Source organism: Chlamydia suis, assembly GCF_900169085.1.
GTDB lineage: Bacteria > Chlamydiota > Chlamydiia > Chlamydiales > Chlamydiaceae > Chlamydia > Chlamydia suis.
Window position 1 is genome coordinate 979,592 of the sequence record NZ_LT821323.1, and the last position, 57,671, is coordinate 1,037,262.

Here is a 57,671-nt window from a genome sequence, read left to right on the forward strand (position 1 = left end):
TCTGCTTTTTCAACAGAACATTTTTTAGTTGCCGCCTCGACGTATGTTTGATGGCAAATTTGAAACTTTTGGTACAAAGGCTCCGGTAAACAGTGATCTTCAAAAGCCTGATATAAGTAGTTCGAAAAATGCATCAATACACCTATTATAACTCAATTTCTTCTCCTGTGATTAAAGAGAAAAATTGATAATGGTTAAGATGGATAGAATCTGACGTATTGATCTGTAACTTAGCTTTCAATTGTTTTGCTAAGCGGATTAATTCAGCATCGTCGTGCTCTTGCTTCATATAATGAGCGATCTCTGGGTGAACAACTAAACATAAATGCGAATGTTCTTTGTGTTTAATAATTTTTTTCAAGTTGCGCTCTATCTCTATAAGGATGCTTTCTGCGGTTTTGATAATGGCGTTCCCATTACAATAGGGGCAAGTGGTAAACAGCGTTTGCATCAACGATTCTCGGTTTCTTTGTCGAGTCATCTCTACCAAACCAAATTCGCTCATGCTCAAAATGGTGCAGCGCGCAGCGTCGTATTTCATGTGTTCTTTTAATCTTTCTAGAACACGACGCTGATTTTTTCGGGATTTCATGTCGATAAAATCTATTATGACAAGTCCTCCGATGTTTCGTAAGCGCAGCTGTCTAGCAATCTCTTCTGCAGCTTCTAAATTAATTTGAACAAGAGTTTCTTCCACTCCGCTTTCGAGTTGTGTGCTACGGCCTGAATTCACATCGATGGTGTGCATAGCTTCTGTTTTATCAAAAAAGAGATATCCTCCACTAGAAAGCCATATTTTTCGTTTTGTAGCGCGATCGATTTCTTTTTCGATGTTGAAGCGCTCAAACATAGGGATCGAGTCGCGATAGTATTCAATTTTGACTGCGGTGTCCGGGGAATATTTACTCAGTAAACGTTTACATTTTTGATAAGTAGCATAATCATCAATTAATAAACGTTTATAGCTTTTATCCACACAAGTCATTACTGCTTTCTTAAGAAGGTCTGTTTCTTCGTAAAGAAGAGCGGGGTGATCGGGAGAATAAAATTTTTCTAAAATGCCTTGCCACGTATTCAGCAAATCTTGCGCCTCATTAATAAGAGCTTCTGTTGAAGCAGAAACGCTTGCGGTTCGGCAGATGAGACCCATATTTTGGGGCATTTCGAACGAGCGAATTAATTGTTTAAGTTGGTCTCGCATCAAAGGGTCTTCGATTTTACGCGAAACTCCGCGGTGAGGGGAGTTAGGTAAAAGGACTAAGTAACGTCCTGGGATCGAAATGTTAGAAGTTAATCGAGCCCCTTTCGATCCTATAGGTTCTTTCACTACTTGCACAAGTACGGGGCTGTCGAGCTCAAGAAGTTCCTCAATAGGCGCTTCTGATGCTTCTTCTGACTGAGTTTCCGATTGATCAGCATCTGCATCTATATCGAACATCTGTTCGAATTTCTTAGAATTTTCTAAGACATCTGAAATGTGAATAAAACCATTCTCTCTTTCATCTATGTTGATGAAGGCGGATTGAATGTTTCGTAAAATATTAGTTACGCGACCTCTATATATATTCCCTTTCAATTGGCGAATTTTTTTTCTTTCAATGATGAGATCAAACAATTGGCCATTCTTCAAATGTGCGTAACGAATCTCTTTAGACTCTATATTTAGTAAGATATCGTTTTCCATGGCGTTCCTAAATGCTCTGCGCTCTAACGGGAGCCCTCTCCTAATCCAGAGGATGGGGAGTTATTTTAAAAATTATTAGGTAGAAGGCGGATTATATGTCGACTAGGTAAAAAATTCTACAAAAATGCTTGTTGTTGAATAGTTTAATTTAGAAACAGAATAGTTTCTTTTATTGTGATTTCTATAGCGACAAACGCCAAATTTTTTCTTTTATTGGCGATCCACATTCTGAGTATTTTATTAGCGACAGGATAAGAAGGTGGCTTCTTATGCTGCAAATACTTTTTTAAAATTGTTTTACTCTTCCGCTATTTTTGCGAAAAGTTTTGCTCCATTATGAAGGGAAAGGGAAAACCTTTTGTTTCGATAAAAGCTTCTTTGTAAAATGATTGGCAAGATTTGTGATGGGGCATTCAGATTAAGAAAAGGGAAGGTTAATTGAAACAAGACGACAATACAAAATTTTATCTTTATCGATTAAAATTTCCTGGAGATAGAGAAGAAATTCATGCGTCGATTGCTCCTCAGGTATTTGGCGATTCTGTGGGGGAGGGATTGTGTTCTTCCTTTGTAGAAATTCAAGGAAGCATAGAAAGGATAGATGGGGAACAGTGGTTTTTGTCTTTAGAAATCTCGACAACACTGTCTCTTCATTGTTGTATTTGTGATGCTCCCTTCGAATGTCCAGTGCGAGGTATTGTGGTGCAGCAATTAATTCACGCTTCCGAAGAAAAATCTGGGATATTTGACTGTCGCGATTTGATTCGGGACGAGTTATTGCTAGAGGGGGATCGTTTCCAGGAGTGTGAAAAGGGGGGCTGTCCAGAAAGAGAGTTTGTCAAAAGTTTTTTAAAGAAGGGAAGCTCCTAATCTCTTAAAAGAGAAAAGCAACCTTCAGCTTCCCAAAAACCTTTGTCTCTAATATACTCTTGTGTTCGCTGAGAGAAGAGGAGAAAGGTCTTCCTTGCATGGAAGCTTCTGGAGAAGAAACACTTTTTCTTTTCTGTCGCGGTATGGTTTAAGGAGTTGTTTCAAAAATTTTGTCGCTCTTTTAAATCCTGGAGATCCCTAACTAGACTTCTTTATCGGGAAGGATACTTATCTGCAGTCTATAGGAGAAATTAGGAATGGCAGTACCACGTAATCGTCATAGTAATGCTAGAAAAAATATTCGCAGAAGCCATCATGCAAAGAAGGCATGCTCTGCTGCGGTATGTAATAATTGTAAGCAAGCTTTTATTCCTCATACAGTTTGCGCTTCTTGTGGTTTTTATAAGGGCAAAGCTGTTTTAACAGTGGAAAAATAATCTAGTAGCATTAAGGCATAGAAGAAATTCATGAAGGTGCGTCTAGGTATAGATATGATGGGAGGAGATCATGATCCTCTTGTTGTTTGGGATGCACTGGAGGAGGTTCTTCTTTCGTTAGAAGGTGGGCAGTCGGTAGAATTTTCCGTTTTTGCTACTCCGGATGTTCACCACCAAATAACTCGTTCTCCGTTGTCTCATTCTGTTCGGATTGTTGCCGCGGAAAGTTTCGTATCTATGGAAGATTCGCTGCTTGCAGCGGTTCGCAAGAAAAGCTCCTCTATGGCGTTAGGGCTGGATGCTCTACAAAGAGGAGAGCTGGATGGTTTTGTCTCTTCAGGAAATACGGCTGCGTTGGTGACGCTTGCCCGTTCCAAGATCCCTATGATTCCAGCAGTTCCTCGACCGGCTTTGCTGGTTTCTTTTCCTACTCTTTCGGGCTTTGCTGTAATTTTAGATGTTGGTGCAACTGTTGCTGTCAAACCTGAAGAGATGGTTGGATTTGCTCGTATGGGGCTCGCTTATCGCCGGTCGCTAGCTTGCAGCGATAGCTCTTTCACTCTTGGGTTGCTCAATATCGGTTCAGAAGAGCGTAAAGGAACCGATTCTCATAAACAGACCTTTCGTATGCTTCGAGATGTTTTTGGCCCCGCTTTCTTAGGAAATATCGAAAGCGGAGATGTTTTCAGTGGTAAAGTAGATGTCGTGGTTACGGATGGGTTTACAGGAAACGTATTCTTAAAAACTGCTGAAGGGTTATTTGATTTTTTGCGGCATATCTTGGGAGATCGTTTGGAAAAAGCGATCAAGACTCAGTTTGATTATACTATCTATCCAGGCTCTATTATCAGCGGTTTATCTAGGCTGGTTATCAAATGTCATGGGAAATCTTGTGAGAAAGCTCTGTTTGGAGGAATCTCCGGAGCCATTGATTTAGCTCGCGCTAATGTCTGTGAGCGTATTGCAGCTAAGTTCTGTCCCAGCAAGGATTAGAGAAGAAACTTTTCTTAGTTTCTAGAGCCTGCTCTTAACAAAAATCTTTTTTAAAAAGTTGTCAGCGTTGTACATTCCAAGGTTTAAAGCTCTAATGCCATCTCTGGAGCTTGTCTATAAATCGTTTTGTCTTGCGTGATCAACCGGAGACAAAATGTAGTGTTGGACCGATTGGATTCGGTAAGCAAGTTTGTCAAAAAGCGCTTTTAGCAGGTTTACAATGAGTTCCGAGAAAGATATAAAAGGCTCTTGTTCTAATTTTTCCTTATCGGTAGTAGCGGCTATCCTCGCTTCTATAAGCGGGTTAGCGAGTTGTTCGGATCTTTGTGCCGGAGTACGGTCGGCAGATTACCCTACTTACACGAGTCCTCAAGCCGCGGTATTATTGGATCATATTAAAGATCTATTTATTGTCTCCAAAGAAAGTTTGGATGAGGGGCAATATAAATTGATTGTTGGCGAGCCGGGCTCTTTTCAAGAAAGGGCTGCTGAGACTCTTCCTGGTAAAGTAGAGCGTAGTACTTTGTTTTCTGTAACAACGCCTATAGAGATCCAGGGAATAGATCAACAACACCAATCCTTTTCTCAGGGGTTGGTCTGTAATTTTTCAGGAACCGGTTCCGATACCACTCGTGATAAAGAGGCTTTTTTAGGAATTGCCTTCCTAGGGGATGGTGGTAAAGCGGGGATCACATTAACAGATATAAAGTCGTCTTTATCGGGCGCTGCTTTCTATTCTTCAGAAGATCTTATTTTTGAAAAAATTAAAGGAGGCATCGAACTCTCTTCCTGTGCATCTCTAGAACAGGGGGGAGCTTGTGCAGCTAAAAGTATTCTAATCCATGATTGTCAGGGGTTAACCGCAAAACATTGTACGACAGAAGTGCATGCCGAAGGAGCTAGCGCTGTTAGTCATCTAGGGACGGGAGGGGGAGCTTTCCTAGCGAATAGTTCTCTTTCCGGAGAAAAAAACTTGTATATGCCTGCAGGCGATATCGTTGTGGCTAACTGCGATGGCCCCATCTTATTTGAAGACAATAAGGCGTTATTCGCTAATGGGGGAGCTATTGCTGCTTCTAAAAGTGTTGTTTTCTTTGCTAATAACAAAAAAACTTCTTTTCTCGATAACCAAGCTTTATCAGGAGGAGCAATTTCCGCTTCTTCCGGCATTTTGTTCCAAAATTGTGCAGAACTGGTGTTCAAGGGCAATCTTGCAAAAGGAACGCAAGATACGGGGGCTTTGGGAGGAGGTGCTTTAGCTTCTTCAGAATCTGTAATTTTGAAAGATAATCTCGGGATTTCCTGTGACAAAAACCAGTCCTCTTCAGGAGGAGGAGCTATTTTTGGTAAAAATTGTCAGATTTCAGGGACCCAGGGTGCTGTACTGTTTAGGGATAATACAGCTGCCTTAGGAGGCGGAGTTATTTCAGCACAGGAAACTGTATCTCTTTGTGACAATAAAGCAGGAATGTCTTTTGAAGGAAGCAAGGCTAGTTTTGGAGGAATTATTGCTTGCGGAGACTTCTCTTTTGAGAGAGGTTCTTCGGCTTTAGGAGCTATTGAGATTGCTCATAACTTGGGGGACATCTCTTTTCTTCGAACTCTATGTACAACCTCTGATTTGGGGCAGATAGCTTATCAAGGAGGGGGGGCTTTATTAGCCGAAAATATTTCTCTTTTTGAGAATGCTGGGGCAGTGACTTTCAAAGATAATATTGTACAAACCTTTGCCTCTAGCGGAAAAATGTTAGGGGGAGGAGCGATCTTAGCATCAGGAAAGGTTTCCATCATTCAGAACTCTGGAGGGGTTTCTTTTATAGGAAATGCTCGGGCTCCACAGGCTGCGCCGACACGCGATCCTGAAGAGGTTGTCTCTCTTAGTGCAGAATCTTTAAATGGATGTTCTGGAGGAGGAGCTCTTTTGGGGAAAGAGATCGAGATTGTCCAGAATGCTGATGTAGTGTTTGAGCAAAACCGTTTACAATGCGACGAGCAAGAGGCGAAATCTTTGGCGTGTTGTGGAGGAGGAGCTGTTCACGGAGTGGAGAGTGCTTTTATTATTGGAAACTCTTCGGTGAGATTCGGCAATAACTATGCAATAGGAGCAGGAGTTTCTGGAGGAGCTCTTTTATCCAAAAATGTACGTCTAGCAGAAAATACCAAAGTGGATTTTTCTCGAAATATCGCAAGCCTGTACGGGGGCGCAATTCATGTTTTTGACGGGAATTGCGAACTCTTAGATAACGGATGCGTGTGGTTTAGAGATAATAGAGGACAAACCTTTGGAGGAGCCATTTCTTGCTTCAAAGGAGATGTGATCATTTCTGGAAACCGAGGTAGTATTGAGTTTAAAGATAATGTAGTGGCTCGCCCCTATATTGAAGAATCTGCGGAGACAGAGGGAGCTCCGGATTCTGGTTCAGAAAATCAAAAAGCTGAAGAGCGTTCTTTCTTAGAAAACATTGAACAGAGTTTTATTACCGCAGCTAGCCAGACTTTGCTTGTTGAGGAAGAAGGTCAACCAGCAGTCGCTCCAATCTCTTCTGAAGAGCTTTTAAAAAGAAAAGAGTGTGCAGGAGGAGCTATTTGTGCGAAACGTGTCTATATTACGAATAACGAAGAACCTGTTGTGTTTGTAAATAATTTTTCGGATGTTTACGGCGGTGCTATTTTCGCTGGATCTCTCCGAGAGACAGATAAACAGCCAGAGATAACTCCAGAGGTTTTGATATCAGGAAATGCTGGGGATGTGATCTTTGCAGGAAATTCGGCTAAGCGTGATGAGCGTTTGCCAGATACTGGAGGCGGAGCCATTTGTACACAGAATTTAACGATTTCTAAAAATTCCGGTACAGTCTTGTTTCAGAACAACTCTGCTTGTTCTGGGGGAGCTATCCGCATAGAAGATGGTGGAGAAGTCTTGTTAGAGGCCTTTGGAGGAGATGTTATTTTCAGGGGGAATTCTTCTTTTAGGGCTCAGGGATCAGATGCTATCTATTTTGCTGGTAAGGAATCACAGATTAAAGCTCTGAATGCCATGGAAGGTCGGGCGATTGTTTTTCATGATGCCTTAGTTTTTGAAAGCTTAGAAGAGAGAAAAGGTTCGGGACCGTTGGTCATGAACAGCCAAGAAAGTGAGGGCTACACGGGAACGATTCGTTTTTTAGAAGCTGAAAGTAAAATTCCTCAGCGTATTCATTTACAACAAGGAAGCCTAGAGCTGTTGAAAGGAGCCGTTCTTTGTAGTTATGGGTTTAAGCAGGATACAGGATCGAAGTTGATATTAGCTGCGGGATCGAAATTGAAGATTTTGGATTCAGAGACCCTGGAGAAAGAGAGCTTGACTGTGGAAGATTATGTTAATCCAGACGACAGCCGCTCTCTTTGGATTGGGAAGAACGCCCAAGCAACCGTTCCTATGTTGGATATTCATACCATTTCCATTGATTTAGCTTCATTTTCTTCTGGAGACCAAGAGGTTACTGTGGAAGCTCCGCAAGTAATTGTCCCTAAAGGAAGTTGTGTTCAGTCTGGAGCGTTAAGTCTGGAATTAGTCAACACAACAGGATGTGGTTACGAAAATCATGCGTTGTTAAAGAATGCAGCTCAGGTACCACTAATGTCTTTCGTAGAGTCTTATGGTGAATCTGAAGAAGATTTGAGTAAATTGTCTGTTGCTGATTTGCGGATAAAAGTTGCTACTCCAGAGATAGGGGAAGAGACTTATGGGCATATGGGAGTTTGGTCTGAAGCACAAATTCAAGAAGGCACTTTGGTCATCAATTGGCAGCCTACAGGGTATAAACTGGACCCGCAGAAGGCTGGGGCTTTAGTCTTTAATTCATTATGGGAGGAGGGAGCAGTATTGTCCACGTTAAAAAATGCTCGCTTTGCTCATAACCTTACGACTCAGCGAATGGAATTTGATTATTCTACAAACGTTTGGGGACAGGCTTTCAGTGGTTTTAGAAATTTTTCTTCAGAACCGATTCTTGCTTTGGATGGGTACAGAGGGACCTATGTAGGAGCTTCCGCAGGAATCGATACTCTGTTGATGGAAGATTTCATTTTAGGGGTTAATGTAGCCTCTTTCCTGGGTAAAATGCGTAGTCAGAATTTCCAGGCAGAAATTTCCAGACAGGGTTTCGTGGGCTCGGTTTATACAGGATTTTTAGCTGGGTCCTGGTTCTTTAAAGGACAGTACTGTCTTGGAGAAACGCATAATGATATGAAAACTCATTATGGGGTTTTAGGAGAATCTAGTGCTACTTGGACATCACGAGGAGTATTAGCAGATGCTCTGGTTGAATATCGTAGTTTAGTCGGTCCCGCACGACCTACCTTCTATGCTTTTCATTTTAATCCTTATGTCGAAGTTTCTTACGCGTCTGTGAAGCTTCCAGGCTTTGTAGAATTAGGAAGAGAGGCTCGTTCTTTTGAAGAAACTTCTCTGACGAATATTACGATTCCTTTCGGTCTGAAGTTTGAAATGGCGTTTACAAAAGGACAATTTTCCGAAGTAAATTCCCTTGCAGTAGGCTATGCTTGGGAAGCATATCGAAAAGTAGAGGGAGGCTCTGTAAAGCTGTTAGAGGCTGGATTTGATTGGGAGGGGGCTCCTATGAATCTTTCCAAGCAAGAACTTCGACTGGCTTTAGAAAATAATACTGAATGGAGTTCCTATTTTAGCACGTCCTTAGGGTTCACTGCATTCTGTGGAGGATTGTCTTCTATGGATGGTAAGCTTGGGTATGAGGCAAATGCAGGAATGCGCCTTATCTTTTAGTCTCTGAGCAATGCTAAGTAAGAAACTTGGTCCCTAATTTTTTTGCCAAAAATTAGGGATTTTTTTTTGCGCGAAACTAGTTTCAAAAAAACATTACATATTTCTGGTCAATAAGTTGTTGGGAGAGTAGAATTTCGCTCTTTTTTATTAAAAAAATGAAATTTGTGCAGAGAGTGGTCTGAGCTAGTTTTTTCCATCTGCATGATGATTCTTTAAAGGAGATCTGATGACTGTTATTTTCCCCAATAATCGTTCCCCCGAGTCTATAACTTCCTTTACTAAAGAAATCGAAACAGTTAAATCAGAGCAAAGCTCTAGGGTCGAGCGTGTTGCTAAAGCACTTTGGGCTGTGGGATTGGTCAGCATTATAGCTGGAGTTGCAGGACTCCTGACCTTGGGGATTGGCGGGTGTGCTATGGCTGCCGGCTTTGGATTGATTGGAACTGTGGTTGCCGCTGTTGTTGTTGCCGTTGGTTTATGTTGTTTAGTCGCAAAAGGTTGCTTATCGCTTAAAAGAAGTAACTGGTTCGCCAAGGAACAGCGTCTTTGGATAGAGTCAAAATCGAGATACGAAGCCTTGCTAGCAGTGACTCTAGAAACTAATCGACTTTTGCAGCAAAAAGTTGAAGATCTTTCTCTAGAAAACGAGGAAAATCTTGAGTTGCACAAAGAGGATGTTGCTCAATACGAGCAAGTTTTGCAGGGTCAGTATGAGCACATTGGAAAGTTGCTTGAGCTGCAAAGAACAATTTCTGACGAAAAAAAATCTCTGGCGAAAATGCTAGAAGAGAATTCGCGTCTTCTTGAGAAGCGAGAAACGGAGATGCTATCTTTAAAAGAACAACTGCTTATGTCGGAAGAAGAGAAGGATGGGATGGCGGACGAAGTCTTAGAACTCGAAAAGGCGCAGCGGGGTATTGAATCAGGGCGCCGCGCCTCGATATAAAAAGCTTCCTCAAAAACGTTTTTAGAAGAAAAAATAGCCTAAACCTAACTAAAACATGTCGGTTGAGGCTATTTTTTTTTGATATACGAAAACTAATCGCGGCGGCTTTCGTCGATGATGGATTGTGTGAAATCCTGAATTTCCTTAGAAATATTTTTCGCTAGAATTTTTGTTTGTTCAGCAAATTCACGTGTGTGGTGTTTAGAATTTCGGAGTAGTGCTCTTCCCTTTTTCGTGCCAGATGTTTTGACGCGGAGGAGCTTTTTTCTGATCTGCATACCACTTTTAGGGATAAAAAGGCTTGTGAGCAGGGTGGCCAGAATGCCTCCGAATAGGACGCCTCGTAACCACATACAGCATTTGTTTTTTTTAGGTTTTTGGCTTTTGAACATCCTTTTCTCTCCCAACAAAGTTAGTCTTTTTTTCTTATCAAGAGCCATGCACATAAGGCGATGGCTGCCAGTTTCACTCCGCAAAATAAGCGGCTGCTGCGAGTATCATCGGAGTCCTCGTCATTGGTGAGTTCTTCTGCTAGCTGAGAGAAGTGTCGCTGTTTGTATTTCTTGCGTAGCCAATTCAGAATCCATTTTTTCCCGATAAACAGGGGAGGGAGCCATCGAGCTTCGAACTGGAATAAAGAGGTAATTCGGTGGATATGTTTCGTGATTTTATGGAGCTTAAGCAGTAGGCCAAGTGCAAAAGCAAAAATCAAGACCATCCCTAAAGAAAGCAGAATGCAGCAGGCGACTAAAGCTTCTATTAGATAGGGGGTCATAAAAACGAAAAAATAAATAGTTTAGTTTTCGATAATTATTTTCGTACTTCTAGTTAAAAAAGGGAACGTTACGAAGCAGTTTTTTTTGATTTTAAATAGTAAGTTGTTGACGGCTAGTTTGATGGCGCGGCTCTTGTTTAAAGAGGTGAAATACAAAGATTTTAATAAAAAGAGGAATCTTTATCTCTGAAAATCAAGGATCGGGTAGTTTTGAGCCAAAAGATATTCTCAAGGATAGGGCAATGACGCGAGAGGTGAGACAGCTATTTGGTACAGATGGAGTAAGAGGAAGAGCGAACTTTGAGCCTATGACGGTAGAAACTTCTGTTCTTCTTGGTAAAGCCGTCGCAGGAGTTCTACTGGAGAGGCATGCTGGGAAGCATCGCGTCGTTGTGGGGAAGGATACCCGGCTTTCTGGATATATGTTTGAAAATGCTCTCATAGCAGGTCTTACCTCTATGGGGATAGAGACTCTTATGTTGGGGCCTATTCCCACCCCAGGGGTAGCTTTTATTACGCGAGCCTATCGTGCGGATGCTGGGATCATGATCTCGGCATCACATAATCCGTATCGAGATAATGGTATTAAGATTTTTTCTTCTGATGGATTCAAAATTGGACAGGCTGTAGAAGAGCGTATAGAAGCTATGATCGTCTCAAAATCTTTTGGAAAGCTTCCTGATGATCATGCGGTCGGCAAAAATAAACATGTTAGAGATGCTACGGGAAGGTATATCGAGTATGCAAAAGCTACCTTCCCTAAAGGAAGGACCTTAAAGGGATTACGCATCGTTTTGGATTGTGCTCATGGTGCCACTTATAGAGTGGCGCCTTCAGTTTTTGAAGAATTAGATGCAGAAGTCATTTGTTATGGTTGTGAGCCCTCAGGATGTAATATCAATGAAGGGTGTGGAGCTTTATGGCCTTCTACTATTCAAAAAGCCGTTATTGAGCATGAAGCGGATGTCGGAATTGCGTTAGACGGGGATGGAGACCGCTTGATTATGGTTGATGAAAAGGGGCATATAGTGGATGGAGATATGCTCCTGAGTATCTGTGCGAGCGATTTGAAGAAACGACAAGCGCTGCCTGAGAATCGTGTTGTGGCAACTGTGATGACAAATTTTGGAGTGCTGCGCTATCTAGAAAGCCAGGGAATACAAGTAACGATTTCTCCTGTGGGAGATCGACATGTATTGCAGCATATGTTGGAAACACAAGCTGTTTTAGGCGGAGAACAAAGCGGGCATATGATCTTTCTTGATTACAATACGACAGGAGATGGGATCGTTTCTGCTCTTCAGGTATTGCGTATTATGATTGAAAGCGAATCTACTTTGTCAGATCTTACTGCTTGCATCGTGAAAAGTCCTCAAGCGCTGATCAATGTTCCTGTGACTAAAAAAGTGCCTCTAGAGACTTTAACGAATGTACAAGGAGTTCTCCAGGAAGTAAAAGAGATTCTCGGGGATTCTGGGCGGATTCTGTTAAGATATTCTGGCACGGAAAATATTTGTAGGGTTATGGTCGAGGGGACCAAAAAGCATCAAGTAGACTCCCTTGCAAAAACAATTGTGGATGTTGTAGAAGCCGAGATTGGAGCCGAGATTTCTGAATAATAGGAATCGATATGTGTGGAATATTTGGATATTTAGGAAAACGAAATGCTGTGCCGTTAGTTTTGGAAGGGCTAGCTAAACTGGAATATCGTGGGTATGATTCTGCGGGAATAGCGACTTTTGTTTCTGGACGCTTGTTTGTGGAGAAAGCTGTAGGGCCTGTTAGCCGGCTATGCTCGATGATTTCTTCCAGTAGCCATTCTCAAGTAGCAATAGGGCATACTAGGTGGGCCACACATGGGGAGCCTTTACGATGCAATGCACATCCTCATATGGATATGTATGAGAGTTGTGCGCTTGTTCATAACGGAATTATCGAGAATTTTCAGGAGCTTCGAGAAGATCTGAGTAGCAAAGGGATTGTCTTTTCATCGGAAACCGATACCGAGGTTATTGTGCAACTTTTTGCTTTCCGTTATCAAGAGACAGGAGATCTCGTTCAGAGCTTTTCTTGGACTTTGAAGCAGCTACAGGGCAGTTTTGCCTGTGCTTTAGTACACAAAGACCATCCTGGAGTCATGTTGTGCGCTACTCATGAAAGCCCTCTTATTCTAGGATTAGGAGAAGAAGAAGTTTTCATCTCTTCTGATGTCCATGCTTTTTTAAAATATACGTATCAGACACAAGCCTTGGCTTCTGGAGAATTGGCTGTTTTACGTATAGGACAGCCTATTGAAATGTATAATTTTGAATTGGCTCGCATTCAAAAAGAGGTGCGCTACATAGATCATGCTGAAGATTCTTTAGATAAAAAAGGTTTCGATTATTACATGCTTAAAGAGATTTATGAGCAGCCGGAGGTTTTTGAGCGCATTTTGTCTCTTTCTTGCGAGGATGAGAAGTTTACAGAATCTTTTATTAAAGAATTTTCTTTGGATGGCATTGAGAGTTTACATATCGTAGCTTGTGGGTCTTCTTATCATGCAGGATGTTTAGCCAAATATGTCATCGAATCCATCGCTTCGATTCCTGTGTATGTCGAAACAGCTTCAGAGTTTCGTTATCGTCAGCCCCATATAGCGAAACAGTCTTTAGGAATTTTGATTAGTCAATCGGGAGAAACTGCAGATACTTTAGCCGCTTTAAGCGAGTTTCGTAAGTTGGATGGCGTGCGAGTGCTGGGCATTTGTAATGTACGAGAGTCGGCATTAGCTTCCCGAGTAGATCATTGTTTATTTATCGAGGCTGGGTTGGAGGTAGGGGTTGCTTCAACAAAGGCGTTTACAGCACAACTATTGATGTTGATTTTGTTGGGGTTGAGACTGGCTGTCCAGCGTCGAACAATCTCGCAAGAAGATTTTATACAGGCGATACAGGGGATAAGAGATTTGCCTCGGCTGACAAGACTTTTATTGGATAGTTCGATTCATGATTGGCGTTGTCGGCAAAGTGGTGAAACTAGCTTTATCTTCTTAGGGCGGCGTTTTATGTATCCGATTTGCATGGAAGCTGCTTTAAAATTAAAAGAAATTGCTTATGTGGAAGCTAATGCCTATCCTGCAGGCGAGATGAAACATGGGCCGATTGCCCTTATTCGAGAAGGGACTCCAGTTATTGTATATTGTGGGGACCGCCTTGTATACACCAAAACTATCGGAGCTATTATGGAAGTAAAGGCGAGAAAAGCCTATGTTATTGCCATTGCTCCGGAATCCAACACAGATATCGAAGCTGTCTCTGATGAGCAAATCTACATTCCAGATAGCCATGATCTGGCTGCTCCTGTTTTGTTTGCTATAGCGGGACAGATCATGGCCTACACAATGGCCTTGCAACGAGGGACTGAGGTAGATAGACCTAGGAACTTGGCCAAATCTGTCACTGTAGAGTAAGAAGCCTTTTTCTCTGTTGATGAATACCATAAGCGTCTGTATGTTAGATGGAATGAGGGATCGCAAATGAATGCGTCCCTCTTATAAAAGGTATTCTCATGATGAACAAAATGTTTGGTGGAGCCTTGATTGTTGCAGGAACAACCATTGGCGCCGGAGTATTAGCTGTCCCCGTTTCCACTTCAGAGGGGGGATTCTTGCCTACAACACTTTTGTATATTGTTTCTTGGTTAATAGCAGTCGCTTCTGGCTATTGTTTTTTAGAAATATTGACTTGGCTGCATGCAAGAAAGAATGTCAATATGGTCTCTATGGCAGAACATACTTTGGGGCATAAAGGGAAGATAATCATGTGGTTGGTTTATCTGCTGCTCTTCTATTCTCTCTTAGTTGCCTACTTTTGTGATGGAGGGAACATCCTTATGCGAGTCTTGGGATGCCGGGATTGGGATGCGCCTTGGATTAGACACGCAATGCCAATAGTGTTTTTCGCCTTGTTTTCTCCGCTTTTAATGGCAAAAACATCGATAGTCGATTGGTGTAATAGGTTTTTTGTTTTGGGATTAGGGATAGCTTTCGCCATGTTTTGTTTTTTTGGCTTCCCTTTGATGAAGTCGGAACTATTAGTGCGATCTTCTTGGGGGGCTACCTTAAAAGGATTTCCTATTTTGTTTTTAGCTTTTGGCTTTCAAAACGTTGTTCCCACACTATACCATTACATGGATAAGAACGTAGAGGATGTAAAAAAGTCTATTGTCATTGGAAGCTTTATTCCGTTAGTTCTTTATGTAATTTGGGAAGCAATTGTATTGGGAGCCGTTCCAGAAACATTTTTGGGGCAAGCTAAGATGGAAGGATGGACCGCCATTGGGGCTTTACAAGCAGCTTTGAAATGTTCTGCTTTTTATGTTGCTGGGGAATTTTTTGGATTTTTTGCGTTGATTTCCTCTTTCATTGGGGTGGCATTAGGTCTGAAAGATTTCTTTGTCGACGCTTTTCAATGGGATGAAAGGAAACGTAAAATGGAAATCTTTTTCCTCGTTTTCGTCTTTCCTTTAGTGTGGGCCGTTTTTTACCCAGGAATTGTTTTAAAATGTTTGGAATGTACAGGAGCCCTAGGAGAAACGATCGTTTTAGGGATTTTCCCCGTGCTTATGATTTGGAAAGGGCGTTATGGGAAGAAACGTTACTATGGTAAGAGGATTCTTCCTGGCGGGAAAGGAGCCCTTGTGGCGATGTCAGGACTGGTACTTGTAAATTTGGTCTTGATTGCCCAGAAGTTTTTGAATTACTAATTTTTTTTGAATCATTGTTTGGGCTCGCATTGAAAATCTTTCAGTGCGAGCCTTTTTTTTGAGCAAGGATTCCGGACTGGGCAACAATAGGATTTACTAGTCAGCGTCCCCGCCCCGCATATATTTATTTTTATATTTCCATTGATAGGGGCAGTTTTTATCCCGAGATTGTTTTGTCTTGTTTACGCTATGCTGGGGGAATCGGGGGAGCTTGCATGATCGTGTTGTTTCCAGTAACCATGTTATGGAATGGCCGGTATGGAAAACGACGTTGCTCTGGCAAACACGTGTTGCCTGGGGGAGGGCGGTTCTATGGATTTTAACAGGATATACTGTGTTAAATCTTGCAACCCTGTATTATACGGTTTAGCAAGAAGTCGTGTAAAAACTTTTTAAATAGGAGATCTCCATGGGATTGTATGATCGCGATTATGCGCAGGATTCTCGTTTGCCTGGGACCTTCTCTTCCAGAGTGTATGGGTGGATGACTGCGGGGCTAGCAGTAACTACGTTGACGTCCTTAGGGCTATATGCAACAGGGGCTTACAGAACCCTTTTTTCTTTGTGGTGGGTTTGGTGTTTTGCAACGTTAGGAGTGTCTTTTTATATTCAAGCTCAGATTCAAAAACTTTCTGTCCCAGCTGTAATGGGGCTGTTTTTAGCCTACTCAGTTTTGGAAGGGATGTTCTTTGGAACGATGGTTCCTGTGTATGCTGCTCAGTTCGGAGGAGGTATTGTTTGGGCCGCATTTGGGTCCGCAGCTGTTATCTTTGGATTGTCGGCCGCTTATGGAGCTTTCACAAAAAATGATCTAACGCAAATTCACAGAATTTTGATGTTGGCTCTTGTAGGCCTTATGGTTATATCCCTAGTATTTCTAATAGTATCTCTTTTCACGCCGATGCCATTATTGTATCTGTTGATTTGCTATTTAGGGTTGGCGATTTTTGTCGGGCTCACGGTGGTTGACGCGCAATCTATCCGTCGCGTAGCTCGCAGCGTAGGAGATCATGGAGATTTAAGCTACAAACTGTCCTTGATCATGGCGTTGCAGATGTATTGCAATGTGATTATGATATTTTGGTACTTGTTACAAATTTTTGCTTCTTCAGACAAAAGACGTTAAAAGCAAAGAGGCATTCTTTCGAAAGAGGATTTTTAGGGTTCTAAAAATCCTCTTTCTTATTTAAGGAAAAAGTTCAACTTTCCAGTAATTTGTCTAAAAAACGATCGATAGAAAAAGGCTCAAAATCAGAAACCGTTTCTCCATACCCAACAAATCGTGTAGGAATTTTAAGTTCATCGGCGATGCGAAATAGGGAGCCTCCCTTAGCAGAGCCTTCCACTTTTGTGAAAATTAACCCATCGATAGGTACTGCCTCATGGAACATGCTCACCTGACTTAATGTGTTGCTTCCTAAGGTTGCATCGATAGTCATGAGCGTTTCATGAGGAGCTCCGGGAAAAGCCTTGTTACATACAGAAACAATCTTTTGCAATTCTTTAAGGAGGTTCGTGTGAGTATTCAGCCTTCCAGAGGTGTCGATGATCACTTGGTCGTAGTCTCTAGCGATTGCAGCAGAGATGCCATCAAAAGCTATAGCCGCAGGATCTCCTCCAGGTTTGCCGGAGATAAAACCGCAGTTTAAAGAATTTGCCCAACAACGCATTTGATCCATTCCTGCAGAGCGAAAGGTGTCTGTAGCCACGATCAAAACTGTTTGGTTTTGAGAAAGATAGTAGTGGGCCAGTTTCGCTACTGTAGTTGTTTTCCCGGAGCCGTTAGTTCCTAAAACAAGAGTCGCGTGTGGACGAACAGAAGAGAGCTCTCTTTGGGGTAATTTAGCAATAATCTCAGAAAGAAAAGAACGAATAAGCCCCTTAAGCGTGTGTTCATCAGGATGCTTATGTTTGCGTAACTCTTTACAAAAAGCTTCGGTTAGTTTGGGGCCAAAATCTCCTTCATACAGGAGAACCTCAGCATGTTCCAGTAAATCTGAAGGAAGAGTTTTTTTAAAAAGAGAGCGAAGTTTGTTCCCGAAAAACTTGAACACAGACAGGGTAAAGTTGATTGAAGTAAAAAGAATAATAAAAGATAAGGAGGAAAAATTAAAGGGTTATTTATGCATCTTCATGAGTATCAAGCTAAGGACCTTTTAACTTCTTATCAACTTCCTATTCCCTCTTATCGTGTAGCAGCTTCTGTGCCTGAAGCGGAAGCGGCCATTCAGGCTGAGCAATGGAGGTCTGGGGTTGTTAAAGCACAGGTTCATTCTGGGGGAAGAGGGAAAAATGGAGGAGTGATTATTGCTCGTTCTCCAGAGGATTTATTAGCAGCGACAGATCAATTGCTGCATATGCAGTTTTCTAGTAATCAGACGGCAGGGCGCTCTCTACCGGTCAATAAAGTGCTAATTTCTCCTCTGATAGAGATAGTTGCGGAGTATTATCTTGCGATCGTAGTAGATAGAAAGCATCGTTGCCCTGTAATGATGCTTTCCAAGGCGGGAGGTATGGATATCGAAGAGGTAGCAGAAAAACAGCCCGAGCTCTTGTTAACAATAAAGCTGCCTTCTTCAAAAAAAATCTATAACTATCAGTTACGCCAAATCGCTAAATTTATGGAGTGGGATAAATCGATTGCTGATCAAGGGAACCGCATTATCTGTCAGTTATTACAATGTTTTTATGACAACGATATCTCTTTATTGGAAATCAACCCACTCGTGCTGACTGCAGATCGATCTCTTGCCATTCTGGATGCTAAAATCACTATCGATGATAACGCTCTTTATCGGCACCCACAGTTAGCAAATTGTTACGACCCCTCTCAGGAAAACATTCGTGATGTGCTCGCTAAGCAGCTGGGACTTTCCTATATTGCTCTAGAGGGGACCATCGGCTGCTTAGTGAATGGAGCCGGGTTAGCAATGAGTACTTTGGATATTCTTAAGCTATATGGAGGCTCGGCAGCGAATTTCTTAGATGTTGGAGGAAGTGCCTCAGAAAAGCAAATCCAAGAGGCGATCTCTTTGGTTTTATCGGACAAAAGCGTTCGTGTGTTGTTCATTCATATTTTTGGCGGAATCATGGATTGCTCCGTAGTAGCTGCTGGACTAGTATCTGCCATGCAAGGACAACAAGAACATGTTCCTACGGTAATCCGTTTGGAAGGAACGAATGTAGATAAAGGGAGAGACATTATTCTCAAGGCAGGAATTCCTTGTGAATTTGTTGCCTCTATGAGTGAAGGGGCTGAGCTCGCTGTGAAATTAAGTCGTTAGCTTGGAGAGAGATTGTGTTAGAATTATTAAGCAAAGATCTACCGATTATTACTCAAGGTATTACGGGGAAAGCAGGGGCTTTTCATACTGCGCAATGTGTCTCTTATGGATCTAACTTTGTGGGTGGGGTGACTCCAGGGAAGGGAGGAACTCGATTTTTAGATTTACCCGTTTTCGACTCGGTTTTAGAGGCGAAACGGGTAACTGGATGTCGAGCTTCGATGATTTTTGTTCCTCCAGCTTTCGCTGCAGAAGCAATTTTTGAGGCTGAAGATGCAGGAATGGATTTGATCGTATGTATAACAGAAGGGATTCCTGTACAAGATATGCTGGAAGTTGCTTCTCTTATGGAAAAAAGCTCCTGCCGTTTAGTTGGACCTAATTGTCCTGGAGTCATTAAGCCAGGGATTTGTAAAATTGGCATTATGCCTGGATATATTCACCTACCAGGGAATGTAGGCGTGGTTTCTAGATCTGGTACGCTAACATATGAAGCTGTGTGGCAATTAACACAGCGAAAAATTGGACAAAGTGTTTGCGTTGGAATCGGAGGGGATCCTTTGAATGGAACCTCCTTTATTGATGCGCTTCGGGAATTTGAGAATGATAAGCAGACAGAAGCTATTCTTATGATTGGTGAGATAGGCGGAAGTGCAGAAGAAGAAGCGGCAGATTGGATAAGCCAGTATTGTAGTAAACCCGTGGTAGCTTTTATTGCAGGAGCTACAGCTCCCAAGGGGAAACGTATGGGGCATGCGGGTGCAATTATTTCAGGAAACAGTGGAGATGCTTTGAGTAAACAACGGGCTTTAAGAGAAGCGGGGGTTATCGTTATAGAATCTCCTGCACAGATTGGAGAGACTGTTGCTGCCGTTCTAAATCCTCGTTAGTTACAGGGTATTGGAGCACTCTACAGAGTCGTGTCCTTGATTTGCATCATCAGATTTTGTATGCTGCAAACCTGTTCTTTATGATGCATAAAATACAAAAAGGCCTAGAAGCCTGGATCGCTTATCAAGGAAAAGATGATGAAAAAATTATTATGTGTGTTGCTATCGACATCGGTTTTCTCGTCGCCAATGCTGGGCTACGGTGCGTCTAAAAAAGATGCTCAGAATGATATTTGTTTGGCAGGATCTTTGAGTGAACGGGATCTTTCCCAAGAAGAGTTGCTAAAAGAAGTTTCTCGAGGATTTTCGAAAGTCGCCGCTCAGGCGACTCCTGGTGTGGTCTATATAGAAAATTTTCCTAAAACAGGAGGGGCGGCGATTGCCTCTTCAGGAAATAAACGGGGGATGCAAGAAAATCCTTTCGATTATTTCAATGATGAATTTTTTAATCGTTTTTTTGGTTTGCCATCGCATAGAGAACAACCTCGTCCTCAGCAGCGTGATGCGGTGAGAGGGACAGGTTTTATTGTGTCGGAGGATGGATATGTTGTGACCAACCATCACGTAGTAGAGGATGCTGGGAAAATTCATGTGACTCTACACGATGGACAAAAATACACAGCAAAAATTGTGGGGTTAGATCCTAAAACGGATCTTGCAGTTATCAAGATTCAAGCAGAAAAGTTACCCTTTTTAACTTTCGGGAATTCTGATCAACTTCAGATAGGCGATTGGGCCATAGCGATAGGAAATCCTTTCGGATTACAGGCGACGGTAACCGTCGGGGTGATTAGTGCTAAGGGAAGAAATCAACTGCATATAGTTGATTTTGAAGATTTTATTCAGACGGATGCAGCAATTAATCCTGGAAATTCTGGTGGTCCACTGTTAAATATTGACGGACAAGTTATCGGAGTGAATACAGCGATTGTTAGCGGTAGCGGGGGGTACATTGGCATTGGATTTGCTATTCCAAGCTTAATGGCCAAGCGCGTCATCGATCAACTGATTAGTGATGGCCAGGTGACAAGGGGCTTTTTAGGAGTGACCTTACAACCTATTGATTCCGAACTTGCTGCTTGTTACAAATTAGAAAAGGTGTATGGAGCTCTGGTTACGGATGTTGTTAAAGGGTCTCCGGCAGAAAAGGCAGGTTTGCGTCAGGAAGATGTGATTGTTGCTTATAATGGGAAAGAAGTGGAGTCTTTGAGTGCTTTGCGTAATGCCATTTCTTTAATGATGCCAGGAACTCGTGTAGTTTTGAAAGTAGTTCGTGAAGGCAAAATCATCGATATACCTGTAACGGTGACGCAGATTCCTGCGGAGGATGGGGTGTCTGCTCTTCAGAAAATGGGTGTTCGGGTACAAAATATTACGCCAGAGCTATGTAAGAAACTGGGATTAGCAGCGGATACTAAAGGGATTCTTGTTATGTCCGTAGAAGCAGGTTCTCCTGCGGCTTCCGCAGGGGTAGTGCCAGGACAGCTTATCTTGGCTGTGAATAGACAAAGGGTTTCTTCTGTCGAAGAATTGAATCAAGTTTTGAAAAATGCAAAAGGGGAAAATATTCTTCTTATGGTCTCTCAGGGAGAAGTAATTCGATTTATCGTTTTAAAATCCGATGAATAATTTTGGCTTTTTGTTTTGAAAAACTGAATGTAAGGGGGCTCTACGGAGCTCCTTTTCTTTTTATGGGAGAATGCTTCGGAAAGAATATTTGTGTGGATATAAGAGATCTAACCATGTAGGCTGTCTTTCTTGTTGTTAGTTAGAAAAAAGTAGAGGAGAAAGGAATTCTCTCCTCTGTTGTAGAAGATTGAGTGGGATATGAAAATTGGGGATACCTATAGAAATTTTGTAGTCAAGTTGAGTCAGGATCTTCCCGAGATTGAAAGTAAGCTTATCGAAGTGGAGCATACCCCGACAGGGGCAACCATTATGATGATCGTCAACAACGACGATGAAAATGTGTTCAATATTTCTATTCGTACCTGCCCTCAGGATTCTAGTGGAGTGGCTCATGTGCTGGAGCATATGGCCTTATGTGGGTCCGAAAATTATCCGGTACGAGATCCCTTCTTCTCAATGACAAGACGTAGTTTGAATACATTTATGAATGCATTCACTGGGGCGGATTTCACCTGTTATCCGGCAGCGTCTCAGATACCGGAAGATTTTTATCATTTGCTCAGTGTTTATATTGATGCAGTATTCCATCCGTTGTTAACAGAGAATAGTTTTTTACAAGAGGCTTGGCGATATGAGCGGGCGGAAGATGGCTCCCTTGGTTACACAGGGATCGTGTTTAATGAGATGAAGGGAGCTCTGTTGTCAGGAGAGTCTCGACTCAGCGAAGCTATGAATGCTGCGTTATTTCCATCAGTAACCTATGGAGTGAATTCCGGAGGAGATCCCAAAGCAATTGTCTCTCTAAATCTAGAGACCGTGAGAGCCTTTCATGAGAGCCAATATACTTTGGGTCGATGTCTTTTTTATTTTTATGGGAATATCCGTCCCACCCGTCATTTAGATTTTTTAGAAGAGAAATTATTAAGACGTGTAGGAAAGATAGAAAAACAAAGCATTACTCTTCCTCTGCAGAAGCGTTTCAAAGAGCCTGTGCGAGTAATGGAAAAATATCCTTCCGATGGGGCTGATGAAGATAAGGTACTTTTTGGATTAGCTTGGTTGACCTGTTCGATTTTTGATCAACAGGATCTACTTGCTTTACACGTGCTGGAGTTGGTGTTGATGGGTACGGACGCGGCTCCTCTGAAATCTCGATTGCTAAAATCCGGGCTGTGCAAGCAGGCCGATATGAGTATTGACAGTGAGCTGCATGAGATTCCTGTATATCTTGTTTGTAAAGGATGCTCTCACTCGGGAAGTCAGAAGTTAGAAAGTATGATTTTAGCGAGTTTAGAAGAGATTTTACAGGAAGGGATTCCATTCAATCTGGTGGAAGGAGCTGTTCACCAGCTAGAATTAGCACGGAAAGAAATTACAGGGTACTCGCTCCCTTATGGATTATCTTTATTTTTCCGAGCTGGGTTGCTTAGACAGCATGGAGGGAAAGCAGAGGACGGATTAAGGATTCATACGTTGTTTGCTAATTTGAGAGAAAATATTCAAAACCCGGAATATTTACCTCGATTGGTGCGGAAGTATTTTCTAGACAATCCGCATTATGCTCGCGTCATTTCCCTCCCAGATTCTCAGTTAATCGCTCAAGAGAATAAAGAAGAGCGCAGTGCTCTACAGGCGATTCAGATGCAAATGAGTGCGGAAGATTTAGAAAGAGTAGAGGCAAATTCTAAGCGTTTAGAGGCATACCAGGCTCAGGAAGAAGATTTAAATAAAGTGTTACCGCTTTTTTCCTTGGATAAGGTTCCCTCTTTAGGCAAAGAGTTTGTTTTGGATAAAGAGACGTTCGGTGAAGGAGAGGTCTTACACCATGATTGCTTTACGAACGATATTATTTTCTTGGAATTAGTTTTTGATCTACCAGCTCTTTCTGTAGAAGAGCTCCCTTGGTTACGGCTTCTTGTTTTTGTGCTGCTTCAGCTAGGAAGTGGGGGGCGTTCTTATAAGGAACAGTTAGAATTTCTTTTGGAGAATACCGGAGGAGTAGACGTCCTTTATGACTTTTCTTCGCAGGCTACGGATTCCAGTCGACTCTCTCCCTCTATAAGCATTCGTGGTAAGGCCTTAATTTCTAAGGCAAAGTATGTGTGTCAAGTAATGAAGGAGACACTAACTTCTGTGGATTTCTCCGACACAGCACGTCTTAAAGAACTTTTGATGCAGCATGCTGAGGCTTTAACGAATAGCGTGAGAAACAGTCCTATGGGATATGCTATTGGTCTAGCTTGTTGTAACAAGTCCATTGCTGGAGGGTTGGCGTATCGTATGTCGGGACTTCCCTATGTCAAGCATGTTTGTGAGCTTCTGAGCCATTTTGATCAGCGAGCACCAGAAATTATTGATCGTTTACAACAGCTTTATAAGAAATGCTTTGTTGGGAGACGCCAGCTTATTATCAGCAGTAGTCGGGCAAATTATCAAGTTCTCCATGAACAGCGTTTCTTTGGTTTATTAGATGAGCGATTAGGGGTAGCAGAGTTGTGGAAAAATCCCTCTCTGGATCATGTTGAGGACTCTCGAGGTCTTGTGATTCCTGCACGAGGAGCCTATAATGTACTTGCGATTCCTCTAGGTTCTCTCTCTTATGATCACCCAGATGCCGCGGTTCTCTCTGTTGCTGCAGAGGTTTTAGGAAATGTCATTTTGCATACCAAGATTCGAGAGCAAGGTGGTGCTTATGGGTCTGGAGCTAATGCGAATCTGGGCCGGGGGGCCTTCTATTGCTATAGTTATCGAGATCCTGAAGTGTCTGCTACGTATCAGGTATTTTTGCAGGGGATTCGAGATATGGCAGCAGGAAAATTCTCAGAGGAAGATGTTCATGAAGGAATTCTTGGAGTCATTCAAAATTTAGATGATCCGATATCCCCAGGGAGCCGTGGGTCTACGTCTTACTATCGATCCAGAAGCGGTAAGGTGCCTTTCGTTCGTCAAGCCTTTCGCCAAGCTGTTTTAGCAACAACGAAAGAGCAGATTTGTGAGGTTGTCCGTAAGCGGCTTGAGACATGTCTTTCAGAAGCCTCTTTCGTTTCTTTTGCTGGAGAGGAGATGTTGCAAAAAAGCGCAGAAGAACTTGATAGACCTTTTCAAGTGGAAAGCGCTTTGTGAGCTAAACGTTTGCATTTAGAGAAGCTTCAAAAACCCTCTCAATGAGAGGGTTGCTTTTCTAAATCAGGATCTTGACTGGGCTCTTTCAGGGCATGAGGTAAGGTGCTTACCTGGGAAAGCTCTTCGATTGTATTATGAGAAGAGGAGACTTCGAGCTTGTCAAAAGTTCTCAAGATAGGAAGCACTCTAGCAGAAAGACTGGAAGACATATCGTTATAGCTGTGAACGGCTTGCCCTAAATGCTTGCCAACCTTATGAAAATGATCAAATAGCTTGTGCATTCTTTGATAGAGATCTTTCCCCAACCGGCCAATTTCTTGAATTTGCTTATGTATATTTTCTTGTTTCCAAACATAAGTAACTGTTTTTAATAAAGCCATTAAAGTGATGGGGCTAGATAGAATGACATTAGATTGTCCTGCATAATCTAAGAGGTCTGGTGCGCAGCGGATAGCATCATTGAATAGACTCTCTCCTGGGAGAAATAAAATCACGAATTCAGGAGATTGCTCAAATTTATCCCAATAACTTTTTGTTTTTAGCGTTTTAATGTGGTCTTTAATTTTTTTTACTAAATCAGAGGGATCTGCTTGATTATCAGTAAGGTACTCTTCGGAGAATGGAGTTTTAGCATCAATAACAAGACTACGATTCTGCGGTAAACGAATGACAATGTCTGCTCGAGAAGATGAGGTCTGGGCATCTACGGTCTGGGCACTATAATCGCAATATTTCAGCATGCCAGAAATTTCCAGGATTCTTTCTAGTTGAATTTCTCCCCATCTCCCGCGCGATCCTGGATGCTTCAGAATATTCGTGAGAGCTTGGGTTTCTCGTTCTAGCTTTTTTTCTGCTGTAAGCAACTGAGATAGTTGCTCTTTGAGAGCTCCTCGGTCTTCAGCTTGTTTCGTCTCAAACATTTCTAAATTTTGTTTGAAAGCAGATAATGTGTTGTGGACCGGAGTAAGAACAGAGGTAATCGCTTGAGTTTTTTCTGAGAAAAATTCTTGTGATTCCGCTTTGATGTCTCGAGCAAAGGCTTGGGATGCTGAAGATAACTTGTGCGAAAACTCTTCGATAAGTTGCTCTTGACTGCGGCGAGTGTCTAAAGACATTTGTAAAATGGACTTGCTATGCTCAAGATCTCGGATGGTCTCTTTTTGCAGAGAAAACTTTTTCGTAAAAATTTTAAAAGAACCGGCTATTCCTAACGAAAGCCCAAACAAAAAGAACACACCATGCGTCCAAAATGGGAGTATATGCGAAGTGTCCATATGCTAAGAAGAAGGTCTCCTATTGATAAAGCAAAAAAGAGGGGATATCACCAACACGTACAGCCAGGAAACCAGGAAAAAGACCTGGTTGAAATGATCCACTAATCCAGAAAAGAAGAGACAAGCTCCTAATCCGATGCCTAGAACCAAAAGCGAAGAGGAAACTCGAAAACGAAAGTGTTTGAGTCCAGGGAATCGCCAGGTAGAAATCATCAGGCAGCCACTCAGAAGTAACCCAAGAGAAAGAAGAAGAACACGAGCCTTTTCGGGTAGATTATTCAAGGTATCCGAAGCAAGCAAGACTCCTAGAGAGACTACGCATGCTGCTGCTGCAGGAATAGGAAGTCCTGTAAACGTGGTTGCTTTTTCTCCTGTCGCCGCGAAGAGATTATAGCGTACTAAACGAAGCACTCCACACAAAGAGTAGATAATGCAAGTAACCAGAAGGAAAGAAGAACAGAGGGTACCACCATATTCCCCGTTTAAACTTTTGATCGCGATTAAAGGAGGGGCAATGCCAAAAGTAATAGCATCTGATAAAGAATCAAAATGTGCTCCAAAAGCACTTTCTGCTTTCATGATTCGTGCAACAGCGCCATCGGAAAAATCGGCAATCATGGCGCTAATGAGAAGGAGAGAGAGTCCTTGTAAGCGGTGCATAAGTTCCAAAGAAGAGGAAGTTTTTAACACGCTTTTGAAAATAATAAAGAGCCCGCAGCAAAGACCAAAAGCCGTAATAGCATTAGGGGTCACAACTCGGCGCTTACCACGAAAATCTATTTCAATTGGATTCATATGTTTCCTGGGAATAGCGGAATTTTACTACATAACCAGAGGAGCTCTTTCTGTCTTCCTGTGAACAGACTTCTCTTCACAGTCCAAAATCTAATCTATATGAATGAAAAAGAGAGAATCTCTACTCGACATAAAACCTTCTAAAACCAAGGAGGTTGTGTGCCGCATATTTTTATGCCTTTCTTTGTAAAGCCTAAGGCCATGTTACACAAAACTTGTTTTCGGCACTACACAGAAAACCTGCAGATGGTTATGGTTATTGCGTGTTTTTCCTAAGTAAGAGAAATAGGCAAAGAGGTGAGAGGTTTCTTTTCGCAAGAAAAAAATCACCGAAAGGCGTGATTTTTTATATGGGGCATCATGCGCAAACGTTTGCTCTCGAAAAGAATTTTTTCATCATAGTTTGTGCTATTTTTCAATTGCAGGAAACGATGCTAGCTTCTATATATGGTATACAAGAGCCGAGACATTCACAATATCTTGGGTTTTTAGGGGCTCGCATACTCAAAGGATAATACTCTGATTTTAAGTGTAAGATGAAGGTTCTCTCTGCCGTTTTTTTTGTAACGGATAGGGACTATAGGCTTCTTTGCTTCAAAATAGAATAGATAATGCGTATTCAACGTTTACAAGGATAATTATGGTTGATCTACAAGAAAAGCAATGCACGATTGTTAAGCGCAATGGAATGTTTGTTCCTTTTGATCGGAACCGTATTATTCAGGCTTTAGAGGCTGCTTTTCGGGATACTCGCAGAATCGATGATCACACGCCCTTGCCAGAGGATTTAGAAAGTTCTATACGTTCCATTACACAGCAAGTCGTCAAAGAGGTGGTGCAAAAAATCTCAGATGGACAGGTCGTTACTGTGGAGCGTATCCAAGATATGGTCGAAAATCAGCTCTACATTAACGGTTTGCAAGATGTCGCTCGTGATTACATTGTGTATCGTGGTGATCGTAAAGCCCACCGGGAAAAATCTTGGCAAAGTCTTTCCGTGATTCGCCGGTGTGGAACGGTTGTTCATTTTAATCCTATGAAAATTTCTGCCGCTTTGGAAAAAGCATTTCGTGCGACGGAGCGGATCGAGGGCGTGACTCCAGATTTTGTACGAGAAGAAATCAATACGTTAACGCAAAAGATCGTCTCGGAGATCGAAGAACGCTGTGCTCAACAAGACAGTCGTATAGATATTGAGCAAATTCAGGATATTGTTGAGCAACAACTCATGGTTGTCGGGCATTATGCTATTGCTAAGAACTACATTCTTTATCGAGAAGCTCGGGCTCGAGTTCGTGATAATAGAGGAGGGGAGGACCAGACCATAGAAAAAGCTTCTTCGGAAGAGGCTTTTGACGTTCTGGGCAAAGACGGTTCTACGTATAAGATTACACACCCACAATTGTTGGCTCGGTTAGCTCGTGCTTGTAGCCGTTTCCCAGAAACAACGGATGCCGCTCTTCTTACCGATATGGCTTTCGCGAACTTCTATTCTGGTATTAAAGAGTCTGAGGTTGTGTTGGCTTGTATTATGGCGGCTCGGGCTAATATCGAAAAAGAACCAGATTACGCCTTTGTTGCTGCAGAGCTATTGCTCGATGTCGTGTACCAGGAGGCTTTAGGGCGTTCGAGAGATGCTGAAGATCTAGAACAAGCCCATCGCGAGCATTTTAAGCGGTATATTGCGGAAGGGGATGCCTATCGTCTGAATGCGGAGTTGAAAAATCTTTTTGATTTAGATGCGTTAGCTAATGCTATGGATCTATCTCGAGATCTCCAGTTTTCATACATGGGAATCCAAAATCTTTATGATCGCTATTTTAATCATCATGAAGGCCGCCGTTTAGAGACCCCACAAATTTTTTGGATGCGCGTGGCTATGGGGTTAGCATTAAATGAACAAGATAAGACTTCTTGGGCCATTACTTTTTATAATCTCCTCTCTACGTTCCGGTATACACCTGCTACGCCAACATTATTTAATTCGGGGATGAAGCACTCGCAATTAAGCTCTTGCTACCTTTCCACGGTTCAAGACGATTTGGTTAATATCTATAAAGTCATCTCCGATAATGCGATGCTCTCCAAATGGGCTGGCGGTATAGGTAATGATTGGACGGCTATTCGCGCGACGGGAGCGTTGATTAAAGGTACGAACGGAAAAAGCCAAGGAGTCATTCCTTTTATTAAGGTGACTAACGATACTGCCGTTGCAGTTAACCAAGGTGGTAAGCGTAAAGGTGCTGTGTGTGTTTACCTAGAAATCTGGCATCTTGACTACGAAGACTTCCTTGAATTGAGAAAAAATACAGGCGATGAGCGTCGGCGTGCCCACGACGTGAATACAGCAAGCTGGATACCGGATCTCTTTTTCAAGCGTTTGCAACAAAAAGGAACTTGGACGTTATTTAGTCCTGATGATGTCCCAGGGTTGCACGAGGCCTATGGAGAAGAGTTCGAGCGTCTATATGAAGAATATGAGAGAAAGGTAGACTCGGGAGAAATTCGGTTGTTTAAGAAGATCGAAGCCGAAGATCTATGGAGAAAAATGCTCAGCATGCTCTTTGAGACGGGGCATCCATGGATGACCTTTAAAGATCCTTCCAATATTCGTTCGGCTCAAGATCATAAAGGGGTTGTTCGGTGTTCGAATTTATGCACGGAAATTTTGTTAAACTGCTCGGAAACGGAAACCGCAGTTTGTAATTTAGGCTCTATCAATTTAGCCCAGCATATTTTGGATGATGGCTTGGATGAAGAAAAACTCTCAGAGACAATCTCTATAGCCGTTCGTATGTTGGATAACGTCATTGATATTAACTTTTATCCTACCAAAGAGGCTAAAGAGGCGAACCTCGCTCACCGGGCAATTGGCTTGGGAGTGATGGGCTTTCAGGACGCTTTGTATAAATTGGATATTAGTTACGCTTCCCAAGAGGCTGTGGAATTTGCAGACTATAGCTCGGAATTGATCTCTTACTATGCGATTCAAGCTTCTTGTTTGCTGGCTAAAGAACGAGGGGTGTATAGCTCCTATAAGGGGTCGAAATGGGATAGAGGGCTTCTTCCTATTGATACCATTCAGTTGCTTGCAGAGTATCGTGGCGAAGACAATTTGCAAATGGATACCTCGGCAAGAATGGATTGGGAGCCTATTCGCAGCTTGATTCGAGAGCATGGTATGCGTCATTGTCAGCTGATGGCGATAGCTCCGACAGCCACTATCTCAAACATTATAGGCGTGACTCAGTCGATCGAGCCTACGTATAAACATTTGTTTGTGAAATCTAATTTATCTGGCGAATTCACGATTCCTAACGTGTATTTAATAGAGAAGTTGAAAAAACTGGGTATCTGGGATGCCGATATGTTAGATGATCTGAAGTATTTTGATGGCTCTTTGCTGGAAATAGAGCGTATACCCGATCATTTAAAACATATTTTCTTGACGGCTTTTGAAATTGAGCCGGAATGGATTATTGAATGTGCGTCTCGAAGACAAAAATGGATTGATATGGGGCAATCTCTGAACCTTTATCTTCCTCAGCCAGATGGGAAAAAACTATCAAATATGTATCTGACGGCTTGGAAAAAGGGGCTGAAAACCACTTATTATCTCCGATCTTCATCAGCAACGACTGTAGAAAAATCTTTTGTAGATCTTAATAAAAGGGGAATTCAACCTCGTTGGATGAAAAATAAGTCTGCTTCGGCAGGAATTATTGTTGAAAGAGCAAAGACCCCCACCGTCTGTTCGTTGGAAGAGGGGTGTGAGGCATGTCAGTAGTTAAGAGTAATGTATAAAATAACAAGTATTTAACGGTTCTTATGCAAGCAGATATTTTAGATGGAAAACAGAAGCGGGTTAATCTAAATAGCAAGCGCCTAGTGAACTGCAATCAAGTCGATGTAAACCAACTTGTTCCAATTAAGTACAAATGGGCGTGGGAACACTATTTGAATGGCTGTGCAAATAACTGGCTTCCTACAGAAGTTCCTATGGGGAAAGATATCGAGTTGTGGAAATCGAATCTTCTCTCTGAAGATGAGCGGCAAGTTATTCTTTTGAATTTAGGTTTTTTTAGTACTGCAGAGAGCTTGGTCGGGAATAATATTGTTCTAGCGATCTTTAAACATGTGACTAATCCTGAAGCAAGACAATACCTTTTGAGACAAGCGTTTGAAGAGGCTGTTCACACGCATACATTTTTGTATATTTGTGAGTCTCTTGGATTAGATGAAAAAGAGATTTTTAATGCCTATAATGAGAGAGCTTCCATTAAGGCTAAAGATGATTTCCAAATGGAGATCACTGGAAAAGTTTTAGATCCAAATTTTCGTACAGACTCTATTGAAGGATTGCAGGAGTTTATTAAAAACTTAGTAGGGTATTACATCATTATGGAAGGGATTTTCTTCTATAGTGGCTTTGTGATGATCCTTTCTTTCCATAGACAAAATAAAATGATCGGGATAGGGGAGCAGTACCAATATATTCTAAGAGATGAGACGATCCATTTGAATTTTGGTATTGATCTGATCAATGGGATCAAGGAAGAGAATCCTGAGATTTGGACGAAGGAACTGCAACAGGAAATTGTGGAATTAATTCAACGTGCTGTGGATTTAGAAATCGATTATGCACGAGATTGTCTCCCTCGAGGCATCTTAGGTTTGAGAGCTTCGATGTTTATTGATTATGTGCGACATATTGCAGACCGTCGTTTGGAAAGAATTGGCTTAAAACCCATCTATCATACGAAAAATCCGTTCCCGTGGATGAGTGAAACTATTGATTTGAATAAAGAGAAGAACTTTTTTGAAACCCGAGTCACCGAGTATCAGCATGCAGCAAGTTTAACTTGGTAAGCAGATGCAGGAGACAGGCCCCAGCCATATACTGGCTGGGGCTTTTTTTTGGTTAATCATCCTCTAAAAATTTTTAAATCTTTATTTGTGTGCAGAGGTTCATTTATTTACCCGTGAATTTTTTGTATTTTTCTCATAATATTTTGTCTCCCTTTTATTAAAATTGGAAAAAGCGAGCGCCCTCTCAAGACAGTAAAGTTGCAAGGGTTAGGGTGAGAATCAGGTGCCGCCTTCCACAGACAAAGTATTTCCGTGAAACCGCAAGATTTGAAACTTCCCTATTTTTGGGAGAATCGCTGCCCAAAAATAGAAAATCGTGTGTTCTATGTTCCTAATTACTATTCTCAATACGAAAACTTTAAGGTGCCTTCTTGGCAGGAGCTTTTTGCTAATGATGGCCCTGTTTGTTGTGAGCTGTGCTCTGGGAACGGAGATTGGGTAGTAGACCAGGCTCTAAAGAATTCCTCTATCAATTGGATTGCAGTAGAAAAGCGTTTTGATCGAGTGCGTAAGATTTGGTCAAAAATGTGTAATCATAAAGTAGAAAATCTGCTTATTGTTTGTGGGGAAGCACAAACCTTTTTCGCTCATTATGTAGCAGCAGCTTCTTTCCAAAAAATTATCGTGAATTTTCCAGACCCTTGGCCGAAGTTTCGGCATCGCAAACATCGTTTATTTCAAGATGCTTTTGTTCAAGATATGGTGCGTGCTCTTGTGGCTGGAGGGCAGTTAACTCTAGCTACCGACGATCACAACTATTTGGTAAACGCAATTCAAACGATGCTTAATTATCTTTCTCCAGAGTTAGAAGCTCCCCACTATATCAACGTGAAAGACAACTACGGTGGATCTTGGTTTGAGAACTTATGGAGATCTAAGGGACAAGAAATTTTCTGCACGACATTCGTCAAAAGAGTTGGGATATAGCTGACTTGAACAGCTGACCTTCACGATGTCAACGTGACGCTCTAACCAACTGAGCTAATACCCCGTACAACTCGCATCCTTTATAAAGGAAAGGAGATCTTTTTTCAAGAGGCTTATCATGTTAAAAGGGATAGATATACTTTTCAGTAATATAATCCGGCTTTCACACGCTGTTTTTCAGCAGGTTGTCGAGCCTGGGGATGTGGTTGTGGACGCTACCGGTGGGAACGGAAAAGATTCTCTCTTCCTAGCCCGGTTATTGCAGGGGAGGGGGCGCCTAGTAGTCTATGATATCCAGCAAGAAGCTTTGGATCGAGCGAGAAATCTCTTTGAAAAGGAGTTGTCGCCCCAAGAGCGAATGATTATTACAATGAAGCATTGTTCGCATGAGTATCTTCAAGAAGAAGGCGCCAAGCTATTTCATTATAATTTAGGGTATTTACCTTGTGGAGATAAGCAAATCACTACCTGTAAAACCTCAACCATTGCTAGTCTACAAAAAGCATTACAGCTCGTTGCTCGTTCTGGAGTAGTCAGCGTTGTTTGTTACCCCGGGCATGAGGAAGGTGCTAGGGAATTGCTTTGTGTAGAGCAGCTAGCTGTGAATCTGGATCCGAGCAACTGGGATGTATGTACACACTATTCCGTAAACAGGAAGAATGCCCCGAGGCTCTTTCTTTTTAGGCGGCGCTGAGCTTAGAAACGGAAGGGGATGACGCGTACTTCTTTTTGCAAAGAGATGCCTTTTTGTTTCAGAGTTTTTTGAACGATCTCAATAAGTTCCAAAATATCAGCGGCACAGGCGTTTCCCGTATTAATCATAAAATTTCCATGTTTTTGGGATATCTGTCCGCCCCCTATGGTTAAGCCTTTTAACCCAGCTTGGTCGATCAGCGCTCCCGCAGACACGCCTTCTTCGGGATTGCGGAAAATGCAACCGGCGGAAGGGTATTCGTAGGGTTGTTTGAGGAGGCGTTCTTTGATTAAAGCTTTTGCTCGTTTAGCTGCCTGCGGATCGCGAGTCAGCTGGAACGTTGCAGAGACTATGAAAGCAGCGGTTCCTTGAAAAGGGGAGGTTCGGTAGGAAAATAGAAGTTCTTTTCTGGATAAGGAGCGTAAATTCCCCATATAATCGATGATTTCCACGCTGACAAGAGAAGAGGCTGTGTTAGCGCATGCGGTTCCAGCATTCATAAACACGGCTCCTCCAACAGTTCCTGGAATTCCTACGGCAAATTCGAGCCCTGAAAATCCTTTAGAGGAGAGTTGTTTCCCTAAAAGAGAAAAAGAAACTCCGGAAAGCACTTGAATCTGTGTAGGGGAGATAAATTTTTGTCCCTGGATATTGTTGTAGATAACCAGCCCATCGAATCCCTGGTCATGAAAAAGACAATTGGATCCCTTTCCTATGATGATGTAAGGCAGCGGTTGGGTGTGTAGAAAGGAGAAAACGGCTAGGGCTTCTTCGACAGAAGTTAACTCCTTAAAGTATCGTGCCGGCCCTCCAATACGAAAAGTAGAAAAGCGGCTGAGCGGAACAGATTTTCGAATCGGAAAGGGAAAGGTCGTGGTCATAAAGGCTCTGTAAGTCGGCTGTTAGGAGGAAGGCGATGTCGCCCAAGATAGTCGGCTGGAAACGCCACTCTTTGCCCGTTATCTTAATGTGATAGGGGGTAATACTAAAGATAAAAATAGGTTGATGGATTTAACCGCACATAGATGTGGGCTCGAAGGGAGTCTCTACATCTGGAGAATGTTGATCAAAGATGGAACCTAAAACGGAAAGAATCAGAGAACTTCCTTCTGAATAACTAAATTTTTTAATAAGGCGAGTCGTTTCCGCTATCAGAACAGCTACTGGGACAGGAGAACCTGTTTGGGGTTGCTGATACTCAAAAAGCATCATGCGAAGAATATTGCGTTCGATAATTGTCAGGTGAGAAAGGGTGGTTGTGCGAATTGTTGCGTTAAGCAAAGTATCCAGCTCCGACAGATTGGCTCGCACTGCTCTGCAAAATACCAAAGCATAGAGGACGTTTTTCTTGGAAACAGAGGCTTCGTTCATCAGTAGGCTAACCAGAGACTCCTCCCCCTCAGGATCAATTTCTAGAGCATACAATGCCTGCAAAACAATCTCGCGTAATTTTTGCTTTGGGAAAGGCCGGCTTGTGCAAATAGAAGCACAAACTCTGTCAGAAGCCATTACTGACATGATCACACCTAAAAAAAAGAGTACAATGCTTTGCACCCTACAATGCCGAAGGCTCAGCCTTTCCTCCTTTCTTAGGGTGCTAAAATGGAAGGAAGGTCTAAGTATATATTAAGCAATGATTTTTGTGAAAGAGCAGACCTTGTTATCTGGAGGAGGGGATAAACCAATATAAAAATTTTATTATAGAAAGCTTGTTTAGGAAGCTATAAAGTTCTTCTAAAAGGAAAGGAAAGAAGTTTTCAGCGCAATACTTGATAATAATCCTCATCTGTAGGTACCATGTAGCAGTCTAGAGCGGAGACATCTAGGTAACGTCTCGGATGCGAAAGATTTTTTATCCCAAAAGGAGACCCCTCCTCTTGTATTGGAGAAGGGGTTGTGGCTTTTGGACTCTCCGCTAGCGATTACTAATTTTAGCAGGGTAGATGTGGCTTTAAACCTAAAGATAAATAGGCAGATACGAGCTCCCAAGGTGCGTGTAATAGGCTCTTCGGGTGAGCAGCTAGGCATATTGAGTATAAAAGAGGCCCTAGATTTAGCCAGGGAAGCTGATTTAGACCTTGTTGAAGTTGCTTCAAACTCAGAGCCTCCCGTATGTAAGATCATGGACTACGGGAAGTATCGTTATGACATAACCAAGAAAGAAAAAGATAGTAAGAAAGCTCAGCATCAAGTGCGCATCAAAGAGGTTAAGTTAAAACCTAATATTGATGACAACGATTTTCTTACGAAAGTAAAGCAAGCTAGAGCCTTTATTGAAAAAGGAAATAAGGTAAAAGTTTCTTGTATGTTTCGGGGGCGAGAGTTGGCTTATCCCGAACACGGGCATAAAGTTGTTCAAAGGATGTGTCAGGGCTTAGAAGATGTGGGGTTTGTCGAGTCCGAACCTAAACTCAATGGCCGTTCTTTGATCTGTGTTATTGCTCCGGGAACACTAAAAACTAAGAAAAAACAGGAAAAAGTCCATGCCCAAGATGAAAAGCAATAAGTCCGTTGCGGCGCGTTTCAAGTTGACTGGTTCTGGTCAGTTAAAAAGAACTCGTCCAGGGAAAAGACACAAATTATCAAAAAGATCTTCGCAACAGAAACGCAACCTGTCTAAGCAGCCTTTAGTGGATCAAGGTCAGGTGGGCATGTATAAGCGAATGATGCTCGTTTAAAGGTAGAGGGTTTTAGATATGGTAAGAGCAACTGGTTCAGTAGCTTCTAGAGCACGTCGTAAACGTGTTTTAAAACAAGCAAAAGGATTTTGGGGAGATAGAAAGGGGCATTTCCGTCAGAGCCGGTCTTCCGTTATGCGAGCTATGGCTTTCAACTACATGCATCGGAAAGATCGTAAAGGCGATTTTCGTCGTCTTTGGATTGCTCGTTTGAATGTGGCTTCTCGAATTCATGGTCTGTCCTATAGCCGTTTAATTAACGGACTCAAGCAAGCCGGTATCAATTTGAATAGAAAGATGTTATCTGAGATGGCTATTGGTGACCCTCAAGGGTTTGCTGTAATAGCTGCTCAAGCTAAACTCGCTTTGGAAGCCGCAGTTCAGGGATAGAGTTTTATGGTCATTCAAGGGGAACTAGAGGCTGTTAAGCTACAGTTTAGTCACGACTTAAGCCTCGTACATTCTTCTAAAGATCTTTTTGATTTGAAAGTAAAGTTCCTTGGAAAGAAAGGAATTCTTCGCGGTTTTGCAGATCATCTGAGACAGTGTCCTGTGGAGCAAAAAGCAGCTGTTGGCGCCTCTATCAATGCTTGTAAGGAGTTTATTGAGGAGGGGTTACTTGAAAAAAGTCGGGTGATTTTAGCTAAAGAAGAAGCTGAAGAGTTCCTTAAGGAGAAGGTGGATATTAGTTTGCCGGGAGAGGAGATCCCTCTCGGCGGTAGGCATATCATTAAGAAAGTGCTTGATGATGTGGTAGATATCTTTGTTCGTTTTGGGTTTTGTGTCCGAGAGGCTCCGAATATTGAAAGCGAAAAGAACAACTTCTCCCTTCTCAATTTCGAGGAAGATCATCCTGCTCGACAAATGCAGGATACGTTTTATTTGGACCCAGTCACTGTCTTGCGAACGCACACATCGAACGTGCAGTCTCGGGAGTTAGCGAGAAATAAACCTCCTTTAAAGGTTGTGGCACCAGGGGAATGTTTCCGTAACGAAGACATTTCTGCGCGTTCTCATGTGATCTTCCACCAAGTGGAAGCTTTTTGTGTGGATAGGGAGTGTTCTTTTTCAGACTTGACAGCGATGTTGTCGGAGTTTTACCATATTTTCTTTGAACGTAAGGTGGAATTGCGGTACAGACATAGCTATTTCCCTTTCGTAGAGCCAGGGATCGAGGTGGATATTTCTTGCGAATGCCATGGAGCCGGGTGTTCTTTATGTAAACATTCTGGATGGCTAGAAGTTGCAGGAGCCGGGATGATTCATCCGAATGTCCTACGCAAGGCAAATATTGATCCAGAGGAATACTCTGGATATGCTTTAGGGATGGGTATAGAGCGTCTTGCGATGCTTAAGTACGGCATTTCTGATATTCGGTTGTTTAGCGAAAACGATTTACGGTTTTTGCGACAATTTTCTTAAGGAAGAATGGCAGAGCGGTTTAATGCACCTGTCTTGAAAACAGGAGACCTGAAAGGGTCCGGGGGTTCGAATCCCTCTTCTTCCGCTTTCTTTTAAGAGACTTTTTGGAGTAAGGAGCATGACTTTTATTCCAAAAAGTTTTTTTTTCTATTTGTTTTGCTGTAAATAAAATGCGTTTTTATTTTTTATTGATCGTTTTGTTTTATCAATAAATTCTTTGAAAGATAATTTATTTATAAAATAAACTAGGGGGCAATCTTAGAATAATAAAAAGACTGTTTTTCACTAGCTCTCGGGGGAGGCATGGAAAAAACTCGTAAGTTTGAAAAAGCTTTGAAAAATTTAGAGCTGCTAAAAAAATTTTCTTACGACTATTCCAGTGGAAGTGCAGAGACTTCTTCTTCTAACAAGGCTCTCTCAGAGATGAAGGATGCCCTGCATTATATAGATCACTATTTTAAGCAAGCGGGAACATTCCCTCAAAAAGATATAGATAAAGCCATTAAAGAAACGGACTTTCTTATTGCAGGAGTGCAGGATGTCTTTTCTTTTTTGGAAGATCGTAAAGAAGAGGTCTATCGTTCTTTATCCAAAGATTATCTTCATCTCAACCATACTTATGATGAAGCTCGCGAACATCTGAGTCATAAAGCCATCGAGCAACAAGAGAGCCCAGTTCTTTCTGCAGAGGCTGGGCAGGAACAAGAGGAGTTTTTAAATAATCTTGTCGAAGTGAAAAAGGATCGTTCTTACGAGCTTTTTTACATGGCGAATGAAAATAACAAACGCTTTTATTCAGATGCTTTAGCGCAAATCATTTACAAGCAAGGGAAGATTCATGAGTCTATGCATGAAAATGATCCCTTAACTAAAACAATCGTATGGAATAGTGATGAGGTAACAAAATTAGCTTCTTCTTTGGTGTATACAAACGATATGCCTATTCGTTTGTTTTATCAGAAAGCTCTCACGAATATGGGGGCAGAGCTCACGGTTCATGTGCATAATGCCCTGATGGCATTGTTTTTGGCTCGTTATGAGGCTACGGCGGTCAGCCACCAGCCTAAAAAAGAAAATATTAGCTACTTTAACGATTTTCTATATTTTTTAAGAAAAGCTACAGCTTTTCTTAAGGAAAAGGATCTTCTTGATTTACAAGACAAACAAGCGCAGTCTCTTGTCTCTTTGTTGAGCGCTAAGTTGTACGATCATAGAGTGAGTTTTGAAGAAGCAATTAATTACATTGTCTTAAATATTTCATCGAAGCTTCTTCAAGAAGACGGGAAAAAGCCTTTATCCGCAGGACAATATGTCTCTGAAATTTATGACGAGCTGCATAGATTATTCTCCAAGTACCCTAGTGGTCCGCTATTCAAGGCCATAGATAGAATGCTTGATCCCTACCTTAAGGAGTTTGATCCGATTCTTTTGGGCATTCTTCCTTGCCTTGAAGGGACAATGAGGCAAGGAGATAAGGAAATAAAAATGATTCGTACGCCAAGCCCTGTATCTCAAAGCTCTATTTTGTACGCGAACTGTAATGGAGAGTTTTTACATTTTTTGGATGCTAAAACGCGCCAAGGGGATAAGATTTTAGTTGTAAACATCCAAAATCGCTTGTCTCGTAAAGATCGTGCAAGAAGTCGTATTATCGAAGAGGCTCTACAAAATTATCCTTCTGTGTATACATGCGCATTCCCAGAGCCTGAAGATCTGTTATATGGATTAGAAAAAGTTCATGGGGAGTTAGAAACTTTTGCAGATTTCTTTTCTTTAGTACAACAAGAGTTTCTTAAGCCGAAGTCACAGGGGTTTTGTGTTCTTCCAGAAGAAACCAAACAGAGTATGACTCTTTTTTTAGAAAGCATTGTTCCATCTTTGAAAGATATATTTTTTTCAAAAAAGAAAATTCTATTCAAAAATGACAAAATTTTGCTTTTGCATCTTATCTATTACTTTATCGTTTTTAATTTGATTGAACAGCTGGACTCGAACACGTTGATGGTGATGTCTAAGGACGGTTTAGATTATGCCTCTGTTTTTGTTGCTGGTTTTGCATTTTTTGAAGACCGGGGAAGTTGGGACGAGAATAGCCTGAAACTGATGGTAGCAAAAATATTAGCTCCAACATTAGTAGCCAGAGATAGACTCGTATTTGCTCCACATATAGAACTCTTCAGTAAGTTTTTGAACTGTTTAAGAAAGAATCGGCATAATTTGAAAGCTCTCCGAGCATTCTTTTCTTATGACTTAGAACAGTGGAAATTTTCTGGTATTTAAGCGAGCCTCCGGTACGCATAAAGAGTGACTAAAAGCATAACTCCTGCAGGGATAAACATAACTTGAAGAGGCGGTAACACGCTATTATTGGCAAGAACCATTCCAGCTTTTAGAAAGACGAAAAAAATATTGATCGTCCCCAAGGGAACTAAGTAGGCCCAGGTAACCTTGGGAAGCCGATGAAAGCGTAAGCAGAGGTAAGCGGATAGTATTACAGCTGCTATGCAAAGCAAGGGAGAGATTACCATATAGTAAAACAGCGTAAGCAAAGATAGAATGCGTTGTGGAACTGTTGTTAAAAGCCCAAATTTAGCTGCATGCCAAGGAATGGCTTGTAAGAAAGCAGAGAAGCTGCAGTCCCTTCCTGTTATGAAAATTTTGGAAAAAGGGTTGTCGTAATAGCTAAACTCTAATTCTGGGAACTCCTTCATATCAAAAAATTGAGTCAACGATACTTCATGATTTTCGTTTTCGGAAAAATAAGAGACCTCAAGCCCAATAGGCAGAGATGGGGTGGTAAAAGCCAGTTTTTTGATGGCATAAATTGTTTTGGGGCCCTTAATCCAAAAAACATTATCTAGAGTTGCAGCTTTACGATTAATAGAAGAAAAGATCAGAACTGTCTGATCTTTCAGATAGAGCGCAGGAATTTTTTCTTGGGCTTTTTCCAAGGTCCCTTTGTCCATATGCTCTTTGGTAACCGAAATTTTTTCGCAAATAGGATGGAGCCATTGGAAATTTGCATAAAGGAGAAGAGTAATTATAGCCCCAGAGGTAATTAAAGGGCGGACTAACGTTTTCAGCCCAAGCCCTGAGGCTTGTAATAAAAGAACTTCTCGTTTGCTTTGCATGGAAAACAGAGTGATTGTAGTAGCAATCGCTACAAGTTGTGGGAGAATAAACTCGGCTTTCAAAGAGATTTGGGAGAGATAGTAAAGCAAGGAAAGTTGTAAAGGGGCTCCGGCAATAGCGGTCTTTCCTTCGCGGAAAGCATGCAGCGAATGGTGGATAGATGCATAAAAGATAACCGCCAAGAAAAATAAAGAGGAAAGAGAGCCCCAAAAGCGAAAAAGAAGATAGCGTTTCCAGATAGCCATATCTAAGCATGTCCTTGATTTTCTTTATAGATTCGCCAAGAAAAAATCAGCCACGAGAGTATCTGAGGAAAAAGGAAAAGCATTATGGCTGAAATAGGGTGGGAAGTATTTTTCCCAACGATAAGAAAGACAAGATTGAGTATGGGAAATAGCGCGTAGATGAGAATGGGTTTGTGAAAACGAGGCTTGTAAGTTCCCATGGCTAATCCGGCAAAAGTCATAGTGCTGCATAATAATCCTATGGCAATCCGGCGGAGTATTTCTGCAAGATGCAAGCGAAAGTCTTGGATTAATTGCTTCCAAGGCAAATAATCTACGCGAGCTTTCATGTAAGATTTTCCAGCAAATAACGTAGCTGTAACTTTGGGGATGAGAAGCTCATCTAAAGTTTCCAGATAGAACTCATTGGGATTAGATGTGCGAGCTTCTGAAAAGAGAGGGACTTTAGAAATCACTAAAACGTTTTTTGCTTGGACAGAATCTTTGTTCACATCTGGGATAATGGTTTCAACGAATCCTATGTTGGATATCTCCTGGTTATGTTTTAAGGCAATAATTACATTATCAAATTTGCTTTTCCCGCAGTGATCTATCGCAATGAAAATGCGATCATTTTCTTTTTTTTGCAGAGTTTGTAGTAAAAGAGCGGGGGATGTCATAGCGATATTCGCAATTTCTTTCCCCGTTTGAAAACGGCAGATAGAAGCGAGTTCTGAGCATGTATAGAAATTGATACAACACAGAATCCCAGAGGCTATTAAAACGGGGAAAATAATAATTCCCTGAGAAGCTCCCGAAGCTTTTAAAAAGGTAATTTGGTTATTGTCGGAAAGTTTGCGAAATAAAGTGAACGCCGAAATAAAGCACGAAGCAGGGAGGATAAATGGCAGCAGATAAGGAATCTGGTAAGCGGTGACTTTAAAGACGGTAGCATAGGGCACATCCTTAGCAATATAGCTAACGATTTCTTGTAAGGAGCTAATAATAGAAATGCAGATTAGGCTAAGCGTACAGAAGGTGGTTGTTTTTAAATAACGGAAAATGAGAACTTTCCATAGAATAGGCATGGCAATTTCGCAACAAAAATCAGTTAAACGTTTTAGTTAATAAAACTATGAGCATAGAACAATCTTGTAAATCTGTGGATAGTTAAGAACGATGTTATGATAACCCGTTTATTCGAGAATGATAAGCAATTAGAAGTTTTTTTTTCCTCTTTAGACAAGAAAAAAAAATACTTATTGGCGCTGTCAGGGGGAAGTGATTCTTTATTACTAATGTATTTGCTGAAGTCGCGAGCCTTTTCTTTTACTGCCGTACATGTCGATTATGGATGGAGAGAGACTTCTTATCAGGAAGCTTGTGATTTAGCTTCTTTATGTGAGCAAGAACAGGTTCCGTTTATTTTAGATCGCCAGGAAGCATCAAATCCCAAGGATTGCTGTGATATGGAAAACGCTGCTCGGCAATACCGTTACGAGTTATTTTACCGATTGTGTAAAGAACAACACTTTGCGGGAGTATTTCTTGGTCATCACGCAGATGACCAGGCAGAAACCGTTTTAAAACGGGTCTTTGAAGGGGCGCATCTCGGAAGCCTTAAAGGAATGGCGCAACGTGGAATGTATAAAGGGATCTCTTTATTGAGACCTCTTTTACATATTTCTAAGAAACTCATTGTGAAAGCTCTTGATGACTGTCAAGTGAAGTATGTTCGGGATATTACGAATTTTGATGAGCGATTTTTGCGTGCACGAATGCGCGAACGATTGTTCCCTGATCTACAAGAAGTGTTTGGGAAAAATATTCGACAGCCGCTGCTCTCCTTAGCGGAAGATTCTGCAGAGCTTCGAGAATTTTTAGATCAGCAAGCTGCTCTCTTTTTGTCACAAGTTGTTGATCATGAGGCTGGGCTGTGTTTACCGGTGGGTCAGGAGTTATTACGAACAGCATTTTTAACTAAATGGGTGTGCAAACAGTTTTTTTTCAGCCAAGGACTTGTTGCTTCAAGGGGTTTTTTGCAAACGGTTTATGATCATCTTGTGCGTGGGTCTGAGGCGAGATTACGACTGCGTCATCGTACGGTATTGGTAAAAGCTAGGGGAGTAATCATAGAAAGTATATATTGATAGTGTTTTCAGAGCTTTCATAGTATGGTTCAACAGATTGCTGAAAGAAAAACACTTCTTGTTTTTTATCTCTACAAGTAGAGGTTTATAAACAAAATAATAAAATATTTTGATATATTGAATAATTATCTGCCTGTTTGATTAGCATTGTAGTGAGTTTTATGGCTAAAGATAAAAAAATAAATCCAGAATCCAAAAAAAGTTTTCCTACTGCTTTTTTCTTTCTTTTATTCGGAGTGATTTTTGGCGTAGTCACAGTCCAAAACTTTTTCTCTGCTAAAAAAGCTTCGGTGGGCTTCAGCCATCAACTCGAACATCTTGTAAACCTCAAGTTGCTTATTCCAGAAGAGAGCCGCAAGACAGCTTTAAATGATAATTTAGTGTCATTTAGTGGGCGTTTCCGAGAGGCGGTTCCGGCAGAAGGCCAGATGCGGTATCAATATCTTGATCTTATTGACCGTAAGCATCAGACAGATTTTGAGTTGGAAGAAGCCAATAAGTCCTTGTCAGTTTTAGCCAAAGAAGTTCGTCATGCGATTACTTGGTTCTCTGCTATTTCTGGAATGCCTATTCCTGAATCAGGATATACAATTTCTCCTCGAACAGATGTAGGGATTTCAGTTTTAGAGCCTTTAGTTGTCTACGGGCCTGTAGACCCTCAAATTGTAAATCTTTCCGCCTTGGAAGATCGTGTGCGCTCTTTACCTAGATCTACGGAAAGTCTTAAAGTTTTTGGGTCTGACTTATATGCATTGGTTGGAAAATATCTTTCGCCCGCTTTAGGCATTGGCTCTGAATCCTTAAAAAAAGAAATTAAAGATTTACATCAGCAGGTAGAAAATTCTTTAACACAGATTATAGATGGGGATCGGGCGATTGCTTTGTATAAAACGGTCCTTGAGACTTTACATAGAATTTCTGTGTCGTTGGTTTCTCCAGAAGAGGGAGCTCTTTTTAATCAATTGCGTTCCGTACGGCTATACCGAGAGGATTTCAATAGATTAGTCAAGCTTTTGGGAGAAAGAGAGGAAATTCAAGCCCAGCTTGATAAGTTGCGTAGCGAATTGACCCAAGCTGTTTGGTATTTCAATAATCAAGAGCTGTCTTCGCGAGCTTTAGAAAAGCAAGATCCCGAAGTTTTTGGTAGATGGTTTGAAGGGGCTAAGCAAGAATGGGTTGCATTCCCTGCTAATAAATCTTTGTCTTTCAGAGCTCCGGATCAGCCTAGAAATTTGGTTTTAGAAAAAACATTTAGAAGTGAAGAGCCTACCCCGCACTACTCTGGGTATCTATTTACTTTTATGCCGATTATCTTGGTGTTGCTATTCATCTACTTTATCTTTTCTCGTCAGGTAAAGGGCATGAATGGTTCAGCCATGTCCTTTGGGAAGTCTCCTGCACGATTGTTAACAAAAGGGCAGAATAAAGTAACTTTTGCTGATGTAGCGGGGATAGAAGAGGCAAAGGAAGAGCTTGTTGAGATTGTGGATTTCTTAAAAAATCCTACTAAATTTACAAGCTTAGGAGGGCGCATCCCTAAAGGGATTCTTCTTATAGGGGCTCCAGGAACAGGAAAGACTTTGATTGCTAAAGCTGTTGCTGGTGAAGCAGATCGTCCGTTCTTCTCTATAGCTGGGTCCGATTTCGTTGAAATGTTTGTTGGAGTAGGGGCGAGTAGAATTCGCGATATGTTTGAGCAGGCTAAGCGAAATGCTCCCTGCATCATCTTTATCGATGAAATTGATGCGGTTGGACGTCATCGTGGAGCTGGTATTGGAGGGGGACATGATGAAAGGGAGCAGACTTTAAACCAGTTGTTGGTGGAAATGGATGGATTTGGGACAAACGAGGGAGTTATCCTAATGGCCGCAACCAACCGTCCAGATGTGTTAGATAAGGCTTTGTTGCGTCCGGGACGATTCGATCGCCGTGTTGTTGTGAATCTTCCTGATATTAAAGGTCGTTTTGAGATTCTTTCGGTTCATGCCAAACGTATTAAACTAGATCCCACGGTAGATCTCATGGCTGTTGCGCGTAGTACGCCTGGAGCGTCGGGCGCTGATTTAGAAAATCTTCTGAATGAAGCAGCATTATTGGCCGCCAGAAAAGATCGCACTGCGGTTACTGCTATTGAGGTTGCCGAGGCGAGAGATAAGGTTCTTTATGGTAAAGAACGGCGTAGTTTGGAGATGGATGCTCAAGAGAAAAAGACAACAGCCTATCATGAGTCCGGACATGCTATTGTAGGGCTTTGCGTTGAGCATTCAGATCCAGTGGATAAAGTCACAATCATTCCTAGAGGCCTGTCCTTAGGAGCCACGCATTTTCTTCCAGAAAAAAATAAATTAAGTTATTGGAAAAAAGAGCTTTACGATCAGCTGGCGGTGCTTATGGGAGGTCGGGCTGCTGAGCAAATTTTTCTAGGAGATGTTTCTAGTGGAGCGCAACAGGATATTGCTCAAGCAACGAAGATTGTACGCAGTATGATTTGTGAGTGGGGAATGAGCGATCATTTAGGAACTGTGGCTTACGATGAACGTTCTGATACAGCGCCTACTGGATATGGAACTTATCATGAAAAAAATTATTCGGAAGAGACGGCTAAAGCTATTGATAATGAACTCAAAACGCTGTTAGATGCTGCGTATCAAAGAGCTCTAGATATCATTAATAGTCATAAGGAAGAGTTGGAGCTTATGACTCAGATGTTAATGGAATTTGAAACATTAGACTCAAAAGATGTTAAAGAAATTATGGACCATTCTTGGGATTCTGAGAAGAAGCGCGCGCGTATGAAGGAAGAAGGGATGCTGTATAAAAAAGTGTCCGAAGATCTTCCTCCGCCTCCTCCTCAAGAAAATGTGCAGGATGGGACCGGGTTGAAGTTCAATACCACTACATAATTTCAAAGAGTAGCCGTTAAAATAAAAGAGAGAGTCCTAAAGACTCTCTCTTTTTTTTGCTTCGAATAGAACTGTAACGGACTACACAAAGTCTTAAAGAAAAGGGGGGGTAAGCAACTGCTCTTTAAACAAGAAGAGCTTACCCTTCCAATGTTGCCTTATGGCTGAGCTTAAGCTGTCCTTTTTCATTAATGCTAAGCAGTTTAACGGCAAGCATGTCTCCTTCTTTAACAACATCTGCCGTATTCTCTACTTTTTGTTTAGACAACTCAGAAATATGACAAAGCCCCTCTTTACCTGGAAGGACCTCTACGAATGCTCCAAAGGTCGTGACGGAGGTTACACGGCCATTATAAATCTTGCCAACCTCAACTTCTCCGGTTAATCCTTCAATAAGCTCTTTTGCTTTGTTGATGGATTCTTGGGTGCTTGCAGCTATGCTAATGATCCCATTATCGTTGATGTCAACCTGGGCTCCAGATCGCTCGATAATCTGACGGATCTGTTTTCCTCCGGGGCCTATGACTGTCGCAATCTTGGAAGTATTGATCTGCATGGTTTCAATACGAGGAGCGTATTTGGAAATAGCCCCTTTAGGGGAAGACATTACCTGCATCATAAGATTCAGAATATGGGAGCGTCCCTGCTTAGCTTGGGCCAGCGCTTGCTCCATGACCTGATGCGTAATCCCTTCTACTTTGATATCCATTTGAAAAGCTGTGATACCATCTACAGTTCCAGCGACTTTAAAGTCCATGTCTCCTAGATGATCTTCTATTCCTGAGATATCAGACAGAATAATAGCTTGATCTTGATCCAAGATTAACCCCATGGCAATACCTGCTACAGGAGCCTTAATTGGTACTCCTGCATCCATAAGAGCAAGGCATCCTCCGCACACAGAAGCCATAGAAGAAGAGCCATTGGATTCCGTAATATTCGACTCCACCCGAATTGTATAGGGGAAGCGAGATGTTTCAGGAAGGACGTGGCTCAAAGCTTTTTCAGCGAGCTTTCCGTGACCGATTTCTCGTCTTCCTGGGGAACCGATTCTACCCACTTCTCCTACAGAGAAGGGTGGGAAGAAATATTGTAGATAAAATCGAGCCGCACCATCTCCATTTAAATCTTCAAACCGTTGCGCCATGTTTTCTCCGCCAAGCGTACACACGGCCATGCTTTGTGTCTCTCCGCGAGTAAACAAACAGCTCCCGTGGGTTCGTGGAAGAAAAGAAGGCTCTATGGAAATTGGGCGAATTTCTGTTGTATTTCGTCCGTCTACGCGAATGCCGAGATCCTTAATCAGAGCTCGCATTTGATTGGATTTTGCATTTTTAAAAGCAGCTTTCACGTTCAATAGAGAAAAATCACCCTCTTCTTGAACCAAGTTTGTAACAACGGCTTCTTCTAATTCTTTCGAAGCCTGTTCTAAAGCTTCTTTATCTCTAAGTGAAAGGGCTTTTGCGAATTTCTCTTTAATGAAATCCGAAACTACATTTTGCACATCTTCCGGCAAATCAAGAACAGCCGAAAATTGCTTCTCTTTACCAATAGCTTTTTGCCAAGCTTCAATAGCATTGCAGATCTTAGCTATATATACTTGCCCGAAACTGATCGCTTCTAAAACTTGCTCTTCCGTCAAAAAGTCACAATGTCCCTCGATCATTAGTACTGCAGAAGCTGTTCCTGCCATAACGAGATCAAGTTTTGAAGCATCCAGCTCATCTTTAGTTGGGTTAATTACCCATTTTCCTCCGACAAGACCTACACGTACTCCTGCAACAATGCAATTTTGAGGGACCTCTGAAATGGCTAAGGCTGCAGAAGCTCCACAGATAGCCAAGGGATCCGGTAAAGTTTTGCCATCATAAGACCATACATAAGACAGAATTTGAATATCCTGCATGAGTCTATTTGGGAAAGATGGGCGCAAAGAGCGATCTATCAGTCGAGAAACAAGAATTTCTTTCTCGGAAGGTCGTCCTTCACGTTTCAAGAATCCTCCTGAGGTTTTCCCTGCAGAAGAAAATTTCTCCTGATAATCTACTCTGAAAGGGAGAAAATCTACAGCCTCAGATAAAGAGGCTGCGCACGCTGACGAAAAAACCCAAGTTTCGTTCATTTTGACGAGAACAGCTCCATCGGCCTGGCGAGCTATTTTCCCTGTTTCAAAAATTAATGTTTTATCTTTGTCTAATGTAACAGAAAAAGTCTCAAAAGCCATGGAGTTGTCCTAAAAACAAAATCGGATATTATTTTCTCAAATTAAGGCGAGCAATTAGATTTTTATATCTTTCAGTATCAGTAGAATTTAAGTACTCTAAGAGCTTTCTTCTCTGCCCTACTAACTTTAGCAAAGCTAAGCGAGAATTTTGATCTTTAGGAGATCTTTTAAGGTGCTCCTTGAGTTCCGTGATGTGTTCAGTCAGGATGGCAATTTGCACATCTGCTGAACCTGTGTCTTTTTCATGAAGTTGAAATTTTTTAGTAATTTCTTCTTTAGTGCCCTTATCCAAAGACATTCGATGTCTCCTTAAATACAAAAATGCCGTAATGGCCGATTATACCTAAGATGTTTGTTAATGTACATCTTTTGCTAGAGTAAGAAGTTTTTTTTCTTAGAGAAGTGAAAAGTAGAACTGTGATTAGGTTGTTTGTAGTATCTTATGAACGCTTTTTGATGAAGAAAATGCTCATGAATTCTTAAAAAGTTTTTTAGTTGGTTGTAGTTCATTTTATGTGTATAGAAAAAGATTTATTTTTCATGAAACATGCTCTAGACGAGGCTAGAAAGGCATATGAACGAGATGAAGTTCCTGTCGGCTGTGTCATCGTTCATGAGGGTGTGATTATCGCTAGAGGGCACAATAGTGTAGAACAATTACAAGATCCAACGGCACATGCAGAAATGATTTGTATTAGTGCTGCGGCAGAATATTTACAAAATTGGAGACTGAAAGATACCACCTTGTATTGCACGTTAGAGCCCTGTCTTATGTGTGCTGGGGCGATTCAGTTGGCGCGGATTACTAGAATTGTCTGGGGGGCACCAGATCTACGTTTAGGAGCTGGTGGAAGCTGGGTAAATGTTTTTTTAGAAAAGCATCCTTTCCATCAAGTAGAGTGTTGTGCCGGTGTATGCCATCAAGAATCTGAGCGGTTGATGAAAAACTTTTTTTTAGAAAAAAGAAAGGCAAAAAATGAAAAATAAAATTTTTGAACTGCTTAATCACCTATATGCAGATCAGGAACAACGGTTGATGGCTTTGGGAACAAGTCGAATTCCCGGATTAACAAAAGAAGATCTTTTGCAACCGATGGATTATGATGAACTAGAGGGAGATCCTCAGTTTCGATTTGAGGAAGGCGTTTTGAATGGAATTGGGGAGGCTAGAGCCGCTTTGTACTCCTTTTTTTCTGATCAAGAAGCCTCTAAGAAGCCTGTTATCGATAAAGACCTCGATAAGGATTCGGAAGGTTTTCTTGGTAGCAAAAGAAGACTGCCAGAGCCATAGACAGCACCGAACCGAGTAGGGCAGCATAAGCTCCAGAAAGGATAAGAATAAGAAAATAGAAATGCAGAAGTAAAACTAAACTCCATTTTCTAGACAAAGAAATGGGGAAAAAGGGGAGCGTAAGTCTCTTTTCTGGATCAAGAAAAACGCGAACAATGAGAAGGGCGCAGATCAAACTCTCTGGGCCGAAGAAAGCTTGGGAGCTGCCAATTAACCATAGGAAGGCCCAGATACTCATCCCAACCACGCCTACTTGAGTGGTAAGTAGAAAGACAAAGCGGCTCATTCCCATTTTTCGTATAATCGCATCCGTAGCCTTATAAAAGAGAATAAAATCTAGAGTATTGCGCATGAGTAGGCGTTGCGTGATTTCCAGGCTTTGGGAATCGTTAAGGTTTAGCGTATCGGCTGTAACAAGGGGATAGGTAACCCATTGCCAAAAATGATGTTGACTGATGCCTTTTACAGAGAGAGCTAACCACTCTATAGGCCCTTGCATTTGAAAAAAATATTGTAGGAAAAATGCTATAAAGGGCGCGGAGCAAGAAGTCGCCAGCACTAAAAGAGGGAGCCGTTTAAGAGCCCTACCTAATAAGGGTGTTTTTGTATATTTGTCAGGAAAGATAACTCTCATGAAGGAGAGGCCTTTTTACAAAAGTGTTTATAATAGGCCCTATTATCTAGGCTAAGTTTTTGGCTGTCAATATTCCTTTGTCTCGACAATTTGTTTTTTTTAGGCGCAAAGGGCCCCCTTGCGCCTAATTTTTAATCAGAGGGAGAAGTTGTTAGATTTGCTTTTATCGTTAAATCAACAAGAGAGGAGAGCAGAGCAGAAACCGCTTGAAGAATTTGCATAGATTCAGAGGAAGTCGCGTTCACGGATTTTTGGTTTGCTTGAGCGCGCTGTTGAGCTGCTGATAACTCTTGTTGGATAAGTTCCCTGTTTGCTGTGATTTGTTGATTAGACGTTTGGAACGCTTGGATTGTAGTGTTATTAGTGTATTCGTCGTTAGAGCCTTGTTTTTTTATCAAGGAAGGAACGTATAACAAGGGAAGGTTAATAAGCTCTTTCGTTTTACGCTGTTGTTCCAGAGTGTTTTCTTGCAAAACTGCCATGATTGCATGACTGTAGTCTGTGGTGGATATAGAAAGCTGAAGCATGACTGCAATGCAAAAATACATAGCAGATTGTTTATTGATTTCGATGGATGCAGGCTCCATTAATGTAGAGTCTGGTATGACAATGTTTTTCTCTGGAAGAGTGGGTATGATTGCACTACTCATTGGGATTCCCTCTTTTAAATGTTTGCGATCAAACTTACGATTTGTGAAAACGTTTGAATGAGCGCCTGACCAACTTGTAGAGACTGTTGGATGATGTTGTTGTTTGTGTTTAAGTTACTGGAAATGACTTGAGAGGCGTTTCCTAGTCCAGATATTTGGTTTTGGATTGCCTGTCTAGAAGCTCCTACAGCTTGGTTAACAGATTGTACGTTTTGCAAATAGGCGGAGTTTTGAGAGTTCACTTGGTTTTTAGGAATAGTAACGTATTGGTATAGAGCTTCCTCGTTATTCAAGAAAGTTTGTGCCGCAGCATTTGCTTGTAGCTGTTCTGCAACCAAAGCCAAGTTGTTTTGTGCTACAAGAACAGATTGATAAATGTAGTACACGGTCACAATGAGAGGGTTAGAATCTTTAGAAAAGCGAGCTATGATTTCATCTGCGGTTGCGGAGTTAGTCGTGCCTGTAACAGGTGGGGTTTCTGGTAATTCTACGACAGCTTTCACTGGTTCTTGGAAAATATTCCACATGGTTCTGCCTCAAAATTAGTCTACGGGGTTAAGACAGGGGTTTGTTTAATTGGTTAACAGTGCTTCCTACGGAGTTCAACGTTTTGATGAAAGAGGAGTTCTGTTGGGCGATCTGTTGCATGATATTGATGTTCGTAGAGGCGTGGGAGAGGATAATTTGTCCGTTTTGTCTAGCTGTTACTAATTGGTCTTGAATGTTAGAGCGTTGTGCAGAATAGTTTTGGTTCTGGTTTTGTACTCGTGTGATTTCATCTTCTTTAGCTCCAGCACCAACAACAGCGTATTTGATACGATTAGTTTCTTGGTTTAATTCTTGTTGGATATTAGTATTGTCGTTGAGTTGTTGAGACTGTGTGAGAACTGTTTGTTGACGTATTTCTACAGCTTCTAAAAGAAGAGAGTAAATGCTGAATAAAAGTTCTGCCATCGGAGGAGTTCTCAGAGGCTCTAAAGGGGGTAAAGAGGAGACATATTTTGTATCTTCTGCCGGAGAGATTGGTAGTGACATATTCTAAAAAATTTTTTTGGTTTTTTATTTTTTATTTTACCAGCAATTTCTCTCTTTAATAAAAATAATAATTTGTTTTAAAAGTATGCCTCTTATTTAACCCTCTTTCTTTTAAGTGCTAATAGCCTTGAGAGGGGGATAGAGGCCTTCCTTTTTTGTTCGACTGAAAAAGTTAGAACTACTGTCCGTAATGGGAGTTTTTGTCCAAAGTAAGGGTTGGCAGGAATTGCCTGAATTGGGAGGTAAATAATAGTAATTAAGTGTCTTAAAACTCTTTGCGGGGATTGCAGAGAGCTTTGGGATGAGAAATATTTTCCGGTAAGGGGGCTGTGTGGCAGAGGTTCAGAGCTGCGAGCAATTGGATTTTTTAGAAGGGGATGATATTAATGCCTATGTGGTATTAACTTGTGGGAAACCCTCGGCAGATGGAAAGATGCAGGTCGAGATGGTTTATGAGGGAGATCGAGAATTAGTTAGCTTTTTGTTAACTAAAGCGTTGGCTTCTTTAGAGCAGCCCTAAACAAAAAAGAGGATTCTAATGGGATTCGGAACTGTAGGGGGAAAGGGGAAAGCTTGGATGTCTTTTTTCCTAAGGCCTCTGCAGAACCTTGAAGTTGGGCTTTTCGCGATACCCATTGTTTTGTTGTTAGGGGAGATCCGCTGTCTATCGCTGATCTCCTCGGTGCCTCTCGCGCTCATTTTGGGTGTTATAGGTATCTTTGTTGCTTTGGTTTCTTTTTTTCGTAGTTGGGGATATGGAATAGCTGTTATAGGGGCAGTGTTTCTTGGCCTAACTTTTTACCACCATTTCCCTATATCCATTTTTTGGGGAGGGATGCTTACTGTCACGTTCGTTCTTTCCCTAGGAGTGCTTTTGCTGAGCATTTTCTTTGTAGAAGGGCTTATTGAGGAGAAAACAATATCCTTAACAAACATGACAGCTTTTCTCGATAAACTTCAAGAATCCTATAATCATGAAGTGCAAGAACGGAAAGACGGAGAGCTTCTTTACCAAGGCCGGGTAGCTGCTTTGGAAAAGGAGCTTTCTGTTTGTAGTGAGCGGCTTCAAGAGGTTTCTAAGAAATATTCGCATGCAAATGAAGATTTGCAGGTTCTTATTGATCAGCGGGATAGTTGGGTGAAAGACTATATGACGTTGCATCAAGAGTACATCCGTGTTGTTGCTGGGGATGAAGAGAACTCGCTTTTTCCTTGGAAAGTTTTTCAAGGATATTCTCAAGAAGAGGTGGAGCATCTAAGGCAGTCTCGAGATGCTGAAAGGGTGGCGCATTTAGAAAAAATGTGTGAGAAGGAGCATAGCGAGAAGTGCTTTGCTGAAGAGCGTTTAGAAAAGGCTTTGTCGGATTTGCTGGAAGCAACTCGTTGTAAAGAAGGCTTAGAGCAAAAGCTTCTTCAAAAAGAGGAAGAGATAGCAGCTTTAAAACAAGAACTTGCTATAGAAAGAGTTCAAGGCTCTTCAGCTGATCATGAAAGGGCTAGTTATAAAGGGATGTATTTGCAGTTAAGAGAGCAGTTCAAAGTTAAAGATGCTTTTCTTAAAAAGGCTAGACGGGAATGCTTTTTGGCTCAAGAACAGCTATTAGTGTTAAAACGAGAAGAAGAGGAAAAAGCCTCAGATCTGTCTACAATGGATAGTTTCGCTATTATTCAAAATCTTTTGTTGCAGATTGAGGCTTTAGAAGAAGAAATTATCTGTCTAGAAGAGTTAGTACTTCATAACCAGAATCCGTGATCAGGACAGCGTGCTCCCACTGCGCGCTAGGTTGATTGTCGCAAGTTCGCGCTTCCCAGTGGTTCGTGGGATCAATGATACCTTCTTTCTTCCCTACGTTGATCATGGGTTCAATAGTGAAGATCATGCCGGGGGCCAAAGGAATTTGACAAGAGTTTCTGTGGTGTGCCACATAGGGGTTTTCGTGAAATTGTATTCCTACGCCATGTCCTACGAATTGGTCAACAACTGAGAACCCGTATTTGGCTGCACAATTTTCAATGACTTCGCCGATCTCATAGAGAGGAAGATTAGGTTCTAGTATAGAGATCGCAGCATTCAGAGCTTCTAAAGAGGCTTCACAGACCTTTTTTTTGATTTCAGGAACTTCCCCAATCATAACCATTCGGCTGCAGTCCCCATAAAATCCATCTACAATGCAGGAAACATCAATGTTCATAATGTCTCCTTGTTTTAAAGGAATGTCATTTGGGATTCCATGACAAATGACTTCATTAAGAGAAGTGCAGATAGTTTTGGGAAAGGGAGGGTGCCCATAGTTCAGGGGAGCTGGAATGGCGTGGTAGCGTTTGTGTAAATCGCGAGATAGTTGATCGAGTTCGTTGGTTGTCACGCCCTCTTTAGCGGCTTCGCATAAAGCGTCAAGAATTTGAGCGGTAACTTGGCAAGCTTTACGAATCTTCTCTATCTGCTCTGGAGTTTTGAGCATAATATCGTAACGAGAAGCATAAAGCTGTCTCAGGTTGTCGCTAGGATTTTCTGGTTTCATAGGGTAGTGGCAGTGTTTCCATTTTTTTTGACTGCCACACCAGCAAGGACTGTTTCTTTTCATAAAAGGAGTCAAAAGGAGTGGTTTCTGATAGTTCTTGTCTTCTCTATAGGAATAGAGAATTGCTCTAAGGCATAACATAATATCCTATATTGAAAGCTATGGAAATAGCTTTTAACGTAAGGTTAATAGCCATTAAAGCTAAGCTAACGCTAAACAAGCGTTCCAAAGCTAGTAACCCCATTTGGCCAAATAATCGGTTGAGGGAACTAGAACAAAGAAGAGTGATTAGGGAGAAGAGCCAGGCGAGTAAAATAGCTCCTAAAACAATTTCTTTAGGGAATGTGCCTTCTTCCATATGTCCTAAGGTAGATGTAATCATAGCGGGGCCTGTAATTACAGGAAATGCTAAAGGGAAGAAGACTGGCTCATCTTTATCTAAAGCTTCCGTTTGGGAAGGAAGAGCTTGCATCATATTAATAGCGAGAACTCCGAGAAGGAGGCCGCCTGTTAACTGAAAGGCTGGTAGTGTGATTTCTAGTAAACGGAAGAATCCTCGACCAAACGTTATAAATACAAATAATAAGATCAGAGCAAAGATGGACTCCCGTAGAATGATGCGCTGCTGTTTTCGGAAAGAGAATTTTTTTAACAGTGCAATGAAAATCGGTAAGGAGCCTAGAGCGTTAAAAAGGGTATAAAAAAGTAAAGTAAGACGAAACAGGGAGTGTAGCATAAAGATACTTGCTTCTATAGGAATGTTTGCTGCAGACCAGATACAAGGAGCTGGGCTCCTACGATAACAACAGCGAGTCCTAAAATGGTTTGTGAGGCAATGATTGCTTGAGACCCTTTCTTACTGGTTAGGTGGAGAACAAGGGTGGTTACGGTCATCATCAGCCAGGAGAGGCATAGCAGTGCACAAATTATAAAAAAGGGGAGGTGTTGCGTGGTTAATGGGGCGCAGGCACATAACCATGAGGGGCCAACCATCAAAGGAAGCGCAATAGGGGCTATCTTAGGCGCACGGGAAAGAGACGAAAGTTTCTCCCAACGGGAGGGTTGAGTATTTCGAAGAATAGCTCGTAGTCCCACGAACATCACACCACATCCTCCAACAACAGTAGTTGCACAAGCCGGCGTCTGCAAGGAGTAGATGAGTCCTGATAGCGCGGGATAAAGAACGAATGATCCGAGAAGAGCAAAAAAACTTTCTCGGATCAGTAGCAGAGCCTTGCTCTTTCTGGATAAATTCTCAAGGATTCTATTCAAAACCTCAACGTTAGTCATAGAATCTGCCGCTAAAAATAAAATACAACTTTGAGACAATAGAAAGAATGACCAGTCCATAAAAGACTCTAGTACGGGGGTTGATTAAGCCTCGAAAGAAAAGATTTTCGGAACCATGCAATCTCAAAGACTTCGGGATTGCCAGGAAGAGTGTAGTTCAAACTAAGATTTAGAGAAATAGAAAAGGACTATAGAAACCTCGTTGTAAGAATGAAAAAATTTTTTGTTTGGAGAGAATCAGGCTGTATGCCTTGAATCCTCCGAGTCATAGGAAACAAACTTTTCGATGTCAAAAGAATCTATAGCAGCCTGAAGATCGGGATAAGTGGAAGATAGTGTTGAGAGAAGATCTTGTAGTAAAGCTAACGGTAAAGGTGCTTGTGTTGTTGCAAGTAAAGGAATGGTCGTCTCCCACTGCGCCTGCTCATAGGATAGTACCTTAGGCGCATCTTTGGTAGCTTCCGCATAGATAGCAAAAGCTTCTTGAGGATGTTCACGACAAAAATTTAAACTGCGAGATAAAGCTTTTTGCATGCTAAGAAGGTTTGTGCGTGTTGTAGCTTGAGATCCTCTTTTCCCGCAAATAAGGAGTTGTGGGCCTGTTGGTGATCCGTAGGTATCGGAAAGGAAGCAACCGGTAGGCTTCCCTTTCAAAGAAATAGTTACCCCTTCAATGTTGTAAAAGGCACCATACAAGAAGTCAATTTGGTGGGTGAGCATAGGAGAAATCATATCCGCGCTCACGTTTTTGATTTCTGATGGTACAACATGATGCTTGCGTAAAGCCTCCAATAGATGAAGGAGGTTTTTAGAATCATTAAGGCAAAAGCCAAGCACGCGGCCGTTGAGATCCTCGAGGTTCTCAATACCGTCTTGTTTTCGATAAATGAGTCCCTGCAAAGAGCTATCGATGAGTCTACCAACAACCTGAATCGGAGCTCCTCTGATAGCGGCTTTTAGAATTCCCAAGCTGTGGTAGAGCGTGTAATCCACTTTTTCAAGAAGGAGATGGGGGAGAGAAGAGCTGGTATCGGTATTTTTTTTCAGGGTTAAAGAGATCCCTTCATCTAAGAAAAATCCTTTTTTTTGGCCCACATAAAGGGGAATGTGATTGGGATTAGGGGTCCAGTCTAGGAGCAGAGTAAAGGATTTTGTGGAGGGGAAAGTAGATTCTTGGGGCTTCTCTTTCAAGCAGAGTGCTCCAGTGGTTCCGATGATCAAAATAGGAAAAATTAAGGCAAATCGCTTCCTTTTTGGTAAAGATTTGGGGGAGCTTTTTGCCATTCTGAAAAAAAAGAATGCGGTGCGCTCAAGAAGAAGAATGCCATAAAACAAGCTTAGGGTGAGCAGGGTAAGTACAGATAGACCTGCTAGAGCCATTGCCATGTCATAATTTCTTCGACTTTCTAAGATCAGAATCCCTAGACCAGACTGAGCCGCAACCCACTCTCCAGCAATTGTGGCGAATCCTGCTGCACTCATAGCAATCTTTAGTCCAGAGAAAATATGGGGGAGTCCATAAGGAACTCTTAGTTTGAGAAGTGTCTGCCAGGTTGTCGCTTGATGAAGGAAAAATTGCTCTAAAAATTCTTCAGGAACATTTTTGATTCCTTGATGAATCGTTAATGCTAAGGGGAAAAAAATACTTAAAGCTGTTGGAATGATAACAGCCTTGGTTCCCCAACCAAACCAAAGAACAACTAAAGGAGCTAGAGTAAACATAGGCAGACATTGCACAAGAATACACAAGGGGTGTAATACCCCCTGGGTGGAGGGAAATAGAAGCAAGACTGCGGAGAGGATGATTGCAAGTAGTAAAGCTAAAAAAAATCCTCCTAAAATGTTCTGAGCTGTATACCAAAAGTGGTGAAGCAGTATCTGGGAGGAGTTGATCCCCGTCGTAAACACCTTAGATGGAGGTGGGCATATAAAGCCGAAATTAGAGTGATTTCGGGCAGAAAATTCCCAAAATCCAATCAAAAAGAGGATTATGAATCCATAGCTAAACAATTTTTTCATGAGGGGGAAAAAAGATTCCGTTAGTGAAGAATCATAGGGGAAGGGAGCATATGCGACAAGAGAATGATAGTTTAGGAATGGTAATGGTTCCTGAAGATAAATTATATGGATCTCAGACAGGAAGATCCAAAAATTTTTTCTCTTATGGGAAAGAATTGATGCCTAAAGAAGTCATTTACGCGTTAGTAAAAATTAAAAAATGTGCTGCTAAGGCAAATGGAGATTTACAGTGTCTAGATGCCAAAAGACGAGATATGATTGTTGCAGCGGCGGATGAAATTCTTTCCGGAAAATTTGATGAACACTTCCCTTTAAAGGTTTGGCAAACAGGAAGTGGAACGCAAAGTAATATGAATGTAAATGAGGTCATCGCTAATTTAGCGATTCAACGTCATGGAGGAAAGGTCGGAAGCAAAAATCCTGTGCATCCCAATGATCACGTGAATAAATCTCAGTCTTCTAACGATGTTTTCCCTACGGCTATGCATATAGCAGCTGTGCAGAGTATAAAAGGTTCCTTAATTCCCGCTTTGGAACATTTGCAAAAAGTTCTTGATGCCAAGGCTTTGGAATTTTCTAGAGATATTAAAATTGGAAGAACGCATTTGATGGATGCTGTTCCGATGACTTTGGGGCAAGAGTTTTCTGGGTATAGTTGTCAGTTACGGAATTGTTTAGAGCGGATAGGTTTTTCCTTAACGCATCTTTATGAGCTTGCCATTGGAGGTACAGCTGTTGGAACGGGATTAAATGTTCCTGAAGGTTTTGTAGAGAA

The 57,671-nt window shown here is 41.7% G+C and carries 50 protein-coding genes, 2 tRNA genes and 1 pseudogene (2 of these 53 running past the window's edge); 31 read left to right on the top strand and 22 right to left on the bottom strand.

The genetic code is table 11. The annotated features are described in order from the left end of the window. A protein-coding gene (locus B6E89_RS04440) for a 1-acyl-sn-glycerol-3-phosphate acyltransferase (protein ID WP_080133212.1) crosses the window boundary here: on the bottom strand, positions 1 to 134 show its 5' portion. It extends 868 nt beyond the left edge of the window; only the first 134 of its 1,002 coding nucleotides appear in the window; the start codon lies at positions 132 to 134; its stop codon lies off the left edge, out of view. An 11-nt stretch (positions 135 to 145) separates the two neighbouring features. Next, a complete protein-coding gene (locus B6E89_RS04445; protein WP_035407749.1) occupies positions 146 to 1,684 on the bottom strand; it encodes an Rne/Rng family ribonuclease in 1,539 nt (512 codons plus the stop codon). A 438-nt stretch (positions 1,685 to 2,122) separates the two neighbouring features. On the opposite strand from B6E89_RS04445, the gene B6E89_RS04450 reads away from it, so the two are divergent. The 5 genes from B6E89_RS04450 (at position 2,123) to inaC (ending at position 9,716) form a co-directional block, all read left to right on the top strand. Continuing rightward, positions 2,123 to 2,554: a DUF177 domain-containing protein gene (locus tag B6E89_RS04450; protein WP_035407752.1), complete on the top strand. Its 432-nt coding sequence runs from the start codon at positions 2,123 to 2,125 to the stop codon at positions 2,552 to 2,554. 257 nt (positions 2,555 to 2,811) lie between these two features. After that, positions 2,812 to 2,991 (top strand): 50S ribosomal protein L32, encoded by a 180-nt coding sequence (gene rpmF / locus B6E89_RS04455; protein WP_035407755.1) that lies wholly within the window; start codon positions 2,812 to 2,814, stop codon positions 2,989 to 2,991. A gap of 30 nt (positions 2,992 to 3,021) precedes the next feature. Beyond that, positions 3,022 to 3,984, top strand: a complete 963-nt coding sequence (gene plsX, locus B6E89_RS04460) for a phosphate acyltransferase PlsX (protein ID WP_080121740.1) — start codon at positions 3,022 to 3,024, stop codon at positions 3,982 to 3,984. Positions 3,985 to 4,204: 220 nt separating this feature from the next. Next, complete coding sequence (gene pmpD / locus B6E89_RS04465) at positions 4,205 to 8,770, top strand: autotransporter protein PmpD (protein ID WP_080133213.1); 4,566 nt, start codon at positions 4,205 to 4,207, stop codon at positions 8,768 to 8,770. Positions 8,771 to 8,996: 226 nt separating this feature from the next. Beyond that, on the top strand, positions 8,997 to 9,716 hold the full coding sequence (gene inaC / locus B6E89_RS04470) for an inclusion membrane protein InaC (protein ID WP_080133214.1): 720 nt from the start codon (positions 8,997 to 8,999) through the stop codon (positions 9,714 to 9,716). 92 nt (positions 9,717 to 9,808) lie between these two features. Here inaC and B6E89_RS04475 read toward each other — a convergent pair whose 3' ends face one another. Together B6E89_RS04475 and B6E89_RS04480 are read right to left on the bottom strand one after the other, a co-directional pair. After that, positions 9,809 to 10,108 carry a YtxH domain-containing protein gene (locus tag B6E89_RS04475; protein ID WP_035407926.1) on the bottom strand — a complete coding sequence of 100 codons (300 nt, stop codon included), beginning with the start codon at positions 10,106 to 10,108 and terminating at the stop codon, positions 9,809 to 9,811. Positions 10,109 to 10,128: 20 nt separating this feature from the next. Continuing rightward, positions 10,129 to 10,491, bottom strand: a complete 363-nt coding sequence (locus B6E89_RS04480) for a hypothetical protein (protein ID WP_080132251.1) — start codon at positions 10,489 to 10,491, stop codon at positions 10,129 to 10,131. Positions 10,492 to 10,733: 242 nt separating this feature from the next. Between B6E89_RS04480 and glmM the strand changes: the two genes are divergently transcribed. From glmM to B6E89_RS04505, 5 genes and pseudogenes are all read left to right on the top strand, one after another. Then, positions 10,734 to 12,110: a phosphoglucosamine mutase gene (gene glmM / locus B6E89_RS04485; RefSeq protein WP_035407769.1), complete on the top strand. Its 1,377-nt coding sequence runs from the start codon at positions 10,734 to 10,736 to the stop codon at positions 12,108 to 12,110. An 11-nt stretch (positions 12,111 to 12,121) separates the two neighbouring features. Further along, entirely contained in the window at positions 12,122 to 13,942 is a 1,821-nt protein-coding gene (glmS, locus tag B6E89_RS04490; protein ID WP_080133215.1) for a glutamine--fructose-6-phosphate transaminase (isomerizing), read from the top strand. Between the two features lie 98 nt (positions 13,943 to 14,040). Beyond that, positions 14,041 to 15,237 carry an aromatic amino acid transport family protein gene (locus B6E89_RS04495; RefSeq protein ID WP_080133216.1) on the top strand — a complete coding sequence of 399 codons (1,197 nt, stop codon included), beginning with the start codon at positions 14,041 to 14,043 and terminating at the stop codon, positions 15,235 to 15,237. Positions 15,238 to 15,369: 132 nt separating this feature from the next. Next, positions 15,370 to 15,607, top strand: a pseudogene (locus tag B6E89_RS04500) (aromatic amino acid transport family protein); the annotation flags it as partial. 39 nt (positions 15,608 to 15,646) lie between these two features. Beyond that, positions 15,647 to 16,363 carry a Bax inhibitor-1/YccA family protein gene (locus B6E89_RS04505; protein ID WP_035407780.1) on the top strand — a complete coding sequence of 239 codons (717 nt, stop codon included), beginning with the start codon at positions 15,647 to 15,649 and terminating at the stop codon, positions 16,361 to 16,363. A gap of 73 nt (positions 16,364 to 16,436) precedes the next feature. On the opposite strand, the gene ftsY is transcribed toward B6E89_RS04505, so the two are convergent. Beyond that, positions 16,437 to 17,291 carry a signal recognition particle-docking protein FtsY gene (ftsY, locus tag B6E89_RS04510; RefSeq protein ID WP_080133218.1) on the bottom strand — a complete coding sequence of 285 codons (855 nt, stop codon included), beginning with the start codon at positions 17,289 to 17,291 and terminating at the stop codon, positions 16,437 to 16,439. Positions 17,292 to 17,360: 69 nt separating this feature from the next. Here ftsY and sucC point away from each other — a divergent pair, with 69 nt between their 5' ends. From sucC to B6E89_RS04530, 4 genes are all read left to right on the top strand, one after another. Next, positions 17,361 to 18,521, top strand: a complete 1,161-nt coding sequence (sucC, locus tag B6E89_RS04515) for an ADP-forming succinate--CoA ligase subunit beta (protein WP_080124563.1) — start codon at positions 17,361 to 17,363, stop codon at positions 18,519 to 18,521. Between the two features lie 14 nt (positions 18,522 to 18,535). Next, positions 18,536 to 19,411: a succinate--CoA ligase subunit alpha gene (gene sucD / locus B6E89_RS04520; protein WP_080121747.1), complete on the top strand. Its 876-nt coding sequence runs from the start codon at positions 18,536 to 18,538 to the stop codon at positions 19,409 to 19,411. A gap of 135 nt (positions 19,412 to 19,546) precedes the next feature. Then, the gene (gene htrA / locus B6E89_RS04525; protein ID WP_080133219.1) at positions 19,547 to 21,040 is read left to right on the top strand and encodes a serine protease HtrA; all 1,494 of its coding nucleotides are present in this window, start codon (positions 19,547 to 19,549) and stop codon (positions 21,038 to 21,040) included. 198 nt (positions 21,041 to 21,238) lie between these two features. Continuing rightward, positions 21,239 to 24,163 carry an insulinase family protein gene (locus tag B6E89_RS04530; protein WP_080133220.1) on the top strand — a complete coding sequence of 975 codons (2,925 nt, stop codon included), beginning with the start codon at positions 21,239 to 21,241 and terminating at the stop codon, positions 24,161 to 24,163. 38 nt (positions 24,164 to 24,201) lie between these two features. Here the strand turns inward: B6E89_RS04530 and B6E89_RS04535 are convergent, their stop codons facing one another. Next, a complete protein-coding gene (locus B6E89_RS04535; RefSeq protein WP_080124567.1) occupies positions 24,202 to 25,437 on the bottom strand; it encodes a DNA recombination protein RmuC in 1,236 nt (411 codons plus the stop codon). A 3-nt stretch (positions 25,438 to 25,440) separates the two neighbouring features. Beyond that, entirely contained in the window at positions 25,441 to 26,232 is a 792-nt protein-coding gene (locus B6E89_RS04540) for a CDP-alcohol phosphatidyltransferase family protein (RefSeq protein ID WP_035407797.1), read from the bottom strand. Between the two features lie 640 nt (positions 26,233 to 26,872). Between B6E89_RS04540 and B6E89_RS04550 the strand changes: the two genes are divergently transcribed. The 3 genes from B6E89_RS04550 to B6E89_RS04560 all read left to right on the top strand — a co-directional run bounded on the left by B6E89_RS04550 (position 26,873) and on the right by B6E89_RS04560 (position 32,028). Next, the gene (locus B6E89_RS04550) at positions 26,873 to 30,019 is read left to right on the top strand and encodes a ribonucleoside-diphosphate reductase subunit alpha (RefSeq protein ID WP_080123299.1); all 3,147 of its coding nucleotides are present in this window, start codon (positions 26,873 to 26,875) and stop codon (positions 30,017 to 30,019) included. Between the two features lie 41 nt (positions 30,020 to 30,060). After that, a complete protein-coding gene (locus B6E89_RS04555) occupies positions 30,061 to 31,101 on the top strand; it encodes a ribonucleotide-diphosphate reductase subunit beta (RefSeq protein WP_035407803.1) in 1,041 nt (346 codons plus the stop codon). Positions 31,102 to 31,353: 252 nt separating this feature from the next. After that, on the top strand, positions 31,354 to 32,028 hold the full coding sequence (locus tag B6E89_RS04560) for a tRNA (guanine(46)-N(7))-methyltransferase TrmB (RefSeq protein WP_080133221.1): 675 nt from the start codon (positions 31,354 to 31,356) through the stop codon (positions 32,026 to 32,028). Here the strand turns inward: B6E89_RS04560 and B6E89_RS04565 are convergent. Further along, positions 32,019 to 32,092, bottom strand: a tRNA-Val gene (locus B6E89_RS04565). The genes B6E89_RS04560 and B6E89_RS04565 overlap by 10 nt on opposite strands. A 51-nt stretch (positions 32,093 to 32,143) precedes the next feature. On the opposite strand from B6E89_RS04565, the gene mnmM reads away from it, so the two are divergent. Continuing rightward, positions 32,144 to 32,722 carry a tRNA 5-(aminomethyl)-2-thiouridylate-methyltransferase MnmM gene (gene mnmM / locus B6E89_RS04570; RefSeq protein WP_080121752.1) on the top strand — a complete coding sequence of 193 codons (579 nt, stop codon included), beginning with the start codon at positions 32,144 to 32,146 and terminating at the stop codon, positions 32,720 to 32,722. Between the two features lie 2 nt (positions 32,723 to 32,724). Here the strand turns inward: mnmM and murB are convergent, their stop codons facing one another. After that, complete coding sequence (murB, locus tag B6E89_RS04575) at positions 32,725 to 33,603, bottom strand: UDP-N-acetylmuramate dehydrogenase (protein ID WP_080133222.1); 879 nt, start codon at positions 33,601 to 33,603, stop codon at positions 32,725 to 32,727. 130 nt (positions 33,604 to 33,733) lie between these two features. Then, positions 33,734 to 34,240, bottom strand: a complete 507-nt coding sequence (gene nusB, locus B6E89_RS04580) for a transcription antitermination factor NusB (protein WP_080121817.1) — start codon at positions 34,238 to 34,240, stop codon at positions 33,734 to 33,736. Between the two features lie 427 nt (positions 34,241 to 34,667). Here nusB and infC point away from each other — a divergent pair, with 427 nt between their 5' ends. The 6 genes from infC (at position 34,668) to B6E89_RS04610 (ending at position 39,102) form a co-directional block, all read left to right on the top strand. Further along, positions 34,668 to 35,228: a translation initiation factor IF-3 gene (infC, locus tag B6E89_RS04585; RefSeq protein WP_035407931.1), complete on the top strand. Its 561-nt coding sequence runs from the start codon at positions 34,668 to 34,670 to the stop codon at positions 35,226 to 35,228. Further along, positions 35,206 to 35,400 carry a 50S ribosomal protein L35 gene (gene rpmI, locus B6E89_RS04590; protein WP_009872221.1) on the top strand — a complete coding sequence of 65 codons (195 nt, stop codon included), beginning with the start codon at positions 35,206 to 35,208 and terminating at the stop codon, positions 35,398 to 35,400. The genes infC and rpmI overlap by 23 nt, the downstream gene beginning before the upstream one ends. Positions 35,401 to 35,418: 18 nt before the next feature. After that, positions 35,419 to 35,790 (top strand): 50S ribosomal protein L20, encoded by a 372-nt coding sequence (gene rplT / locus B6E89_RS04595; protein WP_035407811.1) that lies wholly within the window; start codon positions 35,419 to 35,421, stop codon positions 35,788 to 35,790. Positions 35,791 to 35,796: 6 nt separating this feature from the next. Continuing rightward, entirely contained in the window at positions 35,797 to 36,822 is a 1,026-nt protein-coding gene (pheS, locus tag B6E89_RS04600) for a phenylalanine--tRNA ligase subunit alpha (protein ID WP_035407814.1), read from the top strand. Then, positions 36,823 to 36,907, top strand: a tRNA-Ser gene (locus B6E89_RS04605). Positions 36,908 to 37,125: 218 nt separating this feature from the next. After that, entirely contained in the window at positions 37,126 to 39,102 is a 1,977-nt protein-coding gene (locus B6E89_RS04610) for a calcium-binding protein (protein ID WP_080133223.1), read from the top strand. On the opposite strand, the gene B6E89_RS04615 is transcribed toward B6E89_RS04610, so the two are convergent. Beyond that, positions 39,099 to 40,199, bottom strand: coding sequence for an LptF/LptG family permease (locus tag B6E89_RS04615; protein ID WP_035407821.1), 1,101 nt, complete (start codon positions 40,197 to 40,199; stop codon positions 39,099 to 39,101). The two genes, B6E89_RS04610 and B6E89_RS04615, sit on opposite strands and share 4 nt — an antisense overlap. A 2-nt stretch (positions 40,200 to 40,201) precedes the next feature. Then, the gene (locus B6E89_RS04620) at positions 40,202 to 41,266 is read right to left on the bottom strand and encodes an LptF/LptG family permease (RefSeq protein ID WP_035407824.1); all 1,065 of its coding nucleotides are present in this window, start codon (positions 41,264 to 41,266) and stop codon (positions 40,202 to 40,204) included. Between the two features lie 96 nt (positions 41,267 to 41,362). Between B6E89_RS04620 and tilS the strand changes: the two genes are divergently transcribed. Then, positions 41,363 to 42,328: a tRNA lysidine(34) synthetase TilS gene (gene tilS, locus B6E89_RS04625; RefSeq protein ID WP_080133224.1), complete on the top strand. Its 966-nt coding sequence runs from the start codon at positions 41,363 to 41,365 to the stop codon at positions 42,326 to 42,328. A 161-nt stretch (positions 42,329 to 42,489) separates the two neighbouring features. Beyond that, complete coding sequence (gene ftsH, locus B6E89_RS04630) at positions 42,490 to 45,231, top strand: ATP-dependent zinc metalloprotease FtsH (RefSeq protein WP_080133225.1); 2,742 nt, start codon at positions 42,490 to 42,492, stop codon at positions 45,229 to 45,231. A 139-nt stretch (positions 45,232 to 45,370) separates the two neighbouring features. Here the strand turns inward: ftsH and pnp are convergent, their stop codons facing one another. Further along, positions 45,371 to 47,455 carry a polyribonucleotide nucleotidyltransferase gene (pnp, locus tag B6E89_RS04635; protein ID WP_080124019.1) on the bottom strand — a complete coding sequence of 695 codons (2,085 nt, stop codon included), beginning with the start codon at positions 47,453 to 47,455 and terminating at the stop codon, positions 45,371 to 45,373. A gap of 28 nt (positions 47,456 to 47,483) precedes the next feature. Beyond that, entirely contained in the window at positions 47,484 to 47,753 is a 270-nt protein-coding gene (gene rpsO, locus B6E89_RS04640) for a 30S ribosomal protein S15 (protein ID WP_009872230.1), read from the bottom strand. Positions 47,754 to 47,968: 215 nt separating this feature from the next. Here rpsO and tadA point away from each other — a divergent pair, with 215 nt between their 5' ends. Both tadA and B6E89_RS04650 read left to right on the top strand, forming a co-directional pair. Beyond that, positions 47,969 to 48,442: a tRNA adenosine(34) deaminase TadA gene (tadA, locus tag B6E89_RS04645; protein WP_035407836.1), complete on the top strand. Its 474-nt coding sequence runs from the start codon at positions 47,969 to 47,971 to the stop codon at positions 48,440 to 48,442. Next, positions 48,432 to 48,746, top strand: coding sequence for a hypothetical protein (locus tag B6E89_RS04650; RefSeq protein ID WP_080121758.1), 315 nt, complete (start codon positions 48,432 to 48,434; stop codon positions 48,744 to 48,746). Before tadA ends, B6E89_RS04650 begins: the two co-directional genes overlap by 11 nt. Here the strand turns inward: B6E89_RS04650 and B6E89_RS04655 are convergent. The 4 genes from B6E89_RS04655 to B6E89_RS04670 all read right to left on the bottom strand — a co-directional run bounded on the left by B6E89_RS04655 (position 48,676) and on the right by B6E89_RS04670 (position 51,065). Further along, a complete protein-coding gene (locus B6E89_RS04655) occupies positions 48,676 to 49,380 on the bottom strand; it encodes a hypothetical protein (RefSeq protein ID WP_080129210.1) in 705 nt (234 codons plus the stop codon). The two genes, B6E89_RS04650 and B6E89_RS04655, sit on opposite strands and share 71 nt — an antisense overlap. 131 nt (positions 49,381 to 49,511) lie before the next feature. Next, positions 49,512 to 50,030 carry a CT847 family type III secretion system effector protein gene (locus B6E89_RS04660; protein ID WP_080133226.1) on the bottom strand — a complete coding sequence of 173 codons (519 nt, stop codon included), beginning with the start codon at positions 50,028 to 50,030 and terminating at the stop codon, positions 49,512 to 49,514. A 14-nt stretch (positions 50,031 to 50,044) separates the two neighbouring features. Then, on the bottom strand, positions 50,045 to 50,557 hold the full coding sequence (locus B6E89_RS04665) for a DUF720 domain-containing protein (RefSeq protein ID WP_035407844.1): 513 nt from the start codon (positions 50,555 to 50,557) through the stop codon (positions 50,045 to 50,047). Positions 50,558 to 50,585: 28 nt separating this feature from the next. Next, on the bottom strand, positions 50,586 to 51,065 hold the full coding sequence (locus B6E89_RS04670) for a DUF720 domain-containing protein (protein WP_035407847.1): 480 nt from the start codon (positions 51,063 to 51,065) through the stop codon (positions 50,586 to 50,588). A 331-nt stretch (positions 51,066 to 51,396) separates the two neighbouring features. Here B6E89_RS04670 and B6E89_RS04675 point away from each other — a divergent pair, with 331 nt between their 5' ends. Then, complete coding sequence (locus tag B6E89_RS04675; RefSeq protein ID WP_035407849.1) at positions 51,397 to 51,585, top strand: hypothetical protein; 189 nt, start codon at positions 51,397 to 51,399, stop codon at positions 51,583 to 51,585. 18 nt (positions 51,586 to 51,603) lie between these two features. Next, positions 51,604 to 52,818 (top strand): hypothetical protein, encoded by a 1,215-nt coding sequence (locus tag B6E89_RS04680; protein ID WP_080133227.1) that lies wholly within the window; start codon positions 51,604 to 51,606, stop codon positions 52,816 to 52,818. Here the strand turns inward: B6E89_RS04680 and B6E89_RS04685 are convergent. The 4 genes from B6E89_RS04685 to B6E89_RS04700 all read right to left on the bottom strand — a co-directional run bounded on the left by B6E89_RS04685 (position 52,775) and on the right by B6E89_RS04700 (position 56,896). After that, positions 52,775 to 53,650: a methionyl aminopeptidase gene (locus B6E89_RS04685; RefSeq protein ID WP_080123335.1), complete on the bottom strand. Its 876-nt coding sequence runs from the start codon at positions 53,648 to 53,650 to the stop codon at positions 52,775 to 52,777. The genes B6E89_RS04680 and B6E89_RS04685 overlap by 44 nt on opposite strands. 64 nt (positions 53,651 to 53,714) lie before the next feature. Beyond that, a complete protein-coding gene (locus B6E89_RS04690) occupies positions 53,715 to 54,323 on the bottom strand; it encodes a MarC family protein (RefSeq protein WP_080133228.1) in 609 nt (202 codons plus the stop codon). Positions 54,324 to 54,337: 14 nt separating this feature from the next. Next, on the bottom strand, positions 54,338 to 54,937 hold the full coding sequence (locus B6E89_RS04695) for a MarC family protein (RefSeq protein ID WP_080129212.1): 600 nt from the start codon (positions 54,935 to 54,937) through the stop codon (positions 54,338 to 54,340). A 177-nt stretch (positions 54,938 to 55,114) separates the two neighbouring features. Next, entirely contained in the window at positions 55,115 to 56,896 is a 1,782-nt protein-coding gene (locus B6E89_RS04700; protein ID WP_080133229.1) for an ABC transporter substrate-binding protein, read from the bottom strand. A 50-nt stretch (positions 56,897 to 56,946) separates the two neighbouring features. Here B6E89_RS04700 and fumC point away from each other — a divergent pair, with 50 nt between their 5' ends. Further along, positions 56,947 to 57,671, top strand: the 5' portion of a protein-coding gene (fumC, locus tag B6E89_RS04705) for a class II fumarate hydratase (protein ID WP_080133230.1). It continues 667 nt past the right edge of the window; 725 of the gene's 1,392 nt are visible here — the first part of the coding sequence; it begins with the start codon at positions 56,947 to 56,949; its stop codon lies off the right edge, out of view.

Bases quoted from the DNA above. Each gene is read 5' to 3' on its own strand.
- B6E89_RS04445 (WP_035407749.1), bottom strand. From the start codon at position 1,684: ATGGAAAACGATATCTTACTAAATATAGAGTCTAAAGAGATTCGTTAC.
- rpmF (WP_035407755.1), top strand. From the start codon at position 2,812: ATGGCAGTACCACGTAATCGTCATAGTAATGCTAGAAAAAATATTCGC.
- plsX (WP_080121740.1), top strand. From the start codon at position 3,022: ATGAAGGTGCGTCTAGGTATAGATATGATGGGAGGAGATCATGATCCT.
- pmpD (WP_080133213.1), top strand. From the start codon at position 4,205: ATGAGTTCCGAGAAAGATATAAAAGGCTCTTGTTCTAATTTTTCCTTA.
- inaC (WP_080133214.1), top strand. From the start codon at position 8,997: ATGACTGTTATTTTCCCCAATAATCGTTCCCCCGAGTCTATAACTTCC.
- B6E89_RS04475 (WP_035407926.1), bottom strand. From the start codon at position 10,108: ATGTTCAAAAGCCAAAAACCTAAAAAAAACAAATGCTGTATGTGGTTA.
- B6E89_RS04480 (WP_080132251.1), bottom strand. From the start codon at position 10,491: ATGACCCCCTATCTAATAGAAGCTTTAGTCGCCTGCTGCATTCTGCTT.
- glmM (WP_035407769.1), top strand. From the start codon at position 10,734: ATGACGCGAGAGGTGAGACAGCTATTTGGTACAGATGGAGTAAGAGGA.
- glmS (WP_080133215.1), top strand. From the start codon at position 12,122: ATGTGTGGAATATTTGGATATTTAGGAAAACGAAATGCTGTGCCGTTA.
- B6E89_RS04495 (WP_080133216.1), top strand. From the start codon at position 14,041: ATGATGAACAAAATGTTTGGTGGAGCCTTGATTGTTGCAGGAACAACC.
- B6E89_RS04505 (WP_035407780.1), top strand. From the start codon at position 15,647: ATGGGATTGTATGATCGCGATTATGCGCAGGATTCTCGTTTGCCTGGG.
- sucC (WP_080124563.1), top strand. From the start codon at position 17,361: ATGCATCTTCATGAGTATCAAGCTAAGGACCTTTTAACTTCTTATCAA.
- htrA (WP_080133219.1), top strand. From the start codon at position 19,547: ATGATGAAAAAATTATTATGTGTGTTGCTATCGACATCGGTTTTCTCG.
- B6E89_RS04530 (WP_080133220.1), top strand. From the start codon at position 21,239: ATGAAAATTGGGGATACCTATAGAAATTTTGTAGTCAAGTTGAGTCAG.
- B6E89_RS04535 (WP_080124567.1), bottom strand. From the start codon at position 25,437: ATGGACACTTCGCATATACTCCCATTTTGGACGCATGGTGTGTTCTTT.
- B6E89_RS04540 (WP_035407797.1), bottom strand. From the start codon at position 26,232: ATGAATCCAATTGAAATAGATTTTCGTGGTAAGCGCCGAGTTGTGACC.
- B6E89_RS04550 (WP_080123299.1), top strand. From the start codon at position 26,873: ATGGTTGATCTACAAGAAAAGCAATGCACGATTGTTAAGCGCAATGGA.
- B6E89_RS04555 (WP_035407803.1), top strand. From the start codon at position 30,061: ATGCAAGCAGATATTTTAGATGGAAAACAGAAGCGGGTTAATCTAAAT.
- murB (WP_080133222.1), bottom strand. From the start codon at position 33,603: ATGACCACGACCTTTCCCTTTCCGATTCGAAAATCTGTTCCGCTCAGC.
- nusB (WP_080121817.1), bottom strand. From the start codon at position 34,240: ATGTCAGTAATGGCTTCTGACAGAGTTTGTGCTTCTATTTGCACAAGC.
- rpmI (WP_009872221.1), top strand. From the start codon at position 35,206: ATGCCCAAGATGAAAAGCAATAAGTCCGTTGCGGCGCGTTTCAAGTTG.
- rplT (WP_035407811.1), top strand. From the start codon at position 35,419: ATGGTAAGAGCAACTGGTTCAGTAGCTTCTAGAGCACGTCGTAAACGT.
- pheS (WP_035407814.1), top strand. From the start codon at position 35,797: ATGGTCATTCAAGGGGAACTAGAGGCTGTTAAGCTACAGTTTAGTCAC.
- B6E89_RS04610 (WP_080133223.1), top strand. From the start codon at position 37,126: ATGGAAAAAACTCGTAAGTTTGAAAAAGCTTTGAAAAATTTAGAGCTG.
- B6E89_RS04615 (WP_035407821.1), bottom strand. From the start codon at position 40,199: ATGGCTATCTGGAAACGCTATCTTCTTTTTCGCTTTTGGGGCTCTCTT.
- B6E89_RS04620 (WP_035407824.1), bottom strand. From the start codon at position 41,266: ATGCCTATTCTATGGAAAGTTCTCATTTTCCGTTATTTAAAAACAACC.
- tilS (WP_080133224.1), top strand. From the start codon at position 41,363: ATGATAACCCGTTTATTCGAGAATGATAAGCAATTAGAAGTTTTTTTT.
- ftsH (WP_080133225.1), top strand. From the start codon at position 42,490: ATGGCTAAAGATAAAAAAATAAATCCAGAATCCAAAAAAAGTTTTCCT.
- pnp (WP_080124019.1), bottom strand. From the start codon at position 47,455: ATGGCTTTTGAGACTTTTTCTGTTACATTAGACAAAGATAAAACATTA.
- rpsO (WP_009872230.1), bottom strand. From the start codon at position 47,753: ATGTCTTTGGATAAGGGCACTAAAGAAGAAATTACTAAAAAATTTCAA.
- tadA (WP_035407836.1), top strand. From the start codon at position 47,969: ATGTGTATAGAAAAAGATTTATTTTTCATGAAACATGCTCTAGACGAG.
- B6E89_RS04650 (WP_080121758.1), top strand. From the start codon at position 48,432: ATGAAAAATAAAATTTTTGAACTGCTTAATCACCTATATGCAGATCAG.
- B6E89_RS04655 (WP_080129210.1), bottom strand. From the start codon at position 49,380: ATGAGAGTTATCTTTCCTGACAAATATACAAAAACACCCTTATTAGGT.
- B6E89_RS04660 (WP_080133226.1), bottom strand. From the start codon at position 50,030: ATGAGTAGTGCAATCATACCCACTCTTCCAGAGAAAAACATTGTCATA.
- B6E89_RS04665 (WP_035407844.1), bottom strand. From the start codon at position 50,557: ATGTGGAATATTTTCCAAGAACCAGTGAAAGCTGTCGTAGAATTACCA.
- B6E89_RS04670 (WP_035407847.1), bottom strand. From the start codon at position 51,065: ATGTCACTACCAATCTCTCCGGCAGAAGATACAAAATATGTCTCCTCT.
- B6E89_RS04680 (WP_080133227.1), top strand. From the start codon at position 51,604: ATGGGATTCGGAACTGTAGGGGGAAAGGGGAAAGCTTGGATGTCTTTT.
- B6E89_RS04685 (WP_080123335.1), bottom strand. From the start codon at position 53,650: ATGAAAAGAAACAGTCCTTGCTGGTGTGGCAGTCAAAAAAAATGGAAA.
- B6E89_RS04690 (WP_080133228.1), bottom strand. From the start codon at position 54,323: ATGCTACACTCCCTGTTTCGTCTTACTTTACTTTTTTATACCCTTTTT.
- B6E89_RS04695 (WP_080129212.1), bottom strand. From the start codon at position 54,937: ATGGACTGGTCATTCTTTCTATTGTCTCAAAGTTGTATTTTATTTTTA.
- B6E89_RS04700 (WP_080133229.1), bottom strand. From the start codon at position 56,896: ATGAAAAAATTGTTTAGCTATGGATTCATAATCCTCTTTTTGATTGGA.